This window comes from Gordonia sp. UCD-TK1 (assembly GCF_001691435.1).
Lineage (GTDB): Bacteria > Actinomycetota > Actinomycetes > Mycobacteriales > Mycobacteriaceae > Gordonia > Gordonia hongkongensis.
Genome location: NZ_LZMP01000057.1, coordinates 1 through 57,671 on the forward strand (window position 1 = coordinate 1; position 57,671 = coordinate 57,671).

At 69.9% G+C, this 57,671-nt stretch carries 49 protein-coding genes (1 of these 49 running past the window's edge); 38 read left to right on the top strand and 11 right to left on the bottom strand.

Going from position 1 to position 57,671, the window contains the following annotated elements; translation table 11 throughout:
- Window positions 1-15 precede the first annotated feature (15 nt).
- Entirely contained in the window at window positions 16-1,014 is a 999-nt protein-coding gene (locus A9310_RS21315) for an ROK family protein (protein ID WP_065632397.1), read from the top strand.
- 154 nt (window positions 1,015-1,168) lie between these two features.
- Window positions 1,169-1,879 carry a 1-acyl-sn-glycerol-3-phosphate acyltransferase gene (locus A9310_RS21320; protein WP_058253139.1) on the top strand — a complete coding sequence of 237 codons (711 nt, stop codon included), beginning with the start codon at window positions 1,169-1,171 and terminating at the stop codon, window positions 1,877-1,879.
- Window positions 1,880-2,111: 232 nt separating this feature from the next.
- Here A9310_RS21320 and A9310_RS21325 read toward each other — a convergent pair whose 3' ends face one another.
- Window positions 2,112-3,683: a mannosyltransferase gene (locus A9310_RS21325; protein WP_065632282.1), complete on the bottom strand. Its 1,572-nt coding sequence runs from the start codon at window positions 3,681-3,683 to the stop codon at window positions 2,112-2,114.
- 103 nt (window positions 3,684-3,786) lie between these two features.
- On the opposite strand from A9310_RS21325, the gene A9310_RS21330 reads away from it, so the two are divergent.
- Together A9310_RS21330 and A9310_RS21335 are read left to right on the top strand one after the other, a co-directional pair.
- Complete coding sequence (locus tag A9310_RS21330; protein ID WP_058251695.1) at window positions 3,787-4,269, top strand: polyadenylate-specific 3'-exoribonuclease AS; 483 nt, start codon at window positions 3,787-3,789, stop codon at window positions 4,267-4,269.
- Between the two features lie 43 nt (window positions 4,270-4,312).
- Window positions 4,313-5,704: a class II 3-deoxy-7-phosphoheptulonate synthase gene (locus tag A9310_RS21335; RefSeq protein WP_065632283.1), complete on the top strand. Its 1,392-nt coding sequence runs from the start codon at window positions 4,313-4,315 to the stop codon at window positions 5,702-5,704.
- A 12-nt stretch (window positions 5,705-5,716) separates the two neighbouring features.
- Here A9310_RS21335 and A9310_RS21340 read toward each other — a convergent pair whose 3' ends face one another.
- Window positions 5,717-6,913 carry a protein kinase gene (locus tag A9310_RS21340; RefSeq protein WP_065632284.1) on the bottom strand — a complete coding sequence of 399 codons (1,197 nt, stop codon included), beginning with the start codon at window positions 6,911-6,913 and terminating at the stop codon, window positions 5,717-5,719.
- Window positions 6,914-7,065: 152 nt separating this feature from the next.
- Here A9310_RS21340 and A9310_RS21345 point away from each other — a divergent pair, with 152 nt between their 5' ends.
- Window positions 7,066-7,431, top strand: a complete 366-nt coding sequence (locus tag A9310_RS21345) for an Rv2175c family DNA-binding protein (protein ID WP_058251861.1) — start codon at window positions 7,066-7,068, stop codon at window positions 7,429-7,431.
- On the opposite strand, the gene A9310_RS21350 is transcribed toward A9310_RS21345, so the two are convergent.
- The gene (locus tag A9310_RS21350; RefSeq protein ID WP_226514257.1) at window positions 7,400-9,031 is read right to left on the bottom strand and encodes an alpha-(1->6)-mannopyranosyltransferase A; all 1,632 of its coding nucleotides are present in this window, start codon (window positions 9,029-9,031) and stop codon (window positions 7,400-7,402) included. The two genes, A9310_RS21345 and A9310_RS21350, sit on opposite strands and share 32 nt — an antisense overlap.
- Before the next feature lie 8 nt (window positions 9,032-9,039).
- Window positions 9,040-10,275, bottom strand: coding sequence for a polyprenyl synthetase family protein (locus A9310_RS21355; protein WP_065632286.1), 1,236 nt, complete (start codon window positions 10,273-10,275; stop codon window positions 9,040-9,042).
- Between the two features lie 11 nt (window positions 10,276-10,286).
- Here A9310_RS21355 and A9310_RS21360 point away from each other — a divergent pair, with 11 nt between their 5' ends.
- Window positions 10,287-11,264: a methylenetetrahydrofolate reductase gene (locus A9310_RS21360; protein ID WP_065632287.1), complete on the top strand. Its 978-nt coding sequence runs from the start codon at window positions 10,287-10,289 to the stop codon at window positions 11,262-11,264.
- A gap of 51 nt (window positions 11,265-11,315) precedes the next feature.
- Here the strand turns inward: A9310_RS21360 and A9310_RS21365 are convergent, their stop codons facing one another.
- The 3 genes from A9310_RS21365 to A9310_RS21375 all read right to left on the bottom strand — a co-directional run bounded on the left by A9310_RS21365 (window position 11,316) and on the right by A9310_RS21375 (window position 14,643).
- The gene (locus tag A9310_RS21365) at window positions 11,316-12,281 is read right to left on the bottom strand and encodes a DUF3153 domain-containing protein (RefSeq protein WP_065632288.1); all 966 of its coding nucleotides are present in this window, start codon (window positions 12,279-12,281) and stop codon (window positions 11,316-11,318) included.
- A 65-nt stretch (window positions 12,282-12,346) separates the two neighbouring features.
- On the bottom strand, window positions 12,347-13,966 hold the full coding sequence (locus tag A9310_RS21370; protein ID WP_065632289.1) for an NAD(P)/FAD-dependent oxidoreductase: 1,620 nt from the start codon (window positions 13,964-13,966) through the stop codon (window positions 12,347-12,349).
- 2 nt (window positions 13,967-13,968) lie between these two features.
- Window positions 13,969-14,643 carry an N-acetyltransferase gene (locus A9310_RS21375; RefSeq protein ID WP_065632290.1) on the bottom strand — a complete coding sequence of 225 codons (675 nt, stop codon included), beginning with the start codon at window positions 14,641-14,643 and terminating at the stop codon, window positions 13,969-13,971.
- A 365-nt stretch (window positions 14,644-15,008) separates the two neighbouring features.
- Here A9310_RS21375 and A9310_RS21380 point away from each other — a divergent pair, with 365 nt between their 5' ends.
- From A9310_RS21380 to A9310_RS21495, 23 genes are all read left to right on the top strand, one after another.
- Window positions 15,009-15,482 (top strand): SAV_6107 family HEPN domain-containing protein, encoded by a 474-nt coding sequence (locus tag A9310_RS21380; RefSeq protein WP_058251704.1) that lies wholly within the window; start codon window positions 15,009-15,011, stop codon window positions 15,480-15,482.
- Between the two features lie 166 nt (window positions 15,483-15,648).
- Window positions 15,649-16,050, top strand: coding sequence for a DUF3040 domain-containing protein (locus A9310_RS21385; RefSeq protein ID WP_065632291.1), 402 nt, complete (start codon window positions 15,649-15,651; stop codon window positions 16,048-16,050).
- A 537-nt stretch (window positions 16,051-16,587) separates the two neighbouring features.
- Window positions 16,588-17,028, top strand: coding sequence for a division/cell wall cluster transcriptional repressor MraZ (mraZ, locus tag A9310_RS21390; protein WP_058251706.1), 441 nt, complete (start codon window positions 16,588-16,590; stop codon window positions 17,026-17,028).
- Window positions 17,029-17,302: 274 nt separating this feature from the next.
- On the top strand, window positions 17,303-18,289 hold the full coding sequence (gene rsmH / locus A9310_RS21395; protein WP_065632292.1) for a 16S rRNA (cytosine(1402)-N(4))-methyltransferase RsmH: 987 nt from the start codon (window positions 17,303-17,305) through the stop codon (window positions 18,287-18,289).
- 2 nt (window positions 18,290-18,291) lie between these two features.
- Window positions 18,292-19,158 (top strand): hypothetical protein, encoded by an 867-nt coding sequence (locus tag A9310_RS21400; RefSeq protein WP_065632293.1) that lies wholly within the window; start codon window positions 18,292-18,294, stop codon window positions 19,156-19,158.
- Between the two features lie 109 nt (window positions 19,159-19,267).
- Window positions 19,268-21,193 carry a penicillin-binding protein 2 gene (locus tag A9310_RS21405; protein WP_065632294.1) on the top strand — a complete coding sequence of 642 codons (1,926 nt, stop codon included), beginning with the start codon at window positions 19,268-19,270 and terminating at the stop codon, window positions 21,191-21,193.
- Between the two features lie 276 nt (window positions 21,194-21,469).
- Window positions 21,470-23,116: a UDP-N-acetylmuramoyl-L-alanyl-D-glutamate--2,6-diaminopimelate ligase gene (locus A9310_RS21410; protein ID WP_065632295.1), complete on the top strand. Its 1,647-nt coding sequence runs from the start codon at window positions 21,470-21,472 to the stop codon at window positions 23,114-23,116.
- Complete coding sequence (locus tag A9310_RS21415; RefSeq protein WP_065632296.1) at window positions 23,113-23,598, top strand: UDP-N-acetylmuramoyl-tripeptide--D-alanyl-D-alanine ligase; 486 nt, start codon at window positions 23,113-23,115, stop codon at window positions 23,596-23,598. The genes A9310_RS21410 and A9310_RS21415 overlap by 4 nt, the downstream gene beginning before the upstream one ends.
- 121 nt (window positions 23,599-23,719) lie before the next feature.
- Window positions 23,720-24,817: a phospho-N-acetylmuramoyl-pentapeptide-transferase gene (mraY, locus tag A9310_RS21420; RefSeq protein ID WP_058251712.1), complete on the top strand. Its 1,098-nt coding sequence runs from the start codon at window positions 23,720-23,722 to the stop codon at window positions 24,815-24,817.
- A complete protein-coding gene (murD, locus tag A9310_RS21425) occupies window positions 24,810-26,393 on the top strand; it encodes a UDP-N-acetylmuramoyl-L-alanine--D-glutamate ligase (protein WP_065632297.1) in 1,584 nt (527 codons plus the stop codon). The genes mraY and murD overlap by 8 nt, the downstream gene beginning before the upstream one ends.
- Before the next feature lie 5 nt (window positions 26,394-26,398).
- Window positions 26,399-28,363 carry a putative lipid II flippase FtsW gene (ftsW, locus tag A9310_RS21430; protein ID WP_065632298.1) on the top strand — a complete coding sequence of 655 codons (1,965 nt, stop codon included), beginning with the start codon at window positions 26,399-26,401 and terminating at the stop codon, window positions 28,361-28,363.
- Window positions 28,364-28,462: 99 nt separating this feature from the next.
- Window positions 28,463-29,653 (top strand): undecaprenyldiphospho-muramoylpentapeptide beta-N-acetylglucosaminyltransferase, encoded by a 1,191-nt coding sequence (gene murG / locus A9310_RS21435; protein ID WP_254661310.1) that lies wholly within the window; start codon window positions 28,463-28,465, stop codon window positions 29,651-29,653.
- 79 nt (window positions 29,654-29,732) lie between these two features.
- Window positions 29,733-31,304, top strand: coding sequence for a UDP-N-acetylmuramate--L-alanine ligase (murC, locus tag A9310_RS21440; protein ID WP_065632398.1), 1,572 nt, complete (start codon window positions 29,733-29,735; stop codon window positions 31,302-31,304).
- Window positions 31,301-32,002 carry a cell division protein FtsQ/DivIB gene (locus A9310_RS21445; protein ID WP_065632300.1) on the top strand — a complete coding sequence of 234 codons (702 nt, stop codon included), beginning with the start codon at window positions 31,301-31,303 and terminating at the stop codon, window positions 32,000-32,002. The genes murC and A9310_RS21445 overlap by 4 nt, the downstream gene beginning before the upstream one ends.
- A gap of 326 nt (window positions 32,003-32,328) precedes the next feature.
- Window positions 32,329-33,495: a cell division protein FtsZ gene (gene ftsZ / locus A9310_RS21450; RefSeq protein ID WP_058251716.1), complete on the top strand. Its 1,167-nt coding sequence runs from the start codon at window positions 32,329-32,331 to the stop codon at window positions 33,493-33,495.
- Between the two features lie 8 nt (window positions 33,496-33,503).
- On the top strand, window positions 33,504-34,247 hold the full coding sequence (pgeF, locus tag A9310_RS21455) for a peptidoglycan editing factor PgeF (RefSeq protein ID WP_065632301.1): 744 nt from the start codon (window positions 33,504-33,506) through the stop codon (window positions 34,245-34,247).
- Between the two features lie 24 nt (window positions 34,248-34,271).
- A complete protein-coding gene (locus A9310_RS21460) occupies window positions 34,272-35,021 on the top strand; it encodes a YggS family pyridoxal phosphate-dependent enzyme (RefSeq protein WP_065632302.1) in 750 nt (249 codons plus the stop codon).
- Between the two features lie 113 nt (window positions 35,022-35,134).
- Window positions 35,135-35,851, top strand: a complete 717-nt coding sequence (locus tag A9310_RS21465) for a cell division protein SepF (protein ID WP_065632303.1) — start codon at window positions 35,135-35,137, stop codon at window positions 35,849-35,851.
- Window positions 35,852-35,907: 56 nt separating this feature from the next.
- Window positions 35,908-36,249 (top strand): YggT family protein, encoded by a 342-nt coding sequence (locus A9310_RS21470; protein ID WP_065632304.1) that lies wholly within the window; start codon window positions 35,908-35,910, stop codon window positions 36,247-36,249.
- A 338-nt stretch (window positions 36,250-36,587) separates the two neighbouring features.
- A complete protein-coding gene (locus tag A9310_RS21475) occupies window positions 36,588-37,403 on the top strand; it encodes a DivIVA domain-containing protein (RefSeq protein WP_065632305.1) in 816 nt (271 codons plus the stop codon).
- A gap of 33 nt (window positions 37,404-37,436) precedes the next feature.
- On the top strand, window positions 37,437-38,312 hold the full coding sequence (locus A9310_RS21480; RefSeq protein WP_065632306.1) for a hypothetical protein: 876 nt from the start codon (window positions 37,437-37,439) through the stop codon (window positions 38,310-38,312).
- Between the two features lie 401 nt (window positions 38,313-38,713).
- The gene (gene ileS / locus A9310_RS21490; protein WP_302621833.1) at window positions 38,714-41,857 is read left to right on the top strand and encodes an isoleucine--tRNA ligase; all 3,144 of its coding nucleotides are present in this window, start codon (window positions 38,714-38,716) and stop codon (window positions 41,855-41,857) included.
- A 238-nt stretch (window positions 41,858-42,095) separates the two neighbouring features.
- Window positions 42,096-43,007 carry an RNA polymerase subunit sigma-24 gene (locus tag A9310_RS21495; protein WP_065632309.1) on the top strand — a complete coding sequence of 304 codons (912 nt, stop codon included), beginning with the start codon at window positions 42,096-42,098 and terminating at the stop codon, window positions 43,005-43,007.
- A 67-nt stretch (window positions 43,008-43,074) separates the two neighbouring features.
- Here A9310_RS21495 and A9310_RS21500 read toward each other — a convergent pair whose 3' ends face one another.
- Window positions 43,075-43,767, bottom strand: a complete 693-nt coding sequence (locus A9310_RS21500) for a TetR/AcrR family transcriptional regulator (RefSeq protein ID WP_065632310.1) — start codon at window positions 43,765-43,767, stop codon at window positions 43,075-43,077.
- A gap of 115 nt (window positions 43,768-43,882) precedes the next feature.
- Here A9310_RS21500 and A9310_RS21505 point away from each other — a divergent pair, with 115 nt between their 5' ends.
- Together A9310_RS21505 and A9310_RS21510 are read left to right on the top strand one after the other, a co-directional pair.
- Window positions 43,883-44,338 (top strand): nitroreductase/quinone reductase family protein, encoded by a 456-nt coding sequence (locus A9310_RS21505; protein WP_065632311.1) that lies wholly within the window; start codon window positions 43,883-43,885, stop codon window positions 44,336-44,338.
- Between the two features lie 10 nt (window positions 44,339-44,348).
- Window positions 44,349-45,875: a DNA polymerase IV gene (locus A9310_RS21510; protein WP_065632312.1), complete on the top strand. Its 1,527-nt coding sequence runs from the start codon at window positions 44,349-44,351 to the stop codon at window positions 45,873-45,875.
- Between the two features lie 60 nt (window positions 45,876-45,935).
- On the opposite strand, the gene A9310_RS21515 is transcribed toward A9310_RS21510, so the two are convergent.
- Window positions 45,936-46,979 (bottom strand): asparaginase, encoded by a 1,044-nt coding sequence (locus A9310_RS21515; protein ID WP_065632313.1) that lies wholly within the window; start codon window positions 46,977-46,979, stop codon window positions 45,936-45,938.
- Between the two features lie 338 nt (window positions 46,980-47,317).
- Here A9310_RS21515 and A9310_RS21520 point away from each other — a divergent pair, with 338 nt between their 5' ends.
- Window positions 47,318-47,797: a hypothetical protein gene (locus tag A9310_RS21520; protein ID WP_175401191.1), complete on the top strand. Its 480-nt coding sequence runs from the start codon at window positions 47,318-47,320 to the stop codon at window positions 47,795-47,797.
- Window positions 47,798-47,868: 71 nt separating this feature from the next.
- Here A9310_RS21520 and A9310_RS21525 read toward each other — a convergent pair whose 3' ends face one another.
- Entirely contained in the window at window positions 47,869-48,816 is a 948-nt protein-coding gene (locus A9310_RS21525; protein WP_058251730.1) for a hypothetical protein, read from the bottom strand.
- A 40-nt stretch (window positions 48,817-48,856) separates the two neighbouring features.
- Between A9310_RS21525 and lspA the strand changes: the two genes are divergently transcribed.
- The 5 genes from lspA to A9310_RS21550 all read left to right on the top strand — a co-directional run bounded on the left by lspA (window position 48,857) and on the right by A9310_RS21550 (window position 56,272).
- Window positions 48,857-49,510, top strand: a complete 654-nt coding sequence (gene lspA / locus A9310_RS21530) for a signal peptidase II (protein WP_065632315.1) — start codon at window positions 48,857-48,859, stop codon at window positions 49,508-49,510.
- Window positions 49,503-50,429, top strand: a complete 927-nt coding sequence (locus A9310_RS21535; RefSeq protein WP_065632399.1) for an RluA family pseudouridine synthase — start codon at window positions 49,503-49,505, stop codon at window positions 50,427-50,429. Before lspA ends, A9310_RS21535 begins: the two co-directional genes overlap by 8 nt.
- 98 nt (window positions 50,430-50,527) lie before the next feature.
- Window positions 50,528-52,099, top strand: coding sequence for a serine/threonine-protein kinase (locus A9310_RS21540; protein WP_055476138.1), 1,572 nt, complete (start codon window positions 50,528-50,530; stop codon window positions 52,097-52,099).
- 219 nt (window positions 52,100-52,318) lie between these two features.
- Window positions 52,319-55,861, top strand: a complete 3,543-nt coding sequence (gene dnaE / locus A9310_RS21545; RefSeq protein WP_055476139.1) for a DNA polymerase III subunit alpha — start codon at window positions 52,319-52,321, stop codon at window positions 55,859-55,861.
- A gap of 141 nt (window positions 55,862-56,002) precedes the next feature.
- Window positions 56,003-56,272, top strand: coding sequence for a hypothetical protein (locus tag A9310_RS21550; protein WP_065632316.1), 270 nt, complete (start codon window positions 56,003-56,005; stop codon window positions 56,270-56,272).
- On the opposite strand, the gene A9310_RS21555 is transcribed toward A9310_RS21550, so the two are convergent.
- Complete coding sequence (locus tag A9310_RS21555) at window positions 56,215-57,201, bottom strand: SMP-30/gluconolactonase/LRE family protein (protein WP_065632317.1); 987 nt, start codon at window positions 57,199-57,201, stop codon at window positions 56,215-56,217. The genes A9310_RS21550 and A9310_RS21555 overlap by 58 nt on opposite strands.
- 233 nt (window positions 57,202-57,434) lie before the next feature.
- Between A9310_RS21555 and ilvA the strand changes: the two genes are divergently transcribed.
- Window positions 57,435-57,671: the start of a threonine ammonia-lyase IlvA gene (ilvA, locus tag A9310_RS21560; protein WP_065632400.1), read on the top strand. 1,140 nt of this gene lie beyond the right edge of the window; only the first 237 of its 1,377 coding nucleotides appear in the window; it begins with the start codon at window positions 57,435-57,437; the stop codon falls past the right edge of the window.

Consider the following 57,671-nt stretch of genomic DNA (forward strand, 5'->3'; position numbering starts at 1 on the left):
CGACCTGACGACGACCTGACGATCGGTATCGACATCGGCGGCACCAGCGTGCGCGCCTCGGTGGTCGACGACCGGGGGACGATGCTCGACACCCTCCGCGCGCAGACCCCGCCGACCGCGGCCGCGCTCGAGCACTGCCTGGACCGGTTGGTCGGCGAACTGACCTCGCGCTGGGACGCGAAGGCCGTCGGGCTCGCGATCGCCGGCTTCCTGACCACCGACCGCAGCATCGTCCGGTTCGCGCCGCATCTGCCCTGGCGCGAGGCGCCGGTCGCCGAGGAGATGACCCGCCGCGTCGGGATCCCGGTCTTCGCCGAACACGACGCCAACGCCGCCGCGGTGGCCGAATGGCGGTTCGGCGCGGCGGCCCGTGGACACAACACCGTCGTCCTCGCGATCGGGACCGGGATCGGCGCCGGGTTCGTGATCGACGGGGAGATCTATCGCGGAAGTTACGGCGTCGCGCCGGAACTCGGACATCTGACGATCGTCCCCGACGGGCGCGCCTGTGCCTGTGGCAAACGCGGCTGCTGGGAGCGGTACTGCAGCGGCACCGCACTCGTGGACACCGTGGTCGAGTTGCTCGCCGACGGCGACTGGGGGCGCAGCCAACTCGCCGCCGATGTCGCCGCGGACCCCGGGTCGCTGACCGGCCGTCGGGTCGCCCGCGCGGCCGCCGACGGGGACGCCGTCGCGCTGGCCGCGTTCGCGCGGTTCGCGACGTCGCTCGGCCAGGGGCTCGCGATGATCGCCGACATCTTCGACCCCGACCTCATCGTCCTGGCCGGCGGCGTCGGCGCGGCGTCGGGGCTGTTCCTCGACGAGGCCCGGGAGCACTACGCCCGCCAGGTCACCGGTGCCGGACACCGTCAGCTCGCGCGTATCCGCGGTACCCAGCTCGGCGAGACCGCCGGCGTCGTGGGCGCGGCCGAGGTTGCGCGACAGGCGATCCGGACGGCCGCACGCCCTCTGGCCGACCCGCACCCCGAGACACGGCCGGTCTCCGGGCTCTGAGTGCTCCCGGCGAGACCCCGAGCGGTCCCGGCCGGACGGTAGAGTGCGACGCGGGTAAGGTCTTGGCGTCGGGACACTCCTCGGTTCCGCGGTCTCCGCGGCGCGGTTGTCCGGCGGTGGTCATCGGGTCGGTGTGCGCGGCGAGGAGATTCTCATGTGGTACTGGGCGTTCAAGTACATCTTTCTCGGTCCGATCCTGCGGGTCCTCGGCCGGCCGACGATCGAAGGACACGAGAACATCCCGACCGACGGCCCGGCGATCCTGGCGAGCAATCACCTCGCGGTGATGGACAGCTTCTTCCTGCCGCTGATGGTGGATCGCCGCATCTACTTCCTCGCCAAGAGCGAGTACTTCACCGGTACGGGGCTCAAGGGTGGCTTCCAGCGCTGGTTCTTCACCGCGGTCGGTCAGATCCCCATCGATCGGTCGGGGGCCGAGGCCGCCGAGGGTGCGCTCACCGCGGCACGCCGCCAGCTCGACAAGGGCAAGCTGATGGGGATGTACCCCGAGGGCACCCGATCGCCCGACGGACGCCTCTACAAGGGAAAGACCGGTCTCGCCCGGCTGGCCATGGACACCGGGGTGCCGGTGATCCCCGTCGCGATGATCGACACCCACAAGTTCAACCCGCCGGGCAGCATCCTGCCGCGACCCACCCGGGTGTCGGTGCGTATCGGCAAGCCTCTGGACTTCTCGCGCTACGAGGGCATGGAGGGCAACCGCTACATCGAACGCGCGGTCACCGACGAGATCATGTACGAGCTGATGCAGCTCTCGGGTCAGCAGTACGTCGACGTCTACGCCGCGAGCCTGAAGAACCAGGCCCCGCCGGTCGAGCCCCCGGCGGCCGACGCCGCCGCTTGAGGAAGTCTCTGACCTCCCTCTGCTCCCTGAGGTGCGAGGAGCGCTAGCGACGAGCCACGAAGGGTTGGCGACGCATCTCACCAGGACCCTTCGTGACGCGCCCTCCGCAAGCTCCGGGCGCTCCTCAGGGAGCGGTGGTTGGTTGCGCCCTCCGCAAGCTCCGGGCGCTCCCAGGGAGCGGTGGTTGGTTGCGCCCTCCGGGCACTCCTCGGGGAGCACCCGCCGCAGTCGGTCAGCCGGCGTCGCCGACCCGGGTGCCGTCCAGGACGGCGCACAGCTCCGGAATCCAGTCGCGATCTGCCGGGACGATCTCGGCTGCGTCGAGGTGTCGTAGCTCGTCGGCGGAGAACCAGCGCACGGCGAGGTGCTCGAGCGCGGTCGGAGTCCCCGAACGCAACCGCGCAACGTAGGCGTGCAGGGTCAGGCCACCGGGCAGCGCGACCGGGGAGCCGACGCCCTCGCCGGCTTCGACCTCGGCTCCGAGCTCCTCGCGGATCTCCCGAACCAGCGCCGCCGCATGGGTTTCCCCCGACTCGACACGACCGCCGGGCAGTTCCCACAGACCGGCGAGTTCGGCGGGACGGGACCGCTGCGCCAGCAGCAGCCGGCCGTCGGCGACGATCGCCGCGGCGACGACGTCGCGCGGTCGGGTGTCGCGGGGTTCGTCGCGCGCGGCGCGCGTCGCGATCATCCAGGCGAAGGTGACGAAGGTTGCCGCCGGCCACGCGGCCCCGAAGATCGCCTCGAGTGCCGCCGGGGGATGGGGACCGTACTCGATCGTGACCCGGAGCAACCACGGAATCCCGAGGCCCGCGACCACGATCCACATCGCGAGGACCGCCCGCGCGCCCCGGCGCCGCGAACCGGTGCCGTGCACGAGCCAGATTCCCAGCGGGATGATCCACACCCAGTGATGGACCCACGAGATCGGCGACACCAGGAGTCCGAAGAGCTGGACCACCAGCAGGATGCCGAGCGCGTCGGACACCGCGCGGCCGGCGAACACCGCCACCACGACCGCGACCAGGACGCCGACCATCCAGATCCAGCCCGACCCCACGTCGAAGCCCACGAAGCGGGACAGGGTGCCGCGCAGGCTCTGATTGATCACCGCCTCGACGGGGCCGATGCGCTCGGCGTCGCCGAGTAGGGTCCCGTAGTAGGTGCGGGTGACGTCGGGGAAGAGCAGCAGGCAACCGAGGACGGTGAAGACGAAGGCGACCGCGGCGGCCAGGGCGCCCAGGGGTTTGCGGGCGGCGAGATACCAGAGCCCGGAGATCGCCGGGGTGAGCTTGACCCCGGCCATCAGACCGATGAGTGCGCCGCCGGCGAGCACCCCGCGGTCGCTGCGCGCCCAGGTGACCGCCAGCAGGGTGCCCAGCATCAGGAAGACGTTGATCTGGCCGTAGTCCAGGGTGACCCGGACCGGTTCGCACCAGATCGCGGGGGCGGTCCAGAGTGCGGCCACGGCGTAGACGTCGGTCGTCGACCCGCACAGGCGTAAGGCGAGGACGACGCAGGTGTACAGGGCTCCGAACGTCGCGAGCTGCCAGCCGATGGCCACCAGGTCCCATGGCACGAGAGACAACGGGTACAGCACGACGGCCGCGAACGGCGGATACGTGAAGGGCAGGGCGAAGTCGGTCTCACCGGCGTAGGTGAAGAGATAGAGCGACCCGTCGGCGAGACCCGCCGAACCGTCGCGGTAAACGTGCAGGTCCACGAAGTTCCTGCCGTTCACGGTCAGCGTGTCCCAGACGAGCCGCGCGATGATCGACGCCGCCAGGAGAGCGGTCGCCAGCACGGACCTGGAGCGCACGAAATACCAGGGTAGACAGCCGGAGGGCGGTATGGCGAAACGGTGCGCGGTGAGCGGGTCGGCAGGAGGGTGTGTGAATACTTGACCCATGCGTTTCTTCTACGACTCGGAGTTCATCGAGGACGGCACCACCATCGAGCTGGTCTCGATCGGGGTCGTCGGTGAGGACGGCCGCGAGTTCTATGCGGTGTCGACCGATTTCGACCCCGGCCGGGCGGGGGACTGGGTGCGGGCCAACGTGTTGCCGAAACTGCCCTCGCCGTCGTCGTCCGCGTGGCGGGACCGTCGACGCATCCGGGAAGATCTCCTCGAGTTCCTCACCGCCGACGGCTCCGACATCGAGCTGTGGGCCTGGGTGGGCGCGTACGACCATGTCGTGCTGTGCCAGTTGTGGGGTCCCATGACCGCGCTGCCGCGCGAGATCCCGCGGTTCACCCGTGAGCTGCGGCAGCACTGGGAGGCCGCGGGCCGACCGGCGTTGCCGCCCACGCCGTCGGACGCGCACGACGCGCTGAGCGACGCCCGGCACAACCTGCGCCGGTGGGAGGCGATCGAGAAGGCCCGCGTCTGACCCGCGGACGAATCCACGGCCACGTCTCCTCTACCCTGGACGGGTGGTGAACTGGACCGTAGACGTTCCGATCGACGACCTTCCCGAGCTCCCGCCGCTTCCGGGGGATCTCCAGACGCGCTTCGACGACGCGATCAGCCGCCCGGCGGTACAGCAGCCGAGCTGGCCGGCCGACGAGGCGCGCAAGATGCGGACTGTCCTCGAGTCGGTCCCGCCGATCTGTATGCCCGCCGAGGTCCAGACGCTCGCCGCGCAGCTGGCCGACGTCGCCGAGGGGCGTGCATTCCTCCTGCAGGGCGGTGACTGCGCGGAGACGTTCGCCGACAACACCGAACCGCACATCAAGGGCAATATCCGCACGTTGTTGCAGATGGCGGTCGTGCTCACCTACGGCGCCAGCATGCCGGTGGTCAAGGTCGCCCGGATCGCCGGCCAGTACGCCAAGCCGCGATCATCCGACACCGACGCCCTGGGGCTGCCCTCCTACCGCGGCGACATGGTCAACGGGTTCGTGGCCGACGCGGCGGTGCGGGCACACGACCCGTCCCGGCTGGTGCGCGCCTACGCGAATGCCGCCGCCGCGATGAACCTGGTCCGCGCCCTCACCCAGGCCGAGGCGGATCTGAGCCGGGTGCACGACTGGAACCGCGAGTTCGTGCGCACGTCACCCGCCGGCGCACGCTACGAGGCCCTGGCGTCCGAGATCGATCGCGGCCTGCGGTTCATGGACGCCTGCGGCGTCACCGATTCGAATCTGAACTCCGCCTCCATCTTCGCCTCGCACGAAGCGCTCGTCCTCGACTACGAACGCGCCATGCTGCGGCTGGCCGACGACCCCGGGGGTGCCGGCAAGGTCCTCTACGACCTCTCCGCGCACTTCCTGTGGATCGGGGAGAGGACCCGCCAGCTCGACGGCGCCCACATCGCGTTCGCGGAGCTCATCAGCAATCCGATCGGCGTCAAGATCGGGCCCACGACGACGCCCGAGCAGGCCGTCGAATACGTCGAGCGTCTCGATCCGCACAACGTGCCGGGGCGACTCACGCTCGTCGCGCGGATGGGCAACGGCAAGGTCCGCGACGTGCTGCCGGCCATCGTCGGCGCCGTCGAGGCGACCGGCCACAAGGTCATCTGGCAGTGCGATCCGATGCACGGCAACACCCATGAGGCGTCGACCGGCTTCAAGACCCGGCACTTCGACCGCATCGTCGACGAGGTGCAGGGGTTCTTCGAGGTGCATCGCGCGTTGGGCAGCCATCCCGGTGGCGTCCACGTCGAGTTGACCGGCGAGGACGTCACCGAATGTCTCGGTGGTGCACAGGAGATCTCGGATCTCGACCTCGGGGGACGCTACGAGACCGCCTGCGATCCGCGGTTGAACACGCAGCAGTCGCTCGAGCTGGCGTTCCTCGTCGCGGAGATGCTGCGCGGCTGAGGGAGCGGGGCGTCAGCCGATCGCCAGGAACGTGCTGCCGACCCAGAAACCGAGGGCGCCGAGGCCGCCGACCAGCACCAGCACGACGACTATCCAGACCAGCGCGCCGAGCCGGCTGCCGCCGATGAGTTCGGGCTCRACGGCCATCGGCCGTGAGGTACGACGGGTCACCGGACGCGGCGCGGAGCCGACGTCGTCGCGCTCGGCCGCAGGTTGCTCCACGGGTGTGGCTGTGTCCGCGGGCCGCGCCGGGCCGGGCACCGACTGGACCCGGGTGCCATGGCCGCCGGGATCGGGGCCCCGGTAGCGCGACACCGTCTGACGCTCGGCCGACCGGCGCGGCGCGGGCACCGTGAACGGCGGGAGGCCGAGTTCGTCGGCGACGGCGAGCAGGGCCCGTTGCATGTCGAAGCCGTCGGCATATCGATCGGCGGGGTTGCGTTCGGTCGCGCGCAGCACGATCTCGTCGAACTCCTCCGGCACCCCCGGGATCACGTCGCCCGGCGCCGGCACGTCGAAGCTGAGTCGCTGGTAGGCGAGAGCCAGGGGTGAGTCGCCCGAGAAAGGTGTTCTGCCCGTGAGGAGTTCGAACATCATCACACCCATGGAGTAGACATCGCTGCGAGCGTCGGCGTGGGTGGACTCGACCTGTTCGGGGGAGAGGTAGGCAGCGGTCCCGAGGATCACGCTGGCCGAGGTCACCCCGGCCTCGGCCACGGCTCGCACCAGTCCGAAGTCCGCGACCTTCACCTCGCCCTCGTCGGAGATGAGCACGTTCTCGGGTTTCACGTCCCGGTGCACCAGACCCGCGGCATGTGCGGTGCCGAGCCCGCCGAGTACCGGCGCGGCCACCGCGACGACGGCATGGGGTGGCATCGGGCCGCGTTCGCGCAACAGTTCGCGCAGGCTGCCCCCGTCGACCAGTTCCATCACCAGGAACGCGATGCCGTCGTCGATGCCCTGGTCGTACACCGCGACGAGCCCGGGATGTTTCAGGCCGGCGACCGCGCGTGCCTCGAACTCGAAGCGGCGCAAGAACTGTGGGTCTCCCGAGTACCGGGAGTCCATCACCTTCACCGCCACGTCGCGTCCCAGCCGCAGGTCGACGGCGAGGTAGACCGCCGACATGCCGCCGCGCGCGATGGGCGCGTCGATCCGGTACCGGTCCTCGAGGACGGTCCCGAGCATCGTGTCGACGGGGGAGTTCACGCTGCCGAATCTACCTGCAGCCCGGGCCGGTCGAGAGCATCGGCACGATGCCGACCGAGGGTGTCGCCGCCGGGGCGTTCGCGGGTCTCGTTCGTCATGTCGTCGCGACCCGACGGTTTCTCCCGCTCCCGACTACCGGCTACCCTTTCGACGTGGGTTCCCTACCGTTGTCGCCTGACACTCTGCCTTCCGACACCGAGTTCCTGTCGATCGACGATGTCGCCGACCGCCTCGGGGTGTCGACCAACCGGGTGCGGACACTCATCCGTGACCATCACCTGCTCGCGGTCTCCCACAACGGATACCCGGCGATTCCGGCGCTCTTCGTGGACGAGGGCGGCGTCGCGAAACACTTCTACGGGCTCGTGGCGGTCCTGATCGACGGCGGTTACACGCGCGACGAGGTGATGGAGTGGCTGTTCACCGAGCAGGAAGATCTCGGACTCCACCCGGCGGCAGCGCTGCACACGGATCTCGCCCGCGAGGTCATCCGCCGGGCGCAGGCCCAGGCTTTCTGAGCGACGCCCCGGCCCCGAACCCCCGGGGTCCGGACTCCCGGTGCTCGGCCTCGGCGCGCCCCGACTCCTCGACGCCCGTCTCCGCGAGGACATCCGACGCGAGAGTGCCCTCGCCGGCCGGGGTCGCGCCCCACGCCCACCTCCCGAACCGGCCCAGCCGCAACGGGTCCCGACGGGTCAGCGACCAGGCCGCGACGCCGGCCAGTGCGGCCGCCAGCGTCACCTCGACAGGTTTGTAGAAGACGATCGCGTCGTCGGGCTGGAACACGATGAGCAGGAACGTCGAGGCACCGACGACCGAGGCCCGCACCCACATCGGCAGGTCGAAGGCCACCGCGATCACCAGCACCCACGTGTAGTACCAGGGCAGCGTCGACGGCTCGAGCAGGAGTACGGCCAGCATCGCCCACGCCATCCCGGCGACCGCGTCCCGCACGTCGTGGCGGTGGCGCCACCAGAGCGCGACCAGCGTGACCGCGAGGACCACCGAACCGATTGCCCGCGTGACCTCCAGCACCGGTTGCAGATTGAGGGCGACGAACGGCGCCGCGACGAGGGTCACGACATGGGCGGCCAGGGTGGGAATCGTGAACCAGTTGATGATGACGTCGGCCCACCCCAGGCCGGTGAGCCAGCCGAGTCCCAAACCGATCACCAGGGTCCACAGGCCGAACACCGCGACCGCGATCCCGACGATGGATGCGAACACCGTCACCACGTCGCGGACGGTCACCGGTCGCCGGGAACGGATGTGCGACAACCAGATCCACAAGACGAACGGCAGTGCGATGCCGGCGGTGATCTTGATCGACACCGCGAGCGCCAGGACGGCTGTGCCCACCACGTGCCGGCCGTCGACCACCAGGACGATCCCGGTGACGAGGACGCCCATCATCAGCAGCTCAACGTGCGGTCCCGCCACGAGATGGATCAGGACCAGCGGGTTGAACAGCACCAGCCACAGTCCGGCTTGCGGGGAGGCCCCGAACCGCTCCGCCAATCGGGGTATCGCCCAGAGGGACAGGAAGAGTCCGGGCAGCAGCACCAGCCGGATGGCCAGCACGCCGAGGACGACCTGGTCGCCGGTGATCTCGGTGACGACGCGCAGCATGCCCATGAAGAAGGGGCCGTACGGTGCCGTCGTGGTCGCCCAGACCTGCGCCATGCTGTCGACGAGCGGACCGGGCAGGTGGGCGGGACCGTCGGCATACGGGTCGAAACCGGCGCCGAACACCGCGCCCTGGGCGAGATAGGCGTAGACGTCGCGCGAGTACACCGGCACCGCGACGAGCAGGGGAGCGGTCCACACGAGCACCCATCGGCTCAGCGTCCGCGTCGTCGGCGCGGTGTCGGTGGTGGAGGAGATGATCCGACGCCCCAGCCGGACCCACCCGAACACCATGAGGAACACGCCCAGCCAGAACAGCGTCCCGAAGACGTTCTTGCCGTGCCCGTACGTGATCCAGCTCAGACCCAGATCGGAGAGAAGAGCGGAGTTGCGCGGCGGGTCGCCGACCCCGAAGCTGCCGAGACAGACCAGCACGGACCCGATCGCGCCGAGGATCAGATCGCCCCGACCGGCCGTGGCGGCACCTGTCACGGAAGTGCTCACGCCTGACGGTGCGCGACGCGATGGGCGACCGCGATCAGCTCGGCACGGATGTCGTCGCCGATGTCGGCGGCGTCGAGCGCGGTCAACGCCGACCCCAACAGCTCGTCGATCGAGTTCTCCACCTCGGCCACCGCGCCGAGATCGACCAACAGGTCTCGCGCGGAACCCAATTCGTCGCTGTCGAGCCGGCGGCCGAAGTAGGAGCGCAACCGCGCGCCGAGGGTCGGGTCGGCCGCATCGGCGCGTTGCAGCGCGATCGCGCGCAGGGCCGTGTGCTTGTCCGAGACCAGATCGTCCCCGGACGGTTTACCCGTGCGTTCGGGATCGCCGAAGACGCCGAGCAGATCGTCGCGGAGCTGGAAGGCGATGCCGAGGTCGTGCCCGATCGCACGCAGCGTCCGTACCAGCTGCTCGGACGCACCGGCGAGTCGCGCACCCAGCTCGAGCGGTCGCGCGACGGTGTAGGCGGCGGTCTTGAACTCCATCACCCGGTAGGCGGCCTCGGTCGAGTCGTCGCCGCCGGCCTCGTTCACGATGTCCAGGAACTGGCCGCCGAGCACCTCGGTCCGCATCGCCGCCCACGTCGCGCCCACCTCCGCGGGCAGCGGGTGGTCGCCGTCCCTGCCGGTTGAGCGGTCCCTGCCGGTTGAGCGGTCCCCGCCGGTTGAGCGGTCCCCGCCGGTTGAGCGGTCCCCGCCGGTTGAGCCTGTCGAAACCCCCGGCCGGTGACCGTGGACCAGGTCGTCCGCCCAGGCGAGCGCGAAGTCGCCGGCGAGGATCGCGGCCGCCACCCCGTGGGCGCCGGAGTCCCCGGCCCACTCCGCGCTCGCGTGCCGTGACTCGAACTCCCGGTGCACGGTCGGGTACCCGCGCCGGGTGTCCGACCGGTCGATGATGTCGTCGTGGATCAGGGCGCAGGCCTGCACGAGTTCGAGTGCGGCGCAGACGCGCAGCGCGTCCCGCGGGCCGGGGGCGTCGTCCTCGGCTGCGGCCCCGGCGACGGCACGGTCCGACGACGACGTCCCGCAGCGCCACCCGGCGAAGGCGAAGACCGGTCGAATGCGTTTGCCTCCTCGCAGCACGAACTCCCGGATCAGTTCGGCCGCCTCACCGACCACCGGTGCGATCGCGGCGGCGGCCGGGACCGCGTCGTCGAAGAAGGCGCGTAATTCGGCCTCGACGGCGCCCGGAACCGCATCGAGCGAGGTGGGCGTGGGGATCGTGGAGGTCACCCTGCCAGGCTATGCGACCTGCTCCGTACACTGTGCGGGTGACCCCAACCGCTCCCGCACCCTCGATCGTCGAACGCCTGTCCGCCCCGCACCGCGGCCCGGTCCCGTTCTCGGTCGAGTTCTTCCCGCCGCGTGACGCCGAGGCCGAGTCCCGGCTCTGGCGGGCGGTGCGCATCTTCGAGCGGTTGTCCCCGGCGTTCGTCTCGATGACCTACGGTGCCGGCGGTTCGACGCGCGATCGCACGGTGCGCATCACCGGTGAGCTCGCCGCACATACCACGCTGCTGCCGGTGGCCCACCTGACCGCCGTCAACCACAGCGTCGCGGAACTGAGGGCGCTCGTCGGTGCCTACGCCGACCAGGGCATCACCAACATCCTCGCGCTCCGCGGCGATCCGCCCGGCGATCCGCTCGGCGAGTGGGTCGCCCATCCCGACGGCGTCGAGTACGCCGAGCAACTGGTCCGGCTCATCGACACCCTCGGCGACTTCCACGTGGGGGTGGCGTCGTTCCCGGAGACGCATCACCGGTCGCCCGACATCGAACACGACACCCGCACTCTCGTCAGCAAGTTGCGGGCCGGGGCCGAATACTCCATCACCCAGATGTTCTTCGACGTCGAGCACTACCTGCGGCTGCGCGACCGGGTCGCGGCCGCCGACCCCGAGCAGGGACTCAAGCCGATCATCCCGGGCATCATGCCGGTGACGTCGCTGGCCACCGTCCGTCGCATGGTCGAGCTGTCGGGATCGGTGATCCCGCCCGACGTCGAGGAACGCTTCGCCAAGGCCGCGGGCAACGGCGCCGAGGAGGATCGTGCGTCGGTCCGTGCCGTCGGCATCGACTTCGCCACCGAGATGGCACAGCGACTGGTCGCCGAGGGTGCGCCGTGTCTGCATTTCTGCAGTCTGAACTTCGCCAAGGCCACGACGGAGGTCCTGGGCCGACTCGGCGTGGACGTCGACGCCGCGCTGCACGTCCCGGCCTGAACGGCCGAAGCTGTTCCGCCGGACCGGYGYCGRCRCCGGTCCGGCGCGGCATCATGTGCCCGCGGGTGGCTTTCGATCCGCGGGCGGTGTTGCCGATGACGGACCCGACACGGGATCGGCGGCAGCGGCGAGTCCTTCACCCGAGATCGACGAAGGGTTTGTCTTAGCCGCCACCGGACGTCCGGGCCGCGGTCCGCGATACCGCTTGGAGTAGGCGATCCGGACGATCACCAGGACGACCACGACGCACAGCAACGCGACGAACCACGACCAACTGCTGACCGCGGCGGTCGCCGGGTCCGGATAGGTGGCATCGGCGCTGAAATCCGACGGTTCACCCGGAGCGGGGGTCCAGGTCACGGTGGACTCGCCGACCTGCTCGCCGTTCGTCGCGGTCACCGGACCGCCGAAGGTGACGGTCAGTTGCACGTAGTCGCGGTCCGGGACCAGCTCGGTCAGATCGGCGTCGCCGCGGAACCGCACCACCTCCCCGCTGCGCTTGGCGGTGAGGTCCATCGTCAGCGAGGTGTCGCCGTAGGCGTCGGCCACGATGTCGCCCAGTTGGGCGAACTGTCCCGCGGTGAGATCGCTGAACGACGCCCGCGTTCCGACGCGCGTGGCGGGATCGTCCTCGTCGGGGTTCTCGTCCGCGCCGGCCTCGTCGTTTCCGGCGGGCTCGGAGGGGGAGGGGGATTCGGCCGTGTTCTCGGGTCCGGCGCCCGGAGACGACGGCGCGTCGGGACGATCGGGAACCTGTTTGTAGTCGGTCACCGAGACCTGCCCCATCATCGACTCGGGGAGGTCGAACTGCGGTGTCCCGCGCGGATTGTCCGGGGTGGTCGCCACGACGACGCTCCCCGAGTAGCGATCTCCCACCGTCGTCGACCGTTCGAGACAACCGGCCATCAGCGGGGAGAGGGCGACGAGAGCGACGGCCACCGCGGACGGCAACAGGCGCCGGGCTCGGCGGGACCCGGGCGCACCCGGTACGGGATTCGACGAACGCACGGTGCTCATCGTGCCAGACCCCGGCCGGACCGCGGGGCACCCGTCACACCGCGCCGCGTCGGGTGTCGGCGGTGTCAGGGCCGACGGCCGAGACCCCGACGCCCGCGTCGCAGCGCCAGGTGGGCGGCGATGTAACCGCTCGCGCCGGTGACACCTCCGCCGGGGTGAGTCGACGCTCCGGCGAGGAGCAGGCCGTCGGCACCGGGGACGCGGTGTCCGGCGAGGTCGGGGGTGGGACGCCACATGAACATCTGGTCGATGGACATCTCGACATGCATGATGTTGCCGCCGATCAGGCCCAGCTCATCGGCCAGATCTCGCGGCGTCTGGATGTATCGATGCGCGACCGACTCGGCGAAACCGGGCGCGTGGCGGTCCACCTCGTCGACGACGGCCTTCGCGGCGCGGTCCGCCGCGGCCGGCCAGTCGCCGTCGGCCAGCCGGTACGGATGCCACTGTGCCCAGAGATTGATGACGGAGCGGCCCGGGGGCGCGAGCGTCGGATCGATCGCCGAATAGCTCATCGCGACCACGGCCGGGCGCGGCGGGAGCTCGCCCACCGACGCCGCGGCATGGGCTCGGGTGAGGTGGGCGCGGTCGGTGACCAGCAGTCCGAGAGCCGAATGGACGCCGTGCTCGGGCAGGTCGCCGGGCAGCCCCTGGTAGTCGGGCAGGCCGGTCGTCCCCAGGCGAACCGCCATCCCGATCCCGCTGCCCACGACGATGGTGCGTCGCCACCGGTCGATGACGCCCGCGTCGAAACCGCCGGCGGCGAGGAGGTCGAGCGTGGTGAGCACGTGGCAGGCGTGGATGACTGTTGCGGCACAACGGGATTGACCCGTGCTGGTGAGCACCCGCCAGTGGTCGCCGCAGCGGGCGACGGAGACCGCGGGGTCGCCGCAGGAGACACGGCCGCCGTCCTGGTGGATTCGGTGCACGAGGGCCTCGGTGAGTGCGCCGCTGCCCCCGATCGCGCGTCCGGGCGGGATTCGGTGCATGAGTGCGGCGAATCCGATCATCGGCGCCGTGCCCGGTGCGCTCATGGGCGGTCCGGACTGGGCGCCGAACCACGCGAGTCCCGCCTTGAGTTGTTCGGACTCGAAATACTCGTCGAGGAGGGAATCGCCGGAGGCCATCAATTCGGCGGTCAGGTTCAGCACCCGGCCGCCGCGCCGGCCGAACAACCCCGTGCGTGCCGTGGTGGCGGTGCCGCCGAGCCCGCCGAAGGCCCGGCCGAACTTCCCCATCGTCGCGGGTTGGTAGAACGCATCCATGACCGCCCGCGCCCGCGGCGTCCACGTCTCCACGAAGCGTCGATATGCGGCGGCATCGGCTGCACCACAGGCGTTCTCGATGGAAGCGCACGTCGCGTCGAGGTCGGTGCGGAAGACGATCGGCGGGGCGGTCGCGGTGGCCGGGACGAACGCCCACGGATCGCAGTCGACGTAGCGCAGGCCGTGCGCAACGAGGTCGAGGTCGTCGAGGACGGGGGAGTGACGGATCATCAGATGCGACGACGACCCCCGGTCGACCCGATGTCCGGGGAACCGTTCGACGGTGGAGACCGCGCCGCCGGGGATGTCGTCCCGCTCGAGTACCTCGACATCCCGTCCGGCCTGTGCCAGGTAGGCCGCGGCGATCAGGCCGTTGTGGCCCGCGCCGATAACGACGGCGTCACGCCGGGTGCCGTGCATCGTCAGCTCCCGGTACCGGCGCGGCGGGCGGCGGCCGGGGGTTGCAGTTCCAGGGGGAGCGGACGGCCGAGGAACGCGAACGGACGCGGATCGCCGGTGAAGGTGAAGTGGCGCAGGACGTCGGTGAAACCCATCCGCCGGTACAACGACCACGCGCGGTTGTCCTCGGCGGGGATCTCCGGGGTCGACAGCAGCACATGGCGTTCGGGCCGATCGGCCAGCAGCCGGGCGAGGAGCGCCTGTCCGATCCCACGGCCCTGCGCGGTCGGGTGGACGTGCAGCTCGGTGAGCTCGAAGTAATCGCGCGCGATCGCCTCGACCGTCTCGGGCGGTCGGCCCGTCTGGCGGAGTCCGAGCCGCAGCTGCTGGTTCCACCATTGACCGGTCGCGCCGGTGTAGCCGTAGGCGATGCCGACGAGCAGGTCGTCGGGTCCGAAGCCGACCGGTGGACCGACCCGGCGCCGCGCGGCCGGCATGGTCCGCGCCTCGTGTGGGGTCACCGTCTCGACCGCGCCCACCGCACGCCATCCGGGCCGCGCGATGTGTTCGCGCCAGAGCCCGGCCCGATGGATCTCCGTACCGCGCGGATATTTCATCGCGGTCACGTAGATCTCCAGGGCCGGCTCGAGCCAGGCCCGGGCGTCCTGGCCACTCAGGCTCACCAGGCGGATGGTCAACGGATTTCCGTTCTCTGCATCGTTCGTCCTGCGTCGTCGACCTGCAGACGAGGTCGGCTGCCGCTGGGGCGGGCCGCCCTCTGCCGGGGGCATCGCGTCGCAGGCCACTTCCGGGAATTGTCCTATCGATGATGCACACTCGGCAGGAATCGGCCCGCAGGTGGTGGCGTTGTACTCCCCGGCGGGGGTTTCGGGTCACAGATGTCTTGAACGCCGACGCCGGGATAGCTATATTGAACGTGTCGAACGGATGTTCGATGAATGTGCCTCCGCAAGCTGTTCGCGTTCATCCGACGACACGGTCCGGCGGCGGACGAGGGAAGCGTCTGCCGCCGGACACAGCCCATACGCACGAGGAGGACGACATGGCCAGACACCGCAGCGCCACGGCTCTCACCCACGCGGCGCCCGTCGACCCGGTGATGGTCGGTCGAGCGCGCGATCTCCTCGAGCGTGCACACGTGCTCTTCGACAATGCCGACGGCGTCGACGACGACGTCGAGCGGTTCCGTCAGCTGTACCTCGTTGCCCTCCGCGCCTCGGGCGCGGCCCTCGCCGTGCACGAACCGGTCGGGACCGTGCGGCGCAGGACGTCGAACGCCTGGACCCGCATCGGTGTGGTCGCCCCAGAGCTGGCGCCGATCGCCGCCCGGTTCGCCGCGCTGTCGCCGGTTCGGATGAAGATCGAGTCCGGGATCATCCGCACGATCGACCCCGACAGCGTCGCCGGTATGCGGCTGCTCGTCCTCGACTTCCTGCGTCGGGTCGAGACGATGGTCATCGCCTACGAGCAAGGAAAACTCGGTGCCGAAGCGCCGCAGATCGGCGCGACGGCGTGAATCCGGCCACACTTTGCGGTTTCTGGCACCGCCCGGTCGTCGGCAACAGCGAGTAATGGTGGTCGCGGTCGATTTCACCTCGTATCATGGGACGATATAGGCGCAGACGCCTTTCCGGTCGCGGGTGACCTTCGTCGGCGTCACGGATCAGTGAGAAGGAGGGTCGGTGCCACTTTCGGAGCACGAGCAACGCATGCTCGAACAGATCGAGAGCGCGCTGTACGCGGAAGACCCCAAGTTTGCGTCCAGTGTCAAGCGTCGGCGCCTTGGGAAGTCGAGCGGTCGTCGTCGCCTGCAGGCGGCAGCGGTCTTCGTCGTCGGCCTGGTGATGCTGGTCGGCGGACTCATCGTCAACATCAACATCGGCGGATTCCCGATCGTGAGCCTCCTGGGCTTCCTGGTGATGTTCGGGGCTGGCCTCTTCGCTCTCTGGGGAGACAACAACACCGCCGAGGCGGGCTCGTCGTCGACCAGGTCCGGCAAGAAGCAATCGGGGTCGTCCGGCGGCAAGCGCAAGCTGTCGGAACGCATGGAGGAGCGATTCAATCGTCGGTTCGAGCAGGAGTGATCCGCTGATCCCGACTCCGCGTTCGTCGATCGGCTGACCGACTCCCGCAACTTCGCATATTCGACTGAGCCGCGTGCCTTCGGGCACGCGGCTCTTTCATGTCCTCGATCCAGAGCACGCTGAACGGATCCGGGCGCATGGTCGACGGGATCGAACGCCCGGTCAACGGTCCTCGCGCTTCCATAGTGGCGATCCCCACTTCTCGCCACCGGCGATCCCCACTTCTCCCCACCGGCGATCCCCACTTCTCCCCACCGGGTCGCCCCACTTTGCCCCACTAGAGGATTTACGCCTGGATTTCCCGCCTCTCGGACCTCATCGGTATCTCTGGTCACACGCTGGTTGCCCTTCTTTCCGCCCATGACGCGCCGGCGACACGCGCGTTCATCGTCATCTTGAGCTCCCTGAACTGGGAATTTGCTTTCAGTGGGTGAATGCGGGGGCGGTGGGGGTGGAAAGTGGTGGAAAGTGGGGTACTGTGGCATCACTGGGTGAGGCGAGATACGACGCGGAACCCGGTGGGCAGGAGGTGTCGACGTGTCCGTGCGATTCGTCGGTACCTACACGCCCAAATTGGACGACAAAGGGCGGCTCACGTTGCCCGCCAAGTTCCGCGATGCACTGGCAGGAGGGGTAGTGGTCACCAAAGGCCAAGATCACAGCTTGTCGGTGTACCGGACCGAAGAGTTCGACGCGATAGCCGCTCGGATCGTCGAGGCGTCTCGGAACGACCCTGATCTGCGCGCGTTCCAGCGAACGTTCTTCGCCGGTTCGGAAGAGCAGCGACCGGACGGTCAGGGCAGGATCAGCCTGTCCGGTGACCATCGCGTGTACGCGGGGTTGTCCAAGGAGTGCGTGGTGTTCGGCAGCTTCGATCACCTCGAGATCTGGGACTCGGCCGCATGGAACGAGTACCAGACGCGGCACGAGGAGAACTTCTCGGCCGCGAACTCCGCCGCGCTGAACGCGGTGCTGTAGCCGGAGGACCGGCCCGCCACACCGCCGAGACAGCAACACCAACGACAGCAACCGACCAGAGACCGACCGAAGAGACAGCAACCGATGGGCGAGTTCGGTGCCCAGCGGCTTCGGGTGGCACGAGGCCCCGGCCCGGTGGCGACCCTGGCGTACTTCCCCAACGCCAGGTGCGTGATCGGGTCGGGACCCCGCTCCATCCGACCGCCTGCTCTCGCCGACCCGAGGCATCCGCCCACCGCCGATACCGCATACATGCCGATGGGGGGTCTTCATCATGGTCGATGCCGAGGACGAACCGCGTCGGTCCGGCGAGTTCGGCCACATCCCCGTCATGGGTGCGCGCATCGTCGAACTGCTGACCCCCGCACTGGATTCCGACGATCCGCGCGTCTTCCTCGATGCCACGCTCGGCGCGGGCGGGCACAGTCAACTGGTTCTCGAGTCGTTCCCGAACGTCCGCGTGGTCGGCATCGATCGGGACGCCTCGGCACTCGAGATCGCCCGCGAGCGCCTGACGTCGTACTCCGACCGGATCTCGCTGCACCAGGCCACCTTTCACGAGATCCGCGACGTGATGGACGCAGCGGGGGAGTCGGTCATCGATGCCGCACTGTTCGATCTCGGGGTGTCGTCGATGCAGCTGGACCAGGCCGGACGCGGTTTCGCCTATGCGGTGGATGCGCCGCTCGACATGCGCATGAACGCCGACGACCCGCTCACCGCCGCCGACGTGCTCAACACGTACTCGCACGGCGAATTGGCCCGCGTACTCTCCGATTACGGGGAGGAGCGCTTCGCCGGCCGGATCGCCTCGGCGGTCCTGCGGGAGCGGGACAAGGAGCCCTTCTCGACCAGCGCGCGTCTCGTCGAACTGCTCTACGACGCCATCCCGGCCGCCACCAGGCGGACCGGCGGGCACCCGGCGAAGCGGACCTTCCAGGCGCTGCGCATCGAGGTCAACCACGAATTGGATGTCCTGCGAGAGGCTCTGCCGGCCGCGCTGGAAGCGCTCGCCGTGGGCGGACGGATCGCCGTGATGAGTTACCAGTCTCTCGAGGATCGGATCGTCAAGCGCGAGTTCGCGACGCGCACATCGTCCACCTCACCTCCCGGGCTCCCGGTCGAGTTGCCCGGCACGGCACCGGAATTCCGTCTCGTCACGCGGGGCGCCGAACGTCCGGACGAGAACGAACTGGCCACCAACCCGCGCTCGGCGCCGGTACGTGTCCGCGCGATCGAACGAGTCGAGAAGAAGGGCTGAGCATGACCATCCTGCACGAGGCCCCGTCGCGGTCCGCCGGCGACGAGCGCGATTCGCGACGGTCACGCCGAACCCGCATCGAGTCCGAACGTGCGACACGATCGCGGGCCGCCCAGCGGGCGCTCGACCGTCGACACCGACGCTCCGCGGCGGGTCGTGCCACGCCGCCGCGTCGTACCGGCGGCGGACTGTCCATGACCGGGGTGTCCCTGCGAGAGCGACTGCAGCACACCCCGTTTGTCGTGCCGGTGATCGCGCTGCTCGTCCTCGGACTCGGTCTCAGCCTGTGGTTGTCGACCAAGGCGGCGCAGGACTCCTACAAGCTGGGAATCGAGCGGACGCAGAACCAGTCCCTCATCGATCAGCGCGACGCGCTCAAGCGCACGTACGAATCGGGCAACTCGGCGCCTGAATTGTCCGACAAGGCAGCACGTCTCGGCATGATCCCCGCCGACAACCCCGCTCGGATGATCGTCGACGACCCGCGACGCCCGAGCGTGGTGGGCAAGCCGGAGCCCGCGTCCGGGCGTCCGATGGGGAGCCTGAATCCCGATACCGCACCGGATCCCGCGGAATCGATCGACCCGAGCCAGGTCGACGACTCGATCGGGCTGGGCGGCGGACCGGGTTCCGCGGGACCCGAGGCGGGTGGGACGTCCACACCGCAATCCGCACCGTCGCAACCCACATCGTCGCAACCGGCATCCGGCGAACCGGCGGCCGCCGGACCGTCTCCGTCGCAGACCGCACCGCCGGGCGCGAATCCGCTCCCGTCCGGTGCGAGTCCGGCTCCCTCCGGGGCCGGTGCCGTGCCCCCGGCCGCGCCGTCGGCCCCGACTCCGGCGCCGAATGTGGTGCCCACCCCGTGAGTTCGCCCCGATCCGCGCTTTCGAAGTGCGCTGGATCTCCGGCGCCATCTCCAACCCGCCGGGGTCAAATCCGGGGTAACCACGTTGAAGCGGTGAACAATTGACGACCATGACACGTGCGACCTTCGAGCGGCTCGGCGCCGGCCCGTCGCGTCCGGGACGCCGGCCCGGGCGTGGACCCGGAGCGGGGTCGGGAGGATCGGATCGGAAGGGGCCCGGCGGGCGGAACGGCCGTGGGCCGCAGGGTTTCGTCTTCCGTGCGCGCGCGGCCGGCGTGGTGGTCCTGCTGGTCGTTCTCGCCGTCGCGGTCAAGATGATCGTCGTCCACACGGTGCAGGCGAGTTCGATCTCTGCCGAGGCCGCACAGCAGCGCGAGTACACGCAGGTCCTCACCGCCAAGCGCGGTGCGATCCTCGACCGCAACGGGCGCCCGCTGGCCTACACCGACGAAGCGCGGTCGTTGACGTTCCTGCCCAAGGCCGTTCGCAAGACGATCGAGGAAGAGCACCGCAAGAACCCCGCGCTTCCCGACGTCGAGACCAGGCTCGAGGAGATCGCGAAGGGGGTGTCGGTGGCCCTCGGTGGTTCGATCAGCGAGGAGGATCTCCTCGAGAAGGTCACCGGCGAGGACACTTTCGTGTACCTCGCGCGGTCCGTGAGCCCCGACGTCGCGTCCCGGATCACCGAGGACTTCCCGGAGGTCGGTGCCGACCCGCAGAGCATCCGCCTGTACCCGGGTGGGTCGCTGGCGGCGAACGTGGTCGGCGACGTGAACTACGACGGCAACGGACTCATCGGGCTCGAGGCGTCGCTGGACTCGATCCTGTCCGGGACCGACGGCTCGCGGACCTACGATCGGGGATCGGACGGGGCCGTCATCCCCGGCAGTATGCGCAACGTGCATCCGGCTCTCAACGGGGCGACGGTGCGCCTCACCCTCGACTCCGACATCCAGTGGTTCGTCCAGAGCCAGGTCATGAAGGCCAAGCAGGCATCGGGTGCGCAGGGCGCGTCGGCCGTGGTGCTCGATGCCAAGACCGGTGAGGTGCTGGCGATGGCGAACGACGGGACGTTCAACGCATCCATCCCGTTGTCCGAGCAGCCCGATGCCGAGCTGGGCAACCCCGCCGTCACCTCTCCGTTCGAGCCGGGTTCGGTCAACAAGCTCATCGCCGCCGCGGCCGCCGTCGAATACGGCATCACCCGGCCCGAGACGGTGCACCGCGTTCCGGGCAGCATCCGGATGGCAGGGGTGACGGTGCGCGACGCCTGGGAGCACGGGGTCGAGCCCTACACGACCACCGGCATCTTCGGTAAGTCGTCGAACGTCGGCACCCTGATGCTCGCGCAGCGGATCGGTGAGGAGCGCTTCGCCGACATGGTCAAGAAATTCGGTCTCGGTCAGCGAACCGGGGTCGGCCTGCCCGCGGAGAGCGCGGGAGAGGTTCCCGCCCTGAGTCAGTGGTCGGGTGGTTCGTTCGCCAACCTGCCCATCGGACAGGGCCTTTCGATGTCGCTGTTGCAGATGACCGCGATGTACCAGGCGATCGCCAACGACGGCCTGCGCATTCCGCCGCGCATCCTGGCGTCGGAGCAGCGGGACGGGTCGGCGCCCGACGACCGGGCGCGGCCCCAACCCGTCCGGGTGGTGAGCGAGTCCACCGCCCGCACCGTCCGGGACATGTTCCGGTCGGTGGTGCAGGACGACCCGACCGGTGAGCAACAGGGCACCGGGACCAAGGCGGCCGTCGACGGCTACCAGGTGAGCGGCAAGACCGGCACCGCGCAGCAGGTCGATCCATCCTGTGGGTGCTACTCGAACTCGCGGTACAACATCACGTTCGCGGGCATCGCCCCGGCCGACAACCCGCGCTACGTCGTCGGGATCATGCTCGACAACCCACGGCGCAGTTCCGACGGGTCGGGCGGTCAGTCGGCGGCCCCGCTGTTCTCCACCATCACGTCGTGGATGCTCCAGCGCGCCCAGGTGCCGCTGTCCGCGCCGACGCCGCGCCTGACCCTGACCGCGCGGTAGCGCCCGCGGCGTCGGTCGCCGATCAGCCGGGCACCCGGACAGGTTCGGCCACGGGCGCACCGTGTGCCGTGGCGTCGGGGCGGGTCGGTATCGTGAGTGCGATTCTGCGCCTCCCGACGAGGCACCGACGCACCTCGCGGCACAGCCCGGTCCGACGTCCTGACACCGACACCCGTACCGAGCAGTCCCGCACGACCAGCACAGTCCCGAGGAGCGAGCATGTCCGCTCGCCCGTGGGAAACGCCGAGAGAAGAACCGAGGAGGCGAGGAGCACCGATGGCGTCTCGTCGACCATCACCCGACCGGAGTGGCGGACCCATCCGTCCGCGTCATGTCACGCCGACGCCGGTGTCCGTGTTGTCCACCGCCACCGGGGCCCGACTCGACCTGGTCGGCGGCGCCGACGCCGAGACCCAGGTGACCGGGGTCGTCCTGCGCGCACAGGACGTCCGGCCCGGTGACCTGTTCGCCGCACTGCCCGGGGCCAGCACGCACGGCGCGAAGTTCGCCGATCAGGCCGTGGCGGCGGGTGCGACGGCCATCCTCACCGACCCCGCCGGCCGGGCCGAACTGGCTCGCGTCCTGCCGCCGGAGACGGCCGTCGCGGTCCTCATCCATCCCGCTCCACGCACGGTTCTCGGCAATGTCAGCGCCCGCGTGTACGGCAATCCGTCCCAGCGACTCAAGCTGATCGGCATCACCGGCACGTCGGGCAAGACCACCACGTCCTATCTGGTCGAGGCCGCTCTACTGGCCGCCGGGCACTCGGTCGGGCTCATCGGCACCGTCGAGACCCGCGTGAACGGCGTCGCCCAACCGAGTTCGCTGACCACGCCGGAGGCGCCGACCCTGCAGGCCCTGCTCGCGGCGATGCTCGAGGACGGCGTCGACATCGTCGTCATGGAGGTGTCGAGTCACGCGCTGGCGCTCGGTCGTGTCGACGGTGCGCATTTCGCGATCGGCGCGTTCACCAACCTCTCGCAGGACCACCTCGACTTCCACCTCACGATGCGCGCCTACTTCGACGCGAAGGCCCAGTTGTTCGTCCCGTCCGCCCCGACGCACGCGGTCCGGGCGGTCGTGTGCGTCGACGACGAGTGGGGTCGGCGAATGGCCGAGCTCGCCCGGCGGCCGGGCGAGGCCGCCCATCTGCAACCGGTCCTGGTGTCCACCGGGCCGACGTCGGCCCACTGGCATGCGGGTGAGTCGTCGGTCGCCGCCGACGGCTCGTCACGCACCCCGTTCACCGAGCCGGACGGCGAGCACGAGCTCCTCATCCCGTTACCCGGCCGGTACAACGTGGCCAACGGGCTCCTGGCCGTCGCCGTGGCACACGCCGCCGGGGTGCCGGTGCCGACCGCGCTCGAGGCGGTCGCGTCGGTGAGCGTGCCGGGACGCCTACAGCGCATCGATCGTGGACAGCCGTTCCTGGCCCTCGTCGACTACGCGCACAAGCCGGGCGCGATCGAGGCGGTGCTGGCGACACTGCGCGGGCAGACGACCGGACGGGTGGCCATCGTCGTCGGTGCCGGCGGCGATCGCGACACCGGGAAGCGACCGCTGATGGGGGAGGCGGCCGCGCGTGGTGCCGAACTCGTGGTCGTGACCGACGACAACCCGCGTACCGAGGACCCGGGTGCGATCCGGGCCGAGGTGCTCGCCGGTGCACAGGCCGTGCCCGGAACCGAGCGCCCCCGCGGCGCGGAACCGATCCGGGAGATCGGCGATCGCGCCGCCGCGATCGMGGCGGCCGTCGCCTGGGCACGACCCGGCGACATCGTGCTGGTCGCCGGCAAGGGACACGAGGCAGGACAGGAGATCGACGGCGTGAAGCATCCGTTCGACGATCGGGAGGTCGTCGCCCGTGCGCTCGAGTCCCGCGCAGCCGAGGCTCCGGGTGCGGTCACGGAGAGCGAACGATGACCACCGGAGCGGTCACGGTCATCCGCGGCGATGCGCCGGTGTCGGTCGACGACGCCCGCCGGCTGATCCGGCGCCTCGCCGAGTCTGCCGGCGCCGGCCGCACCTGGGCGGTCATCGCCGAGCTGGCCTCGCCGGCCGGCCTGACCGAGAACCAGCGCGTCGTCGAACACGATCTGCTGGGTCGCCTGGCGGTCCGGCTGGCTGTCGACAAGACTCTCTGCGTGGGGGATTCACGATCGGTGCACGCGCTGCACCAGGGCGCGGTCATGGAGGGTTCGTGGGGTGACGAGGCGCGCATCGTCGAGTCCGTCGACGCCGCCGCCCGACTCGCCGACACCGAACCGGACTGGCGGCCCGCCGCCGGCGACGTCATCCTGCTGGCCGCGGCCGGCGCCGATCTCGACTCGGTGATCACCGCGTGGTCCGAGCGGGGCGGATGGCGGGTCGTCGACGCGACGGCCGCCGACGAGGCGGCACCGTGAGCGCTCGCGCGGGCGTGAGTGGGCCGACGATGCCGCTCCGCCGCGGGGTGTCAGGCAGGTTCGGGAAGATCGCGGCCGGGAACAGACCGGTCGCGTACGGAGAGGATGCGGGGGCAACGCGGTGACACAGATACTCCTCGCGGGGGCGATCGCGATCGCGGTGTCGATCCTGCTGACGCCGGTCCTCATCAAGGTGTTCTCCCGGCAGGGCTTCGGGCAGGAGATCCGGGTCGAGGGCCCGCAGAGCCACCAGACCAAGCGCGGGACCCCGTCGATGGGCGGCGTCGCGATCCTGGCCGCCCTCTGGGCCGGCTATTTCGGCGCCCACCTCGTCGGGGTCTTCACCGACGCCGGGAACGGGCCGACCGCCTCCGGACTGCTCGTCCTGGGGCTGGCGACCGCGTTGGGCGTCGTCGGGTTCCTCGACGACATCATCAAGATCCGCAAGCATCGCAATCTCGGTCTGAACAAGACCGCGAAGTCGATCGGGCAGTTCATCGCCGCCATCCTCTTCGGCATCCTGGTGCTGCAGTTCCGCAACGACTACGGCTACACGCCGGCGAGCACGAACCTGTCCTACGTCCGCGACATCGATGCGATCACGCTCGGGTCGGTCGTGTTCGTGGTGTTCTGCTGGCTGGTGGTCGCGGCCTGGTCGAACGCGGTGAACTTCACCGACGGGCTCGACGGCCTGGCCGCCGGCTCCATGGCGATGGTCCTGGGCTCCTACGTCCTGGTCACCTTCTTCCAGTTCGTCAACGCCTGTGCGGGCGGCGCGAAACCGCCGAGCGAGATCCCCACCGGCTGCTACCAGGTCCGTGACCCCCTCGATCTCGCGCTCATCGCCGTGGCCGGCGGTGGAGCGTGCCTCGGCTTCCTCTGGTGGAATGCGGCGCCCGCCAAGATCTTCATGGGCGACACCGGCTCGCTCGCCCTCGGCGGCATGCTCGCCGGTCTGTCGATCACCACGCGAACGGAGTTGCTCGCGGTCGTGATCGGCGCGCTGTTCGTCGCCGAGATCATGTCGGTGGTGATCCAGATCGCCTTCTTCCGGACCACCGGTCGTCGCGTGTTCCGGATGGCGCCGTTCCATCACCACTTCGAACTCGGTGGCTGGGCGGAGACCACGGTGATCATCAGATTCTGGTTGCTCACCGCCATCGCCTGTGCGCTCGGCCTGTCGCTGTTCTACGGCGAGTTCCTGACCACCAATGGCTGATCAGCCGGAAGCGAGTCCGACCCCCGGGGGGCCCGACCCGCGCGCCCTGGCCGGCCGGACCGTCGTGGTCGGCGGGGCCGGGACCGCGGGGTTGTCCGCCACCCGGTTCCTGGTGACGCTCGGCGCGCATGTCCTGCTCGCCGACGACCGGTTCGCCGGTGCTGACGCGCCGCCCGTCGACCGGAACGCCGCGGCCGCGGCGGTCGCCGGGGTCACCGAACTGATGTCGCAGGGCGTCGAACCGGTCGCCGTCGCGGGTCTGCTCACCGGTCCCGGGCGACTGGCGACGGCCAAGGTCGTGATCGTGTCACCCGGCTTCGCGCCCACCCACCACCTGGTGGCGGCCGCGGCCGCCGCCGGCGTACCGGTCTGGGGCGAGGTCGAACTGGCCTGGCGCGTGGACGTCGCGGGACTGCTGGGCGAACCACGCACCTGGCTTGTCGTGACCGGCACCAACGGCAAGACGACGACCACGTCGATGCTCGCCGGGATCGTCGAGGCGTCGGGCCGCAGGGGTGCGGCCTGTGGCAACATCGGGCTCCCGGTGCTCGACGCGATGCAGGCCGAGCCCAGGGTGGACGTGCTGTGCGCCGAACTGTCGTCATTTCAGCTGCATTGGGCGCCGTCGGTCCGTCCGCATGCGGGAGTCGTGCTCAACGTGGCCGAGGATCACCTCGACTGGCACGGGACCTTCGAGGCGTACGCACTTGCCAAGGCGGGAGCGCTGCGCGGTGCGGTGAGTGTCGTCGGACTCGACGACCCGGTCGCGTCCGGCCTGCCCGCCGCGGGCCGCCGCATCGGTTTCACGCTGCGCGAGCCGCAGCCCGGACAACTCGGCGTCGCGGACGGTGTGCTGATCGACCGCGCCTTCGACGCGGGCCGGTTGTATGACGCCGACGAGGTGCGCCCGGCCGGACCGTCGGGTGTCGCCGATGCGCTGGCCGCGTCGGCTCTCGCGCTCGCGGCCGGCATCGGGCCGGAGGCGATACGGGCAGGGCTGGCGTCCTTCCGGCCGGCCGGTCATCGCGGCGAAGTCGTCGCCTCGCGGGACGGGATCGACTTCGTCGACGACTCGAAAGCCACCAACCCCCACGCCGCCCAGGCGGCGGTCGCCGCCTTCGATCGGGTCGTCCTGATCGCGGGCGGTCTGCTCAAGGGTGCGTCGATGGATGAGATGCTCACCGCGGTGGGCAGTCGGCTGGCCGGGGTGGTCGCGATCGGCCGCGACCGGGACCTGGTGATCGAGGCGATCGCGCGACACGCCCCAGAAGTCCCAACAGTCACAGTATTCACAGGGGACGATGGCACGGTGAACGCGCATCGTCCGGGACAGGCCGGTCCCCAAGCCTCAGCAGTTGATCTCCCGGGGACGGGCTCCTCGACATCGGTGGCGGTCATGGACCGGGCCGTCGAGGAGGCGTGGGTGCTCGCGGAGGCGAGCCCGTCCGCGCCCGACGCCGTGCTGCTCGCACCCGCGGCGGCCTCGCTGGACATGTTCGCCGGATACGGCGCGCGCGGTGACGCTTTCGCCGCCGCCGCGCGTCGGATCGCCGGCTCGCCCGACACCGGACGCTGAGTCGGATGAGCAGCCGCAACCCGGCCGCGGACAACGACCCCGTCGACGATGCCGACGACCGCAGCGGTCTCGACGGCGTCGGAGATGATGGTGTCGCTGCCGACAACGGGAGCGCTGATGTCGAGACCGGCGGGGACACCGGTGGCCGGACGCGCACGAGAGACGAACGGCCGGGCGTGAAGCGCGGCACCGGCGCCAGGTCGGCACGGGACGACGCCTCGGGCCGCTCCGCGGGTGCGGCAGCAGCGACTGCCGCGTCGATCCCCGCGATCGTGCTCGACGCCATCCGCAACCTGTTGGCGCGTCCGCTGGCGTCCTATCAGCTGATCCTCACGATGTCGTTCCTGCTCACCACATTCGGCCTGGTGATGGTCCTCTCGGCGTCGTCGGTCGAGGGGTATTCCAAAGAGGGATCGGCGTACGGGCTGTTCGCCACGCAGGTGATCTTCGCCCTGCTCGGCCTGGTGGTCTTCTACTTCATGCTGCGGATTCCGGTGCGGTTGCTCCGACGGTTCGCCGCTCCGGCGATGTTCGTCGCGGTGGTGCTGCTGGCGCTGGTCCTCATCCCCGGCGTGGGCACGCTCAGTCAGGGCGCGCGCCGCTGGTTCGTCATCTACGGCCTGTCGGTGCAGCCGTCGGAGCTGGTGAAGGTCGCGTTGTGCATTTGGGGTGCGCACCTGCTGGCCTCGCGCCGACGGGACAACGCCTCGCTGCGCGAGCTGCTGGTCCCGCTCGTCCCGGTGGCCATGCTCGTGTGCCTGCTCATCATCCTCGAGCCGAACCTGTCGACGACGATCACCATCGCGATCATCGTCGGTGCGCTGTTGTGGTTCGCGGGACTGCCGGTCAAGGTCTTCGTCTCGTTCGCGGTGTCCGGCATCGCGCTCGCCGTGATCCTCGCCCTGGCCGAGGGCTACCGCTCGCAGCGCGTGATGAGCTTCCTCGGCAACGTCGATGACCCGCAGGGCGCCGGCTATCAGGCGCGCCAGGCGACCTACGCGCTCGCCAACGGCGGGGTCTTCGGCGTGGGCCTCGGCCAGTCGAGTGCCAAGTGGAACTATCTGCCGAACGCGCACAACGACTTCATCTTCGCGATCATCGGCGAGGAGCTCGGGCTGCTCGGCGGGCTCATGGTGGTGTTCCTGTTCGTCGTCCTCGCCTACATCGGCTTCCGGATCGCATCCCGGTCGACCGATCCCTTCCTGCGCCTGATGTCGGCGACCATCACGGTGCTGATCACCGCGCAGGCGTTCATCAACATCGGCTACGTCATCGGATTGCTGCCGGTGACCGGGATCCAGCTGCCGCTGATCTCGGCCGGCGGCACGTCGACGCTCACCGTCCTCGCGATGCTCGGTCTGCTCGCCAACGCCGCGAGGCACGAACCCGAGGCGGTCGCCACGCTCACCGGCGGGTCGCCGAGCCGCGTCGCACGGTGGCTGCGCCTGCCGACGCCGGTGGCCTACCGGCAGACACGGGCGGAGTCGCTGCGCGATCGACTGGACCAGCGCCGCACGGCCGGTCCGCGTCCGACGGCCGGTGCGGGTCGCGGCGGCCGAGGACCGCAGTCGCGTCGCCGTCCGCCGAGCGGGCCCGCGCCGTCGGCCGATGCCGGACGTGGCCGTCGACGCCTCCCGTTGCCCTGGCGGCGTGCCGCCGAGACGTCGCAGCGGCGTGCCGCCCCGTCGTCGCAGTCCGCGCGGGACGATCGGCGGCAGGGCCGGTCGTCGACGCGATCCGGTGCCGGCGACACCCGAGGGGCCCGGTCGGCGGCCTCCGGCCGGGCGGGTGTCCCGCGCGGGCGGGTCCGGCCGGGGACTTCTTCGCGGAGCGGCGTCGACTACGGTGTCGGGTATCGGGGGAGCGGGTCGTATGTACGCGGCGCCGGGAGCGGAGCGAGCGGGCCGTATGTACGCGGCGCCGGGAGCGGAGCGAGCGGGCCGAATGTACGCGGCGCCGGCCGTCGGTGACCGGCGGTGGGAGCGGCTGAGGTGCGGGCCCACGACGGGAGATCTCCCGGCCGGGAGCCCGCGAATGAGATCGAAAGCTGAAATGGAGTGACGACGCCGGTGAGTTCGGGTGCGGTACAAGCTGATACGACCGGACGGCCGAGCGGCCGGCCGTTGTCGGTGGTCGTCGCAGGCGGCGGCACGGCCGGTCACATCGAACCCGCCCTCGCCGTCGCCGACGCGGTCAGCCGCATCGATCCGACGGCCCGTATCACGGCGCTGGGTACGAGTCGGGGCCTCGAAGTCGATCTCGTCCCGGAACGCGGATACGACCTGCAGCTGATCCCGCCGGTGCCGTTGCCGCGCAAACCCGGCCTCGACCTGGCGCGCACCCCCGGTCGTCTGCTGGGTTCGGTGGCCGCCACCCGCAAGGTTCTCGACGAGGTGGACGCCGACGTGGTCATCGGTTTCGGTGGTTACGTCTCGGTGCCGGCGTACCTCGCGGCGCAGATGCACCTGCGCCGACGCAATCGGATCCCGATCGTCATCCATGAGGCCAATGCCTCGGCCGGCATCGCCAACAAGGTCGGTGCCCGCTTCGCCGATCGGGTCCTGGCGGCGGTCGACGGTTCCGGGCTCGATGCGACGGTCGTCGGAATCCCGGTGCGCGGTGTCCTCGCCGAACTGGACCGGCCCGCCCTGCGGGCGAAGGCGCGCCACTACTTCGGACTCGACGACGACGCTCCGACGCTGCTCGTCTTCGGCGGCTCGCAGGGCGCGCAACGACTCAACGACGCCGTGTCGGGCGCGGCGAAGACATTGGGTGAGGCCGGCATCGGCGTGCTGCACGCATACGGTCCCAAGAACTCGATCGACCCCGCCGTCGTCGATGACGCGCCGCCCTACCGCGCCGTCGGGTATCTCAAACGGATGGATCTCGCGTACGCCGCCGCGGATCTCGTGATGTGCCGGTCCGGCGCGATGACCGTCGCCGAGGTGTCGGCGACCGGGTTGCCCGCGATCTATGTCCCGCTGCCGCACGGGAACGGCGAACAACGACTGAATGCGCTCCCGGTCGTGGAGGCGGGCGGGGGACTGCTCGTCGACGATGCGACGGTGGACGCGGACTGGGTTGCCCGCGAAGTGCCTGCGCTGCTGACGGATTCGGCTCGGCTGCACGAGATGTCGATCGCTGCCGCGGGCACCGGGCATCGGGACGCCGCGGCGGCGGTGGCCACCGCCGCCATCGAACTCGCGCAGGATTTCCGGGCTGGACGTCGTCGCGGTGGGAGGTCGGCCCGTGAACGATGACGCCGTGAGCGAAGCGACGGAGAGGGACGAGGCGGCGTCGGCTCCGGGGTCGCTGCCCGCTGAACTGAGCCGCGTCCACATGGTCGGCATCGGCGGCGCCGGGATGTCGGGGCTGGCCCGGATTCTGCTGGCCCGCGGGGGACAGGTGTCGGGGTCGGATGCCAAGAACAGTCGCGGCATCCTCGAACTCCGGACCCGYGGCGCCCGGGTGCAGGTCGGGCACGATCCGTCGGCGCTCGACCAGATCCCCGGTGGCCCGTCTGTCGTGGTGACCACTCACGCCGCGATCCCGAAGACCAATCCCGAACTCGTGGCGGCACGGTCGCGCGGCATCCCGATTCTCCTGCGACCGCGCGTCCTGGCCCAGCTGATGGCGGGTCAGCGCAGCCTGCTGATCGCCGGCACCCACGGCAAGACCTCCACGACCTCGATGGCGGTCGTCGCGCTGCAGCATGCCGGGACCGACCCGTCGTTCGCGATCGGCGGCGAGCTGAACGAGTCGGGGACCAACGCCCACCACGGTGGCGACCCGATCTTCGTCGCCGAGGCCGACGAGAGCGACGGCTCGCTGCTGGAGTACACACCCGACGTCGTCGTCGTCACCAACATCGACGCCGACCACCTCGACTTCTTCGGTTCCATCGAGGCATATGTCGAGGTGTTCGACCGGTTCGTCGCGCGCATCGCGGGCGGCGGGTCGCTCGTCGTGTGCCTCGACGACCCGGGCTCGGCCGCCCTGGCCGGCCGCGTCGCCGAGTCGCTCACCGCGCGCGGGGTGGAGGTCCTCGGTTACGGACGGGGGACCCACGCCGCGCTGGCGCCGACCGTCCGCAACGTCGCGACCATGACGTCCTGGCAGCCGCGCGGAGGCGGCGGAGCCGCCACGGTCCGGTTCACCTCGCCGCTCTGCCCGGATGTCGAGGATCGACCGATCGTCCTCCCGCTCCCGGGCGAGCACATGGCGCTCAACGCGATCGCCGCGGTGATCGGTGCCGCCAGGGTGGGTGCGCAGCTCGGCGTCGCAACATCCGACGCATCGACCGGGGCCGGGCGGCTCGATGGCATCGTGGCCGGGATCGGCGCGTTCGGCGGTGTCCACCGCCGCTTCGAGTTCCGCGGCCGGCGCGGCGGCGTCGAGGTCATCGACGACTACGCCCATCATCCGACCGAGGTGCGGGCCGTGCTCTCGGCGGCGCAGGACATGGTGTCCGCCCGCGGCGGGCCGAGCGGTTCGCGCGGGCGCGTGATCGCGGTGTTCCAGCCGCACCTCTACTCGCGGACCGTCGAGTTCGCCGACGAGTTCGCCGCTGCTCTCGACCTCGCCGACGCAGTCGTCGTCGCCGATGTGTACGGGGCCCGTGAGGCCCCGATCCCGGGAGTCAGCGGTCGCACGATCTCGGACAAGCTGACCGTGCCGGGGACCTTCGCCCCGGACCTGTCGCGGCTGGCCGCGCAGGTCGCGCGCCTGGCGCGGTCCGGGGATGTCGTGCTGACCCTGGGGGCGGGCGACATCACCATGCAGGGTCCGGAGATCCTCGACGCCCTGGCCTCGGCCTCGACGACCGCCGACACCGCCACCGTGACGGGTTCGGGCGCGACTCCGACCGACGGCCCGGCGGACTCCGACGGCCGGACGGGGCGGGTGTCGTGATCCGCTGGCCGCAGCGCCGCCGGTCGCGCGTGGTCCTCGGCACGCTCATGGTGGTCGCGGCCGGCGTCGGATTGGTGCTCATCGCCTACCTCACGCCGCTGATGTCGGTGCGCGGCACCGACGTCCGCGACAACGGGTCGATTCCGGCCGACGAGATCCTGCGGGTCGCGGCAGTGCCGTCGGGCACCCCGCTGCTGCAGGTCGACACCCGGGCGGTCGCGCAGCGCGTCGCCACCATCCCGTCCGTCGAATCGGCGCGCGTGCAGCGGAGTTACCCCTCGTCACTGACCATCACCGTCGTCGAGCGGGTCCCGGTCGTGATCGTGAACAACGGCGACGACGTCCACGTGCTCGACAAGTCCGGGGTGGCGTTCCTCGACTACGACCGCACGCAGGGCGTCCCGCCCGAGGTGCTCAAGCTCCCCGTTCTCGACACCCCGAACCCGGGGCCGGCGGACCCGACCACCAGGGAGACCATCGCGGCGGTGGCGGGCTTGCCCGAATCGTTGGCGCGGCAGGTCATCCGGGTGACCGCGACCTCGCCGGTCGACATCGAGTTCACGCTGTCGGAGAAGCGCACCGTGGTGTGGGGGGACAGCGACCGCGGCGCCGAGAAGGCCCGCACACTGACGCATCTGCTCACCCGCGAGGCGCGGATGTACAACGTGTCGAGTCCCGAGTTCCCGGCCTATCGGTGACGCACGCCGGATCCGGCCGACCCCGAAATCACCGGTCGGGGTGAGGCGGACCCGCGTGACGGAACCGGACGACCCCCGTGGGGCGGCGAAAAGCTGAGGGTTCCGGCGGATTTCGCCACGACTTCCCGACACGCCGAGCGCGGATCTGGATACCGGGGCCCGCGATGCCTAGCGTCATCACCACAACGAGTTACTTGACATAACTCTAAATCTATGGTTCAGGTTTAGGGTTTGTCGCGAGCGGGACGTGGACCGGCCGGTTCACACAGGACATATCGAGACCAGAACTCGAACAACGAGATCGACCACACAAGGAAGGCGAGCGCATGACGCCACCGCACAACTACCTGGCCGTCATCAAGGTCGTCGGCATCGGCGGTGGCGGCGTGAATGCCGTCAACCGCATGATCGAACAGGGACTCAAGGGAGTCGAGTTCATCGCGATCAACACCGACGCCCAGGCGTTGTTGATGAGCGACGCCGACGTCAAGCTCGATGTCGGGCGCGACTCGACACGGGGTCTCGGCGCCGGTGCCGATCCCGAGGTCGGTCGCCGCGCCGCCGAGGACGCGCGCGACGAGATCGAGGAACTGCTCAAGGGCGCCGACATGGTCTTCGTGACCGCGGGCGAGGGCGGCGGGACCGGAACGGGTGGTGCACCCGTGGTCGCGTCGATCGCGCGGAAGCTCGGTGCGCTCACCGTCGGCGTGGTCACCCGGCCGTTCGCCTTCGAGGGCAAGCGGCGCGGCGGACAGGCCGAGGCGGGCATCACCGCTCTGCGCGAGTCCTGCGACACCCTGATCGTGATCCCCAACGACCGTCTGCTGCAGCTCGGCGACGCGCAGGTCAGCCTGATGGACGCGTTCCGCAGTGCCGACGAAGTGCTCCTCAACGGCGTGCAGGGCATCACCGACCTCATCACCACGCCGGGCCTGATCAACGTCGACTTCGCCGACGTCAAGGGCGTCATGAGCGATGCCGGCAGCGCGCTGATGGGCATCGGTTCGGCCCGCGGCGAGGAGCGTGCGCGCAAGGCCGCCGAGTCCGCGATCAACTCGCCGCTGCTCGAGGCCTCGATGGAAGGGGCCCGCGGTGTGCTGATCTCGATCGCCGGTGGCAGCGACCTGGGCCTGTTCGAGATCCACAACGCCGCGACCCAGGTGCAGGAGGCCGCGCACGAGGACGCCAACATCATCTTCGGCACGGTGATCGACGACAACCTCGGTGACGAGGTCCGGGTCACGGTCATCGCCGCCGGCTTCGACGGTGGCTCACCCAAGAAGCGGACCGACGTCCCGGCCGCCGCGGGGCGTTCCGCGGTCGGTCAGGGCCAGGCCGGCGCCGTGGCGTCGCCGCCGAAGAACGATCCGCTCTTCGGGGACATGCCGAAGGGTGCGGGCGATCCGTTCGAGCAGGAGCCGGAGCCGCCCCGCCGCAACACCGTTCGGCTCGACGACGACGATGTCGACGTGCCGTCGTTCATGAAGCGCTGAGCCCGCGCATGCGGGTGCGTCGTGTCATCACCACCCGTGCCGGCGGGGTCTCGGTGTCACCGTACGATTCGTTCAATCTCGGTGATCACGTCGGAGACGATCCGGAAGCCGTGGCGGCGAACAGGATTCGGCTGGCCGAGCAGATCGGGGTGGCGGCCGGGTCGGTGGTCTGGATGGAACAGATCCACAGTCGCAACGTCACCGTGGTCGACGGACCGGTTCCCGAGCCGGTGCCCGCCACCGACGCGCTGGTCACGACCACGCCCGGTCTCGCCCTCGCCGTGCTGTCCGCCGACTGCGTCCCGGTACTCCTCAGCGACGACGACGCCGGTGTGATCGCGGGGGTCCATGCGGGCCGCGTCGGCGCCCGGATCGGCATCGTGCCCGCCACCCTGCGCGCAATGGTCGAACTCGGCGCCCGGATCGGGTCCATCGGCGCCTTCCTCGGTCCTGCCGCGAGCGGAGACCACTACGAGGTGCCCGCCGACATGCAGGCCGACGTAGAGAAACATCTGCCGGGCAGCGCCGTGCGTACCAAGAAGGGCACGGCCGGTCTCGACCTGCGTGCCGGCTTGCGGCGGCAGTTGCTCGAGGCCGGCGTCGCCGGAGTCGCGGTCGACCCGCGGGACACCATCGCCGACCCGAGCCTGTTCAGCCATCGCCGGGGCGCACCCACGGGCCGCCTGGCCTCGGTCATCTGGATGGACCCCGATGACGATGCACCCGGTGAGCGGCGCCCGCTCGGGGAGTGACCCGGTGGCGAGAAGGATGGGGACATGACCGGGTCATCTGATGCGCGCACCGCCGAGCTGGGGGAACGGTTGGCCGCGGTGCGTCGGCGCCTCGACGCCGCGGTCGAGGCCGCCCACCGGCCGGCGGGCTCCTGTCAGCTCCTCGTGGTCACGAAGTTCTTTCCCGCGGATGACGTCCGTCGGCTGCTGCAGCTGGGGGAGCGCGCGTTCGGCGAGTCGCGCGAACCCGAGGCCGGCCGGAAGGTGGCAGAGGTGCTGGGGGACTGGGAGTCCCCGGAGCCCGGCGACGTCCCCGTCTTCGACATGATCGGTTCGGTGCAGTCCAAGAAGGCCCGGTCGGTGGCGCGGTGGGCGCGCGCGGTGCACTCCGTCGACCGCCCGAAGGTCGTCGACGCCCTGGATAGTGCCGCGGTCGCGGCACTCGACGAGGGGGAGCGCGCCGATCCGCTCGGCATCCTGCTCCAGGTCAGCCTCGACGGCGATCCGCAACGCGGCGGCGTCGTCGAAGACGATCTCCCGGCTCTGGCCGAGCGGGTCGTCGAGGCCGACTCACTGCGGTTGCGCGGGCTCATGGTCATCGCCCCGCTGGACGGCGAACCCGGGCACTGGATGGCCGAGGCCGCACGCATCCACGAGGCGTTCCGCGGGCGATTCGACGCCGCCGAACTGTCCGCGGGCATGTCCGGGGACATGGAGGAGGCGGTCGCCGCAGGCTCGACATGCGTGCGTGTCGGAACCGCGATCATGGGCGATCGGCCGCTAATCTCTCAGTAATCACATTGGTAACACGAGAACCAAGTGACACACGAAGCGCAGTTAGCTCACTGACCACAGATGCACCATCCGGCACGGCAGCAACCGGCGTCGCACTACCAGAGAGGCCGTCAATGACCACGATGCAGAAGTTCAAGGCTTACTTCGGCATGGTGCCGCCCAGCGAGTACGAGGACGACTACCTAGAGGAGTCGGCCCCGCCGCTGCGTGAGCGGTCTCGTGAGCGCGCCTACCGTGACGACTACTACGGCGACTCCTCCTACGATCCCGGATACGAGCCGTCGTTCCGGGACGCCGGCTACCGCGACGAGATCGCGTACCGCGACGAGCTGTCCGACCGCCACTACGATGCCGGCTTCGACCTGGCCCCGGAGTACGCGGCGGAGTTCGCCTACGCCGGCAGTCGCGCGGTGGGCGAGGGGCCGATGCGGGCGCCCGCCCGCCTCGAACCGCTGCAGCGTTCGTCGAGCGCGGCCCTGCGCGCTGCCACCGCGCCGCGGTCGATGGGTGCCGACCCCCGCGAACTCGAGCGCGTCTTCGCCGACAGCCCGCTGCAGAAGATCACCACGCTGCGCCCGTCGGACTACAGCGAGGCCCGTACCATCGGGGAGCGTTTCCGCGACGGCAACCCGGTCATCATGGACCTCGTCGACATGAGCAACGACGACGCCAAGCGCCTCGTCGACTTCGCCGCGGGGCTTGCGTTCGCGCTGCGCGGATCGTTCGACAAGGTGGCCACCAAGGTGTTCCTGCTGTCGCCCGCCGACGTCGACGTGTCGCCCGAAGACCGCCGCAAGATCGCCGAGACGGGCTTCTACAACCACTCCTGACCGGCGTCGGGTACCTCGGTTCGCCGTCGTCCGAGATGTTCAGGCACTCTTGACGCGTGGCTGCGATTTTGTTGAGCGTCTTGTACTACATCCTGCTGATCTTCTGGTTGCTCCTCCTGGGCCGGCTGGTGGTCGAACTGGTCCGCACCTTCGCCCGTGAGTGGCGCCCCACCGGGATCGCGGTGGTCGTCATCGAGATGGTCTTCACCGTGACCGACCCCCCGATCAAGGCGCTGCGTCGCGTTCTCCCCCCGATCCCACTCGGTCCCATCCGGCTCGACCTGTCGCTCATGATCGTGATGCTCGTCGTGATCATCGGCATGAATATCGTCAACGGCCTACGCGCCGACGCCCTGGCCGAGTCGCTCGCGATCGCCGGYCACCTCGTCCGCCCCTGATCCCCCTGCTCCCTGAGGAGCGGCCGGAGCTTGCGGAGGGCGCGTCACGAAGGGTCCGTCCCCGGCGGGCGCACCCGATCGGGCGGCGGGTACCCCGCGTTAGGCAGATGGTCTACGGTTATAAGTCATCTTCGGATGACTGTTTCATTTCAACAGCGCATCGCAGAGATGCGACCAACGGTTCGCGTGTGACAGGATTGGACGCCAGTTACAATTTTTGACTGGTATGAATAGTTAGTGACAACCTGTATTGGTCGAACGACTCACCGTCGCGCGATCCGGGTTGGACGGCCCGCCAACTGAACACAAGTTCACCACCAGACATGAGGGGAACCGACATGCGGCTGACTCCAGCTGATGTGCACAACGTCGCGTTCAGCAAACCGCCCATCGGTAAGCGCGGTTACAACGAGGACGAGGTCGATCAGTTCCTCGACTTCGTCGAAGCCGAACTCGCACGGCTGATCGAAGAGAACACCGACCTCAAGCAGCGCGTCGAGGAGCTCGAGAGCGAGCTCGCCGATGCCCGTTCCGGTGGTGGCGCCCAGGCGGACGACCGGACCCAGATGTTCGCCAAGCCCGCCGCGGCACCCGAGCCGCCCGCCCCGGCGCCGGCGCCGGCACCGCAGGCGACCAACGACGACGCCAACGTGCGTGCCGCACGCGTTCTCGCGCTCGCCCAGGACACCGCCGACCGGCTCACGGGCAGCGCACGCGCCGACGCCGACGCGATGCTGTCCGACGCCCAGACGCGCGCCGACACGCTGGTCTCCGAGGCGCAGACCAAGTCCGACGCCATGCTCGCCGATGCCCGGCAGCGCTCGGAGGCGATCCTCGCCGACGCCCAGACGCGATCGGAGGCGCAGTTGCGGCAGGCACAGGAACGTGCCGATGCCCTGCAGAGCGACGCCGAGCGTAAGCACAGCGAGATCATGGGCACGATCAACCAGCAGCGCGGTGTGCTGGAAGGCCGGATCGAGCAGCTCAAGACCTTCGAGCGCGAGTACCGTACGCGTCTGAAGACCTACCTCGAATCCCAGCTCGAGGAACTCCAGCAGCGTGGCAGTGCGGCGCCTGTCGAGGGCGGCCGACCCGATCAGTCGTTCTCGAACGATCCGGGTAACGGTGGATTCAGCAGCTACTCACCCAGCTGACCTGGGCGGATCGGTGCGCACTAGGCTGGTGATGTGCTGACCTTGGCGCTGGCCGCGACCCTCCTGGGGTTCGTGCTGCTCATCCTCGGTCTCATCACCGGGACCGTGTGGCTGGCCGTGGCCTGCATCGTGGTCTGTCTGGTTGGCCTCGGCTTCCTCTTGGCGGACGTGTTCGCCGGTCGCAAGGGCGAAGCGGCCCGGTCACTGGAAGACATGGTCCCGGGCGCCGGTCGCGACACCGATCCGTCGCACGACGCCGATGACGACGCTGTCACCGGGCACGACTCGGACGGCGATCGCGGCGCCGATGCACCGACGCGTCGGTACCCCGCCGCCGACACCCCCGGTGTCGGCGATTCCGAGTCCGCCGGCTATCGGCCCGGGGCCTTCGACCCCGGAATGGCCGCGCCCGCTGGTTCGGTCCCGCCGAATCGACCTGCTCCCGAGCGTCGTGAGGGCAACCTCGAGGACTATCTGCGTTCGGTCGGCGGCGACAGTCCGAGTGGTGACGGGCCGCCCCGCGGGGCCCCGCCCACCGGTGTCGATGTCGCCGGTGGTCGCCCCGGTCCGCCGCCGGGTTCCCGACCGCCCGGCGTGGGACCGCAGAGTCGCCAACCCGGTGTCGGTCAACAGTCGTGGACTCAACAGCAGGCCCGGCCGCAGCAGGGGCAATTCGGTCCTCCGCAATCCGGCCCGCCTCCGACCAGGGGCCAACGGCCTCCGGTCGGCCCGCCGTCGGCTCCGCGTCCGTTCGACCCACAGTCCTCGGGGTGGGCCCCCGACGACGTGCCGGGCGGCGACGCCGCCGGCCCGGACGACTGGGCAACAAGTCCCGACGAGTCCGCGCCGCGTCGTCGGCGTCCGGATTTCGATCCGCTTGATCCGAACTGGCATCCGCCGCCGGACTGAGCGCACCCGGGTGGCCGCGCACCGGTCGAGAACCCATTGGCCCGGCCGGGTCGGTCGTCGCTACACTGGTTCACGCGTTGATCCGGCCATCACCGGGGAGCACCCGGAAGAACAGTGTCATCGAGTGTGGCGTCCAGTGGACGGTGCGAATGCGTGACTCCCAGTAGAACCGGGCGGGCGTGGCCCGTGACAGCCACAGGATCGTACGGTCATCGACCGTCGCGATTCGTCGAGTGGCGTCGGATCTCCGGCGCAAGCGGGGTGGTACCGCGCAGACCTCCGGTGTGCGTCCCCGTGCCGATGAGACATCACCAGGCACGAGGAGACGAGCCGTGAGCGACGCGACCGACCCCACCCAGTCCGCCCCCACTCAGTCCGGGCGGGTGTATCCCAAAGTCGACATGACCGGGGGCACCGGGCGCAGCGCCCCCGACTTCCCGTCCGTGGAACAGCGGGTCCTGCAGTACTGGGACTCCGATTCGACCTTCGCCGCGTCGATCGCGAACCGGGCCGACGCCGAGGAGTTCGTCTTCTACGACGGTCCGCCGTTCGCGAACGGTCTGCCGCACTACGGTCACCTGCTGACCGGTTACGTCAAGGATCTGGTACCCCGGTACCAGACCATGCGTGGCAAGAAAGTGGACCGCCGATTCGGCTGGGACACACACGGTCTGCCTGCCGAGCTGGAGGCCGAACGCCAGCTCGGGATCACCGACAAGTCGGAGATCGAGAAGATGGGCATGGCGAAGTTCAACGAGTACTGCCGCGACTCGGTGCTGCGGTACACGGGGGAGTGGCGTGACTACGTGACCCGCCAGGCCCGCTGGGTCGACTTCGACAACGACTACAAGACACTCGATCTCGACTTCATGGAGTCGGTGATGTGGGCGTTCAAGGCGCTCTACGACAAGGGGCTCATCTACCAGGGCTATCGAGTGCTGCCCTACAGCTGGTACGAGCAGACGCCGTTGTCCAACCAGGAGTCCAAGCTCGACGATGCCTACCGGATGCGGCAGGACCCGGCGGTCACCGTCACGATGCCGCTGCGGGTGCCCGACGGTCCGCTGGCCTCGCTCGACGGAGTCAACGCGCTGATCTGGACGACGACGCCGTGGACCCTGCCGTCCAACCTCGCGATCGCGGTCAATCCCGAGGTCACCTACGTCCACGTGAAGGCCGCCGACGGCCGGGAATACCTGCTGGCCGAGGCGCTGATCGGTGCGTACGCGAAGGAAATCGCCGATCCGGAGGTGCTCGGCACCCACCTGGGCAAGACCTTGGAGAACCTGTCGTACACACCGCCGTTCGACTTCTTCGCCGGCCATCCGAACTCCCATCGCGTATTGCTGGGTGACTACGTGACCACCGACAGCGGCACCGGGATCGTGCACCTCGCACCGGCTTTCGGCGAGGAGGACATGGACCTCGCGACCGCCAACGGCATCGAGGTGGTGCAACCGCTCGACCCGGGCGGACGCTTCACCGCGCAGGTCCCGCCGTACGAGGGCCTGATGGTCTTCGACGCCAACCCGGTGATCATCAAGGACCTGAAGGAAACCGGGCGGATCCTGCGGCACGAGACCATCGAGCACTCCTACCCGCACTCGTGGCGGTCGGGCCAGCCACTGATCTACATGGCGGTGCCGTCGTGGTTCGTCGCGGTGACGCAGTTCCGCGACCGCATGGTCGAACTGAACAAGCAGATCACGTGGGTGCCCGAACACATCCGGGACGGACAGTTCGGCAAGTGGCTCGAAGGCGCCCGGGATTGGAACATCAGCCGCAACCGGTACTGGGGTGCGCCCCTTCCGGTCTGGGTGTCCGACGACCCGGAGTTCCCGCGCGTCGACGTCTACGGTTCGCTCGACGACCTCGAGAACGACTTCGGGGTGCGACCGGACAACCTGCACCGGCCGTTCATCGACGAACTCACCCGGCCCAATCCCGATGACCCGAGCGGGAAGTCGACCATGCGTCGGGTGCCCGAGGTCCTCGACTGCTGGTTCGAGTCGGGTTCGATGCCGTTCGCGCAGGTGCACTATCCGTTCGAGAACCGCGACTGGTTCGACGGTGGTGACTCCGCGCACGCCCCGGCCCACAATCCGGGCGACTTCATCGTCGAGTACAACGGGCAGACCCGTGGCTGGTTCTACACGCTGCACGTGCTGGCCACCGCGCTGTTCGACCGGCCGGCCTTCAAAACCGTTGCTGCGCACGGGATCGTGCTGGGCGACGACGGCCAGAAGATGTCGAAGTCGAAGCGCAACTACCCCGACGTCAACGAGGTCTTCGATCGCGACGGATCGGACGCGATGCGATGGTTCCTGATGGCCTCGCCGATCCTGCGCGGCGGCAACCTCGTCGTGACGGAGCGAGGCATCCGGGAAGGGGTGCGCCAGGCGCTCCTGCCGCTGTGGAACGCCTACAGCTTCCTGCAGCTCTACGCCGAGCGCCCGGCGACCTGGCGGACCGACTCGCAGCACGTGCTCGACCGCTACATCCTGGCCAAGCTGGCGACGACCCGCGACACGATGACCGCGGCACTCGACACCTACGACATCGCGGGGGCGTGCGACGCCTTCCGTGAGTTCGTCGAGTCGCTCACCAACTGGTACGTGCGTCGTTCCCGGGCACGCTTCTGGGCCGGCCAGGACGCGGACACCGACGCCTTCGACACCCTGTACACCGTGCTCGAGGTCGCCTGCCGGCTGGCCTCGCCGCTGCTCCCGCTGGCGACCGAGGCCATCTGGCGGGGTCTCACCGGGGAGCGGTCGGTGCACCTGACGGACTGGCCGACGAACGATGAGCTGCCGGCCGATGCCGACCTGGTCATGGCCATGGACCAGGTCCAGGCGGTGTGCTCGACGGCGTCGAGCGTCCGCAAGGCCAACAAGCTGCGGGTCCGACTGCCCCTGTCGGGTCTGACGGTGGCCTCGCCGACCGCGGCCGCGCTCGAGCCGTTCGTCGACCTGATCAAGGACGAGATGAACGTCAAGGACGTGACTCTGGCGACCGATGCCAGCGAGTACGGACGTCACGAGATCGCGGTCAACGCGCGTGCCGCCGGCCCCCGCTTGGGCAAGGACGTGCAGCGTGCGATCAAGGCGGTGAAGTCGGGCAACTGGACTGCGGGCGAGGGCGCCGACGGGTCCGAGGTCGTGGTCGCCGACGGCATCGAACTCCACGACGGGGAGTTCACCCGGCGGCTGGTGGCCGTCGAACCGGACTCGACCGCGGAGCTGCCGGGCGGGAACGGCCTGGTCGTCCTCGACACGGCGGTCACGCCCGAACTCGAGGCCGAGGGGTGGGCGAAGGACCGGGTTCGCGAGCTGCAGGATGCGCGCCGCACCCTGGGACTGGACGTCTCCGACCGGATCACGGTGCGACTCGTCGTACCGGCCGAACGTCTGGACTGGGCGAGGACGCACGCCGACCTGATCGCCGGCGAGGTGCTCGCGGTGCGGTTCGACGTGACCGGCGACGGTGACGCGGGCAGCATCGAACTGGGCGACGGTGTGACCGCCGACGTGGCGAAGACGAACTGATCCGTTGACACGTGCACCGCGCGGACATCCCGGCCGGGATGTCCGCGCGGTGTCGTCGTCGGTGGCGCGGGGAGGCGTGGTCGGACGAGACGATCTGGGACACCGATCGCAACAGTCGCACCCTGGTGGTGCTGCGCCACGTACGGTGTGGAGACTGCCGCGACCCGACCCCGCAGAGTGAGCACCCACCCGAGCGCGTCGTTCGCCGCCCGAACCATCTACGAGGGGGCAGACCCCGATGACCCGCACGGACGTGGACCCGATCCCGGAGCGATCCGCCGCGTTCGAACCGCTGCTGTTCACGGTGGCCTACGAGATCCTGGGCTCGGCGGTGGACGCCGAACATGTTGTCCGACACTGCCTCTGGGATCATCCGGCGAGCGCGCCGATGGACGCGCTCGACCCCGGGTCGGCTCGAGCGCACCTCATCGCGCAGGTCGCCCGGCGCGCGCTCGACACGCTCACCGCGCGTCGACGTGTTGCCGGGGACTACGTCGGACCGTGGCTGCCCGATCCCATCCGGTTCGACGGCGACGTCCTCGCCGACGCGGGTCTCGCGGAGTTCGCGTCGACCGCGATGCTGCTCGTTCTGGAAGAACTCGAGCCCGCTGAGCGGACGGTGTACGTCCTGCGTGAGATCTTCGGATTCGCCGACGACACGATCGCCACGATGCTGTCCTGGACGCCCGACGAGGTGGGGATGCTCGCGGAACGAGGCCGGTCGTTCGTCGAGCGTCGGCGCCCCCGGTTCGATCCGATGGACCGCGCCCGCGCCGCGGAGGTCGTCGAAACGTTCCTCGACGCGGCCGAGTCGGGCGACGCGGACGCCCTCATCGCCCTCATGGCACCGGAGGTGGTGCTGACCTCGGACAGCAACGGCAAGGCCACCGCGGTACGGCAGCCCATGCGCGGGGCGCCCGCGGTGATGCAGGTGCTGTCGGGGTTCGCTCGGATCGGTGCCGTGCTCGAGGATTACCGCGCCGAGTTCGTGGTCTTCAACGGTCAGCCCGGGATGATCCTCTACTTCGACGGTCGGCTGCAGACCGCGATCACCCTCCGCGTCGTCGATGACCTGATCGTCGACATCTACGTGATGCGCAATCCCGACAAGCTCGTCGGGGTCGAGCTCCGGCGATCGGTCACCCGCTGATCCGCCCACCGCGCGGAGTGCGGGATCTGTACCGGAAACCGGTACGAATACCGCACTCTGTCTGATCTCAGGCGAACAGGCCCGACAGTGTCTGCTCGATCTGGAGCCGGAACAGCTGCTCGGGATGCGCGAAGGTGTCGGTCCCGTACTGGCCGAAGGTCTCCAGGCTGATCGCGCCGACGAGTACGGCCCACAACGTGGTGGCCGCGGCCAGGACCGCGGCGGGTGTGTCGAGGTCGAACTCGTCGCGGATCGCGTCCATGTCCGCGGCGACATCCGTTGTGGGAGAGGGGAGGTCGGCGCGTAGCAGGCCTTCGGCGTGGGCGGCCGAGCACTCGCGGAGGAGCCGCACGGGAATGCGTGTGCCGGGCCCGATGGTCCGCTCGCCGGGGGCGGAGTAGCCGGGCACCGGGCTTCCGTAGATCAGCGCCCAGCGGGATGGCTCGGCGAGAGCCCAGGTCCGCGCTGCCCCGGCCGCGGCTGCGAGTCGATCGCGCCGTCGGGAGGTGGCAATGGAATCGGCCGCGGCATCGACGGCGTCCGCGACATCGGTGTAGGCCTCCACCAGCAACATGGTCAGCAACTCGTCGCGGCTCGGGACGTACCGGTACACCGCCGAGGAGACGACGCCCAAGTCGCGCGCGATGGCGCGCAACGAGAGCCCGGCGGCGCCGTAGGTGGTCAGGTGTTCGCGTCCCAGTCGACGGATCTCGTCGGTCATCATCGCGCGGTTCTCCGCGCGGGTTCGTCCGGTGGCCATGGCGACGATCCTGCCACAAACCGAGAGCGGTGCTCTTGATTTCCTGGCGGCGTGGCTGCATACTCGATTTCGAGAGCACTGCTCTCGAAAGTGCCACCTCGACGAAAGGCCGATCATGACCGCGACCACCCACTACAAGGCCCCCAGCGGATTCGACGCCGCCTTCAACCGCGCGGTGCGCTGGCTCGCCGACCGCGGGGTCAACCTGGCCGGGGCGCAGACGCTCACCGTCGTCGGCCGGAAGACCGGCATGCCGCAGCGGGTTCCGGTCAACGTGCTGCGGCTCGACGGGGCGGAGTACCTGGTCGCCGTCCGGGGCGACACGCAGTGGGTGCGCAACGCGCGCGTGGCCGGCACGGTGGAACTCCGCCGTGGCCGACGTCGGGCCGTCGTCACCCTCACCGAAATCGACCCCGCCCTTCGGCCGCCGGTCATCCGGGAGTACCTGCGTCGCTGGGGGTGGGAGGTCGGGCGGTTCCTGCCCGCGGGCCTCGCGCTCGCCTCGTCGGACGAGGATCTCGCCGCCCACGCCGGGTTGATCCCCGTCTTCGCCGTCACCGCTGCTCACTAGACTCGGTGAGGTGTCACGCCTCGAACCCGAACCGCCGCGCCCGGTCGGTGCGGTGTCGGGGCGGGGGTCCGAACGCAGCCCGCGCTGGGTGATGCACCTCGACATGGACGCGTTCTTCGCCTCCGTCGAACAGCTCACCCGCCCGACGCTGCGCGGCCGCCCGGTACTGGTGGGCGGGTCCGGTGGGCGCGGGGTGGTCGCCGGCGCCAGCTACGAGGCACGCGTGTTCGGGGCCGGCTCGGCGATGCCGATGCACCAGGCGCGTCGGCTCATCGGGCCGACCGGCGTGGTCATCCCGCCGCGCGGATCGGTGTACAGCACGGTCAGCAAACGTGTCTTCGCCATTGTGCGCGAAGCGGTTCCGGTCATCGAGACGCTGTCGTTCGACGAGGCGTTCGGCGAGCCGGAAGAACTCGCGGGGGCGACCGTCGACGCGGCCGGCGAGTTCGCCGAGGAGCTCCGATCCCGGATCTGGAGCGAGGTCGGACTCGCCGCGTCGGTCGGGCTCGGAAGCGGCAAACAACTCGCGAAGATCGCCTCGGGGATGGCCAAACCCGATGGGGTGATGGTGATCCCACCGTCCGGCCAGCTGGAGTTCCTGCATTCGCTCCCGGTCCGCAAGCTGTGGGGCATCGGGCCCGTGTCCGGCGATCGGCTGGCGCGGCTGGGGATCGCGACCATCGGTGACCTCGCGGCGATGTCGCCGGTCGAGGTGGCCTCCGTGCTGGGCGCCACCGTCGGTCCCGCGCTGCATCGCCTTGCCCACGGGATCGACGACCGGCCGGTCGCCGAACGTGCCTCCTCGAAGCAGATCAGCGCCGAGTCCACCTTCGCCGAGGACATCGTCGAACTCGACGCGCTGCGTCCCGCCATCCGCAAGGCCGCCGCCGGCGCTCACCGCCGACTGCTCACCGACGGCCGGGGAGCGCGCACCGTCGTACTGAAACTGAAGAGATCCGACATGTCGATCCTGACGCGCTCGGCGACGACCGCGGCGGCCACCACCGACTTCGACGACCTCGAGCGGACGGCGCAGCGGCTCGCGCTCGATCCGCGTTCCATCGGGGCGATTCGCCTTGTCGGCGTCAGCTTCTCGGGGTTGACTGCGGTGCAGCAGTACGCCCTCTTCGACGAGCTGGGCAGCGAGGGACCGGCCGATGTCGAGACCACCCACCACGACACCGCCGCAGGCCACGGTGCGGAAGAAGGGGGTCGCGCCGAGGTGGCGACGTCACCGGACCCGGCCGGGGCCGAGGCGTCGGCCGTCCAGATAGCTGACTCGGCGCCCGAACCCCCGCGGTTCGCGCCGGGAGGGAGTTCGATGCCGGTCGGCCGCTTCGGCCCCGGCGCCGACGTGACCCACCCCGACCACGGGCACGGCTGGGTTCAGGGGAGTGGACACGGGGTCGTGACCGTGCGATTCGAGACCCGCACGAGCGGGCCGGGGCGCACGCGCACGTTTCCGGTCGACGATCCGAACCTCCGTCCGGCGGATCCGCTCGACAGCCTCGAGTGGGATCTTCTAGGCGACGGTTGACCGATCGGGCACGGTATCGACCGGCCGTGACCGCCACCCGGCGGGTGCCGGTGTCAGCACTCAGTCCTGTTGTGCGACAAAGAAATCGGTGATCAATCCGAGATCGTGACCCGAGGTCAGCAGTGCGATGAGCGCCATGCGCGCCTGCGGTGCGCGCAGCCAGGGTGACACGATCGCCCCGGCCCGCCGCAGATCGACTGCGCCGCCGCCCCCGCCGTAGGTCGCGGTCACCTCGCCGTACGGGACGCGGCTGGTGACGACGACGGTCACCCCGCGCTGGACGGCGAGTGCCACCTCGGCGGTGATGTCCGGGTGGGTGTTCCCGGAGCCGGTGGCCGCGAGGACCACGCCGGCGGCGTTCTGCGCGACGGACGCGGCGATCAGTCCCGGTGACACGCCCGGGTAGAGGGTGAAGGCGTCGACGCGTGCCGGCCGGCCCACCGGTACCGGTCCGGCGAGCACTCGTCGCGGCACCGGCGGGTCGTCGGCCCGACGGGTGCCCTGCACGGTGTCGAAGGCCGCCGGGTCGGTGGTGGAGACCTTGAACAACCCGCGTGCCGGCAGGAGCCGGCCACCCATGGCCACGAGGACTCCTCGACCGCGAGCGGTCGGGTCGTCGATCGCGGCCAACGCGGCGGCGAGATTCGACGGCCCGTCGGCGCGCGGAGAATCAGACGGCAGCATGGCCCCGGTGAAGACGACCGGCCGCTCGTCGGCGGCGTACAGGTCGGCGAGGTAGGCCGTCTCCTCCATCGTGTCGGTCCCGTGCGTGACCACCACACCGCGCACGGCGGGGTCGGCGAGCGCGTCGGCGATCGCGCGGACCACCGCGAACTGGTCGGCGACGGTCATCGCCGAACTGTCCACCGACATGAGGTCGACGGTGCGGATGGCCGACGGAGTGCGCGACGTCCCGTCGTCCCCGGCCCTCTCGTCCCCGGTCCCGATGTCCCCGGTCCCGGTGGTGATCGTCCCGGCGGCGGAGAGGAGAGCGGCCGAGCCGAGCGCCGGGATCGCGCCGTCGTCGGTGGTCTGGGCGGCGATCGTGCCTCCGGTGCTGATCAGCACGGTGACTCCGGTGGCCGCGGGCGGGGTGCCTGTCATGGTGCCCAAGGGTCACCGGAACCCTGTCGGCCCGTCAAGCGTTGCCTGCTCGGCGCCGCCGGCCGGGCGGATCGTCGTCGCGTGTCGCCGGACGCCGGGGACCCCTGGTGCCCGCCGTTTGGCATAGTGGTGTGGGCCGTCGCCGGGGGGAACCCGGCACACACGTCCGGCTGGGGGTACACCCCGGCAGACACGTCTTGTCGGGTCGAACCCGGCAGACACGTCCGGCATCGCGGTACGAGAGCGCCCGCCGGCGCACCCCATGCCCGAGAACACAGTGAGGGAGATCGTTGAAGTATCGGAAATTCCTGGGCGCGACCATGATCGCGGCCGCGTTGATGACCACCGTCGCGGCTTGCGGGAGTGACGACGCAGACGCGCCGCCCGCACCGACGCTCACCAGCACCGACACCGCAGCCGCGAGCGGCGACGGCTCCGAGATCACCGACGGCAGCAACCCGCCGTCGATCGCCGCGCTCAACGAGATGGTCGATCAGGCCGTCGACCCCGACATCCCGCGGGCCGAGAAGGTCGAACTGGTCGAGGGTTCGGAGAAGGACCCGGCGATCTTCGACGAGCTGGTCAAGGCACGTGCCGAGAACTCCGACGTCGACTGGGTCCTCGTCAACCCCGTGATCAGCGCCGGCCCGAACAAGGCCCGCGTCAAGGTCCGGATCGAGACCGCGGGCAACCCGCCGACCAACGCCGAGTCGACCATCGTCTTCGACGACGGACGCTGGAAGCTCTCGAACGAGACCGTGTGCAACCTCCTCGGCCTCTACCAGGTCGAGAGCGCCATGTGCGCTCCTGCGAGCTGACCACTCGCCGCACAGCATGATCCGCGGCCCCGCGTCGCCGACCGAAGTCGGTGACCCGGGGCCGTCGGCGTTCAGCGCCAGGTGACGGACAGTCCGGTCCGCTGCACCAGCGGCCGGTTCGGGTCCGCACCGACCAACTCGCGAGCGCCCCGATAGGTGGCTTCGCCGGCGATGGGCAGCCCGCGGGTCAGGTCGACGGTCACCGAGCCCTGACCGGTGTAGCTGTAGCGGCTGATGGTGAGGCTGTCACTGCCGCCGGGGATCGCGAACACCGAGTTCACCGGGGTCTCGTCGGCGGTGTACTCGATGGTCAGCCGGTTGCCGTCCCATCCGGTGAGCCGTGCCTCGATGGTCTGGGTGACGGTCGCCGCGGCCGCGATCACCCGCTCGCTCCGCCACGTCGCACCCACCGCGATCGGTTCGGTCGGGAGCACGACCGCGGCGTTGAACGCCGACACCAGCGCCTGCTCGACCGCCAGTCGCGCCTCGCCGCCGGCCGGCTCCGGCGGCGCGATCCGCAGGGACACCGGCGCCAGGCCCGGACCGAGCGTGAGACCGGCTTTCGCGCCGGTCATCGCCGACAGTTCGTCGTTCAGGGTCGTGTCGGGGGATGTGACCGTGCCGAGGTCGAGTTCGAGGTCGGCGGGGTCGGCGCACCCGAACCGCGCGGTCAGTGGCATCTCGACGGTCTGGGCGTCCGAGGTGCCCGGCGACGCCACCTCCGAGGTCGTCACCAGGGTCACCGACTGGGCGGTGGCGACGTCCGGCGCAGTCGTCGGCACGCGGCGCTCCCCGGTTCCCGCGTCGACGATCGTCACCGTCGCCGGTGCGATCGGGACCGGCGCCGCACCGGCGGCGCGGGACGGCGAGTCGGTGCTGCAGCCCGCCGATGTGCTCGCCGCCGGAGCGCCGGGCGTCTCGTCGGGACCCGATGCGCATCCCGCGACCAGTACGGACAGCGCGGTCACCGCCCCGATGGACGAGACGACGGACCGGAGGCGACGGGGATGCGGGGACACGGGTAGCCAGCGTATTCGACGTGTCGTGGACAATGATGCTGTGGATGACCAACCCCTGACGGATCGAGAGCACGTGGACCCGCACGACCGTGTCGAACCCGGGGCCGACCGGCGACCCGGCGACACCGACGCCGCCGCACGTCCCGGCCGTCGGGTGCCGAAGGCGACGATCGTGGTGCTCGGCGTCGCGCTCGTGGTCCTGGGACTCGACCAGCTGACGAAGTCGATCGCCGTCGCCGCGATCGACCCGATGCGCCCGGTGGAGATCATCGGCGACTTCGTCACGCTGCGTCTGGTCCGCAACAGCGGCGCGGCCTTCTCCATGGCCACCGGATACACCTGGGTGCTGTCGATCATCGCCCTGGTGGTCGTGCTCGTGATCATCCGCTACAGCAGCCGGCTGCGCTCCTGGTGGTGGGTGGCGGGTCTGGCCCTTGTGCTCGGTGGCGCCATCGGCAACTTGACGGACCGCATCTTCCGTGCCCCGCAACCACTTCAGGGCCATGTCGTCGACTTCGTGTCGGTGGGGTGGTGGCCGGTGTTCAACGTCGCCGACTCCGCGGTGGTGTGCGGTGCGATCCTCCTGGTCGTCCTCTCCGCGCTCGGTTTCGACTACGACGGCACCCGCACGGGCTGGGCGGCCCGCCGTGAGCAGCGCGACCCCGCCGGCACCGAGGGCGGCGCGCATGCGTGAATCGCGGTTCCTGCCGGTGCCCGACGGCCTCGACGGGATGCGCGTGGATGCCGGCGTCTCCCGGATGCTCGGGCTGTCGCGCACCGTCGTCGCCACCCTGGCCGAGGATGGCGACGTCGTGGTCGACGGCGTGGCGGTGGGGAAGTCGCACAAACTCGCCGCGGGCACGATGCTGCACGTCACGCTGCCCGAACCGGAGGAGCCGCTGCGCGTCGAGCCGACCCCGGTCGAGGACCTCGAGGTCATCTACCACGACTCCGACATCGTCGTCGTCGACAAGCCGGTGGGTGTCGCCGCGCATCCCTCGCTGGGCTGGAGCGGCCCGACGGTCATCGGGGCCCTCGCGGCTGCGGGTTTCCGGATCTCGACGTCGGGAGCGCACGAACGTCAAGGGATCGTCCACCGTCTCGACGTCGGCACGTCGGGGGTCATGGTGGTCGCGGTGTCCGAACGGGCGTACACGTTGCTCAAGCGGGCGTTCAAACAGCGGACCGTGCACAAGGGTTACCACGCGCTCGTCCAGGGGCACCTCGATCCGCCGTCGGGGACCATCGATGCGCCGATCGGCCGCCACCGCGGCAACGACTGGAAGTTCGCGGTGACCGCGAACGGCAAACCGAGTGTCACCCACTACGACACCCTGGAGATGTTCGCGTCGGCGTCGCTGCTGGACGTTCACCTCGAAACCGGTCGCACACACCAGATCCGGGTTCACTTCTCGGCCCTCCACCATCCGTGCTGCGGTGATCCCACGTACGGCGCCGATCCGGTGCTGGCCAAGAAGCTGGGTCTGGAACGCCAATGGCTGCACGCGCGGTCGCTCGGGTTCGCCCATCCGGCCGACGGCCGACAGGTGGAGTTCACCTCGTCATACCCCGAGGACCTGCAGCACGCGCTCGAGGTCCTACGCGCGACCTGACCTCACCAGGCGCCGGGAGCGGAGCGAGCGGGCCTGAGGCCTCGCGCGACCAGGCCGTTCGATCGACTATTTCCGAGACACACCGCTAGATTGGGGGAGTGCTCGAGCCGGGAACCCTCGTCGCCGGGTACCGCGTCGAACGGGTACTCGGCAGCGGCGGCATGGGTGCGGTCTTCCTCGCCCGACATCCGGAGCTGCCCCGGTACGACGCCCTGAAGGTGCTGAAGGCCTCGGCCGGGCTCACGGACAGCAACTTTCGCCGGCGGTTCCTGCGGGAGGCGGAGGTCGCGGCCACGCTCGACCACCCGAACATCGTCACCGTGTTCAACCGCGGACGTGCGAGTGTGCCGGTGGCGTCGAGGCCGGACAAGTCGGCGGAGGCCGATCTGCTCTGGATCGCCATGCAGTACGTCCCGGGAACCGACTGTGCGCGCGAACTCGCCGGACGCGGCCGCCTCGCCCCGCGTCGCGTGGTGCACATCGTGTCGGAGGTGGCGCGGGGGATCGACCACGCCAACCGGCGCGGACTGCTGCACCGCGATGTGAAACCCGCCAACATCCTGCTCGCCGAGGTCGACGATGATTCGTCGTTCGACGAGCAGCGGGTCCTGCTGACCGACTTCGGGGTCGCCAAACTGTCCGACGAGACCGAGGCGCTCACCTCGGTCGGCACGGTCCTCGCCACGCTGTCGTACGCGTCCCCGGAGCAGCTGACGGGTCGTCGACTCGATGGCCGGACCGACCAGTATTCGCTGGCGGCCACCACTTTCCACCTGCTCACCGGGCGCGTGCCCTTCGACGACCGCGACAACGGCGCCGTCATCGGAGCACATCTGAAAGAACCCGTACCGCGGGTTTCCGAGCTCGTGCCCGGACTCTCGCCCGACGCCGACGCGGTCATCGCGCGTGCGATGGCGAAGTCCCCGGACGAGCGCTTCGCCAGCTGCCGGGAGTTCGCCGACGCGCTGGCGACGGGTCTGCGGAACGTGCGGCCGAGGTCGGCCGCCGACCTCGACGCGGAGACGGTTCGCGGCCTCCCCGGTCGGATGGCCGGCGGCGCCGTCCCGGGTCCGCGCGCGCCGGACATGCCCGGACGGTCCGACCGGCCGACACCGCCGCCCGCCGGTCGCGCCGCGACCCCCGACCGACCACCCGCGGAACGTCGATCACGGCCGGGGCCGGCCGAGCCCCGCCGACCCGGGCCCGGCCGTCCCGCGGCGAACGTTGACCCGGCACATGAAGCGACGCAGCGCGCGGCCCCGGCGCGCGGCGGTCCGCCGAACGCCCCACCGGGTGCCGCCACGCCGCCCTCCGGCCCCGCGCCGGGCTCGCGGGTGCCCGGGCGCGGCCCGAGATCGAGGCCGACGACCGGTGCCGATCCGGCGGTGTGGCAGCATCCGCCGTCGAATCCGTTCCGGCAGAGCAACGACCACCTGCGGCCCGACCGGAGCCGCCTGGGCGGCGTCGGCCCGACACCGGCCGGCACCCCGCCGCGCGGCCTGGATGCCGCGGGACCCGGCGGGCTGCCCGGTCAAGGTCCCCGGGGCTGGGCCGGGCCGGCGGGTCCGACTTCATCGACGCCGTCGTCGTCGAACCGGTTGCCCATCGTGCTGGCGATCGTCGCCGCGGTGTTGCTGGTCGCGATCGTCCTCGTGTTCATGGCCCTGTGAGCGCGGTGAGCGAACCGGCTCCGCTACCACAGCTGTCCCATCCGTCACGACGCGGAGTGGGAGCCCGGCGGTGTCGGTGCACGCGCCTAGAGTGGACCCGGACTCGGACCCGCCCGACCGCCTTCGGGCGCACTCTCCCGGGTGCCGATGACCGCCGACCGAACCGACATCTGACGACTGACCCGACATCTACCGACTGATCTCGACAGAAGAGGCGCCGTGACGGACTCGTTTGTACACCTGCACAACCACACCGAGTACTCCATGCTCGACGGTGCGGCGAAGGTGTCCCCGTTGTTCGCCGAGGCCAAACGTCTGGGAATGACCGCGATCGGCATGACCGACCACGGAAACATGTTCGGCGCCAGCGAGTTCTACAACACTGCGGTCAAGAACGACATCAAGCCGATCATCGGCATCGAGGCCTACATCGCCCCCGGCTCACGATTCGACACCAAACGAATCCAGTGGGGCACCCGCGATCAGAAGAGCGACGACGTCTCCGGCTCGGGTGCCTACACCCATATGACGATGGTCGCCGAGAACGCGACCGGGCTGCGCAACCTGTTCAAGCTGTCGTCCCTCGCGTCGATCGAGGGGCAGCTCGGCAAGTGGTCGCGGATGGACGTGGACCTGATCGCCGAGCACGCCGAGGGGATCATCGCGACGACGGGATGCCCGTCCGGTGAGGTGCAGACCCGGCTCCGGCTCGGCCACGACCGCGAGGCGCTCGAGGCCGCGGCGAAGTGGCAGGAGATCTTCGGCAAGGACAACTTCTACCTCGAACTCATGGAGCACGGGCTCGAGATCGAGCGGCGTGTGCGCGACGGTCTGCTCGAGATCGGTCGCAAGCTGGGCATCAAGCCGATCGTCACGAACGACTGCCACTACGTGACCAAGGAGCACGCCGCGGCGCACGAGGCGCTGCTGTGCGTGCAGACCGGCAAGACCCTCTCCGATCCGACCCGGTTCAAGTTCGACGGCGACGGTTACTACCTGAAGTCCGCGGCCGAGATGCGCGAGCAGTGGGACTCGATCGTCCCCGGGGCGTGTGACAACACCCTGGAGATCGGCGAGCGCGTCGAGTCCTACAAAGAGGTCTTCACCCACCGCGACCGGATGCCGGTCTTCCCGGTCCCCGACGGCGAGACGCAGCAGACGTTCCTGCGCAAGGAGGTCGCGAAGGGACTCGCGGAGCGCCGTTTCGCCGGCACCGAGGTGCCCGAGGAATACCTGCAGCGCGCCAACTACGAACTCGACGTCATCATCCAGATGGGGTTCCCGGCCTACTTCCTCGTCGTCGGCGACCTCATCCGCCACGCTCTCGAGGTCGGCATCCGGGTCGGCCCGGGCCGTGGCTCGGCGGCCGGTTCGCTCGTGGCCTGGGCGCTGGGCATCACGAACATCGACCCGATCCCGCACGGCCTGCTCTTCGAGCGGTTCCTCAACCCCGAGCGGGTGTCGATGCCCGACATCGACATCGACTTCGACGACCGTCGTCGAGGCGAGATGGTGCGGTACGCGACCGACCGGTGGGGCAGCGACAAGGTGGCCCAGGTCATCACGTTCGGCACCATCAAGACGAAGGCCGCGATCAAGGATTCGGCGCGCGTCCAGTTCGGTCAGCCGGGATTCGCGATCGCCGACCGCATCACCAAGGCGCTGCCGCCGCCGATCATGGCCAAGGACATCCCGGTCTGGGGTATCACCAACCCCGAACACGAGCGCTACAACGAGGCCGCCGAGGTCCGCACGCTCATCGAGACCGATCCGGACGTCAAGAAGATCTACGACACCGCGATCGGACTGGAGGGTCTGATCCGCAACGCCGGTGTGCACGCGTGTGCGGTGATCATGTCCTCGGAGCCGCTGACCGACGCGATCCCGGTGTGGAAGCGCGCGCAGGACGGCGCCATCATCACCGGCTGGGACTACCCGTCGTGTGAGGCGATCGGCCTGCTGAAGATGGACTTCCTGGGTCTGCGCAACCTCACCGTCATCGGTGACGCCCTGGAGAACATCAAACTCAACCGGGGAATCGATCTCGACCTCGACTCGCTGCCGCTCGAAGACGAGAAGACCTACGAACTACTCGCCCGTGGCGACACCCTCGGGGTGTTCCAGCTCGACGGCGCCGCCATGCGCGAACTCCTGAAGATGATGCAGCCCACCGGGTTCGAGGACATCGTCGCCGTGCTCGCGCTGTACCGTCCCGGGCCGATGGGTGTGAACGCCCACACCGACTACGCCAAGCGCAAGAACGGTCTGCAGGAGATCAGGCCGATCCATCCCGAGCTGGAGGAGCCGCTCAAGGAGATCCTGTCGGAGACCTACGGCCTCATCGTCTACCAAGAGCAGATCATGCAGATCGCGCAGAAGGTCGCCGGGTACTCGCTCGGACAGGCCGACCTGCTGCGTCGCGCGATGGGCAAGAAGAAGAAGGAGATCCTCGACGAGGCCTACGACGGCTTCGCGGAGGGCATGCGCAACAACGGTTTCTCCCAGGCCGCGATCACCGCGCTGTGGGACACCGTCCTGCCGTTCGCCGGCTACGCGTTCAACAAGTCGCACGCCGCCGGCTACGGGCTGGTGTCCTTCTGGACCGCGTACCTCAAGGCGAACTATCCCGCCGAGTACATGGCCGGCCTCCTGACCTCGGTCGGCGACGACAAGGACAAGGCCGCGATCTACCTGGCCGACTGTCGCAAGCTCGGGATCACCGTGCTGCCGCCCGATGTCAACGAGTCCCAGCGGAACTTCGCCGCGGTCGGCAAGGACATCCGATTCGGCCTGGCCGCGATCCGCAACGTCGGCTCCGGCGTCGTCGGTTCGATCATCTCGGCGCGCGAGGAGAAGGGGAAATTCACCAACTTCTCCGACTACCTCGGCAAGATCGACGTCACCGCCTGCAGCAAGAAGGTGACCGAGTCGCTGATCAAGGCCGGCGCCTTCGACTCACTCGGACACCCGCGCAAGGGTCTGTTCCTCGTACACGGGGAGGCCGTCGAATCGGTCATCGGAACCAAGAAGGCCGAGGCGATCGGACAGTTCGACCTCTTCGGCGACGCCGGCGGTGCCGACGACTCGATGGCCGAGGTGTTCGCGGTCAAGGTGCCCGAAGAGGAATGGGACACCAAGCACAAGCTCGCCATCGAGCGGGAGATGCTGGGGCTCTACGTGTCCGGCCATCCGCTCAGCGGCGTCGAGCACGCGATCGCCGCGCACACCGACACCTCGATCTCGACGCTCCTCGAGGGCAACGTCGCCGACGGCGCCCAGATCACCATCGGCGGCATCATCTCCTCGGTGACCCGGCGGGTGAACAAGAAGGGCGAGCCGTGGGCCGCGGTGACCCTCGAGGACATGGTCGGTGGAGTCGAGGTGTATTTCTTCCCGCGGGCCTATGTCGCGTACGGGATGGACATCGTCGCCGACAACATCGTCCTGATCAAGGCGCGCGTCAACCTGCGCGACGACAGCATGATGATCAGCGCGAACGATCTCGCGGTGCCGGATCTGGAAACCGCGGGGGCGACCAAACCGGTGGCCCTGACACTGTCGGCGCGACTCTGCACCCCCGACCGCGTGGCGGCGCTCAAGCAGGTGCTGACCCGGCATCCCGGCATGGCCGACGTGCACGTGACGCTCGTCAGCGACAAGCGGCAGACCCAGCTGAAACTGACCGAGTCGTTACGTGTGGCCCCGAGTTCGGCGCTGATGGGCGACCTCAAGGCCCTCCTGGGGCCAAGCTGTCTGAGTTGACGCGGCTGAAGTGAGGGTCGCCTGCTCGATGGACTTCACCCGGCCGTGACTCAGGATTCGGCTCGCCGAACATTTTCGTTCGTTCTGCGCTACACTCGACGGCACGTCCAGCGCACCCGGCCAGTGAGGGAGTGATCCGACATGGCGACTCTGATCGACGTCGACCCCGGTCGTTCTGCATCGCGGCAGCCCCGCACCGTCGATGTCCTGGGTGCGCAGTGGCCGGTCCACAAGGCGCACGCCGTCGCCGCCGCGGTCGTGGTGGCACTGGTCAGCCTCGTTCTCCTCGGCTCACTCGCGGTCACCGCCTGGGCGAGCGGGCTGACGCTGCTCGCGGTGTGGTGGGGCGAGCGCTACCTGCCGGGGACGGCGGCCGTCGCGCCGGCATCGAACCCGCCGGGGATCTCGTAGATCCGTCCGTCGAATCCGGCGCGGAAGAGACGTCCGGCCGAGAACCCGCGGTCGCCTCGTCCGTAGGACACGACGCTCGAGGTCGGTAGGCCCGTCGCGAGCACGCAGTAGCTTCCGGGCGCCGTCACGCGCACGATCTCACCCGTCGCGTTGAACGGCACCACAGGTCGGTCGCGTGAATCGAGGGTCAGTCCGTCCGGCGTCGATGGCGCACCCACGTTGAGCAGGTTCTGCACGACACGCGGATTCGCAGTGGAGATCCGGCTGACGCCCGGGTTCACGAAGGTCCTCGACACGTACAGCCACCCGTCGCCGCGTCCGAGAACTGCTCCGTTCGCGCTCGGCAGCGCTCCCCAGGCGGCCTGCACGGCGCCGGTGGGGCTCACCCGACCGATGAGATTGCCGAAGTCGTTGGTGGCGTACACATTTCCGCGCGCCGACACGTCCATCCCGTTGGCCGCCGAAAGTCCCGTCACCCAGGCCCGCAGGGCGCGGGTATTGATGTCGAGCCGGGCGATGGATGCGTGTCGCAGCGCGTCGCCCACGAAGACACGCGGGTCGGCGCCGTATCCGACCAGCAGGGTGCCGCCGGGGGTCCACGCCAGCGCACCCGCTCCGCTCCCGCCCGGCACGCGTGCGATCGGAACCGCAGGTGCGCCCGGTCCGGCCAGACGATACACGCGACCGGTGATCAGGTCGGTGGTGTAGAGGCGTCCGGCGGCGTCGACGGTCAGGCCCTCGAGCGCCGCGCCGGGCACCGACCCGACGAGTCGCGCCGGCTGCCCGGCACCCGCGCACACGGGGGCGGCCGCGGCCGGGGCGGGGTCCACGGCGGCGCCGAGCCCGACCGCCAGGGCGGCGGCCGCTCCGAGCGCGGCCAGTCGTGACAGGCGTCGCGTGCGGGGTGGGAAGGTTCGACGAGCTGTCATGGCTGCTCCCTGGTCGGTGAGGCTGGTCGCCGTCGGTGATGGCTGGGCGAGACGGTCGTCGGGAAGATTCCCGTCCGGCTCGCTGTCAAACGCACCCGTCCAGTGTTACGCCAACGGGTGCGCGAATGTGCCGCGATGCCGATTCATCCGGCGCCGCGGTGCCACCACCCACGACGCGGTCGCGGACGGGCGTCGGAACCCGCGACATCGGATCACCGGTAGACAGTGAGAACATGGCTGTCGTGAGTACGCACCACGTCCCGGTCCATCAACAGGCGTTGTCGGTAGACGCGATCGAAGCCGCATCGATCCGTATCGCCGACGCGGTGGCGCGTACCCCGCTCGAGATCTGCCCGCGGCTGTCCGCCGACACCGGGGCCGAGATCTTCCTAAAGCGCGAGGACCTCCAGGCCGTCCGTTCCTACAAACTGCGCGGCGCCTACAACGTGATGGCGCAGCTGTCGGCCGAG

Excerpts from the sequence above, each read along its gene's own strand:
- A9310_RS21400 (WP_065632293.1), top strand. The coding sequence starts at position 18,292 with ATGACCATCCTGCACGAGGCCCCGTCGCGGTCCGCCGGCGACGAGCGC.
- A9310_RS21535 (WP_065632399.1), top strand. The coding sequence starts at position 49,503 with ATGCGTGAATCGCGGTTCCTGCCGGTGCCCGACGGCCTCGACGGGATG.
- ileS (WP_302621833.1), top strand. The coding sequence starts at position 38,714 with ATGACCGGGGGCACCGGGCGCAGCGCCCCCGACTTCCCGTCCGTGGAA.
- A9310_RS21365 (WP_065632288.1), bottom strand. The coding sequence starts at position 12,281 with ATGAGCACCGTGCGTTCGTCGAATCCCGTACCGGGTGCGCCCGGGTCC.
- A9310_RS21500 (WP_065632310.1), bottom strand. The coding sequence starts at position 43,767 with ATGGCCACCGGACGAACCCGCGCGGAGAACCGCGCGATGATGACCGAC.
- A9310_RS21475 (WP_065632305.1), top strand. The coding sequence starts at position 36,588 with ATGCGGCTGACTCCAGCTGATGTGCACAACGTCGCGTTCAGCAAACCG.
- A9310_RS21460 (WP_065632302.1), top strand. The coding sequence starts at position 34,272 with ATGACCGGGTCATCTGATGCGCGCACCGCCGAGCTGGGGGAACGGTTG.
- ftsW (WP_065632298.1), top strand. The coding sequence starts at position 26,399 with ATGAGCAGCCGCAACCCGGCCGCGGACAACGACCCCGTCGACGATGCC.
- A9310_RS21515 (WP_065632313.1), bottom strand. The coding sequence starts at position 46,979 with ATGACAGGCACCCCGCCCGCGGCCACCGGAGTCACCGTGCTGATCAGC.
- A9310_RS21520 (WP_175401191.1), top strand. The coding sequence starts at position 47,318 with ATGACCACCGTCGCGGCTTGCGGGAGTGACGACGCAGACGCGCCGCCC.
- ftsZ (WP_058251716.1), top strand. The coding sequence starts at position 32,329 with ATGACGCCACCGCACAACTACCTGGCCGTCATCAAGGTCGTCGGCATC.
- A9310_RS21550 (WP_065632316.1), top strand. The coding sequence starts at position 56,003 with ATGGCGACTCTGATCGACGTCGACCCCGGTCGTTCTGCATCGCGGCAG.
- A9310_RS21495 (WP_065632309.1), top strand. The coding sequence starts at position 42,096 with ATGACCCGCACGGACGTGGACCCGATCCCGGAGCGATCCGCCGCGTTC.
- rsmH (WP_065632292.1), top strand. The coding sequence starts at position 17,303 with ATGGTCGATGCCGAGGACGAACCGCGTCGGTCCGGCGAGTTCGGCCAC.
- A9310_RS21415 (WP_065632296.1), top strand. The coding sequence starts at position 23,113 with ATGACCACCGGAGCGGTCACGGTCATCCGCGGCGATGCGCCGGTGTCG.
- A9310_RS21330 (WP_058251695.1), top strand. The coding sequence starts at position 3,787 with ATGCGTTTCTTCTACGACTCGGAGTTCATCGAGGACGGCACCACCATC.
- A9310_RS21555 (WP_065632317.1), bottom strand. The coding sequence starts at position 57,201 with ATGACAGCTCGTCGAACCTTCCCACCCCGCACGCGACGCCTGTCACGA.
- A9310_RS21380 (WP_058251704.1), top strand. The coding sequence starts at position 15,009 with ATGGCCAGACACCGCAGCGCCACGGCTCTCACCCACGCGGCGCCCGTC.
- A9310_RS21505 (WP_065632311.1), top strand. The coding sequence starts at position 43,883 with ATGACCGCGACCACCCACTACAAGGCCCCCAGCGGATTCGACGCCGCC.
- A9310_RS21370 (WP_065632289.1), bottom strand. The coding sequence starts at position 13,966 with ATGCACGGCACCCGGCGTGACGCCGTCGTTATCGGCGCGGGCCACAAC.
- murD (WP_065632297.1), top strand. The coding sequence starts at position 24,810 with ATGGCTGATCAGCCGGAAGCGAGTCCGACCCCCGGGGGGCCCGACCCG.
- A9310_RS21465 (WP_065632303.1), top strand. The coding sequence starts at position 35,135 with ATGACCACGATGCAGAAGTTCAAGGCTTACTTCGGCATGGTGCCGCCC.
- A9310_RS21360 (WP_065632287.1), top strand. The coding sequence starts at position 10,287 with ATGCGACCTGCTCCGTACACTGTGCGGGTGACCCCAACCGCTCCCGCA.
- A9310_RS21320 (WP_058253139.1), top strand. The coding sequence starts at position 1,169 with ATGTGGTACTGGGCGTTCAAGTACATCTTTCTCGGTCCGATCCTGCGG.
- pgeF (WP_065632301.1), top strand. The coding sequence starts at position 33,504 with ATGCGGGTGCGTCGTGTCATCACCACCCGTGCCGGCGGGGTCTCGGTG.
- A9310_RS21405 (WP_065632294.1), top strand. The coding sequence starts at position 19,268 with ATGACACGTGCGACCTTCGAGCGGCTCGGCGCCGGCCCGTCGCGTCCG.